Raw genomic sequence first — 57671 nt, 5'->3', positions numbered from 1 at the left:
GCAATAGTCGTCGGGATAGGCGCCATGGGCATCGATGCGGATCATGTAATCGTAGTCGTCGCCGAAGGTCGCGACAGCGAGATTGATCGCTGCACTCTGAATGCGCTTCGGATTATCGAGCATCGTTACACGCGGGTTCTCCGCAGCAATACGGGATACGATCGCCCGGGTGCCGTCCATGCTGCCGCCATCGACAACGACGAGGCGGGCGTCGAGTGCCACGATCGGACCGCTAAGCTGATCAATCAGAGGACCAATATGCTCGGCCTCGTTGAGGCAAGGGATAACGATCAGGCATCGGTAGGAACGTTTCGGTTCAGTCATGCAGGTTCACCCTCGTTGTGGCGGTTGGTGAAGGGAAAGTCGGCGTCAAGCGCGGGCTTGCGGCCAAGATTGCTAGGCGCTGGACGAGGCCTCGGCAGTCAGCCCGGTCAAAGGTCCACTGCGCCGGATCCTGCGCTGCGAGACCGGAAAAGCTCTCGGCATAGAGCTCGGTCGTCATCGTCTGGAAGGTGTCGCAAAGCGTCTCGACACGCACATCCGGCACGATGACACCTATGCCGCGACGTTTGAGGAAACGTGCCGTCTCCGTGCCTTCCAGCGTAAGCGGCACGGCGCCGAAACGGCAGCTTTCATAGAGACGGTTGGGGAGCAGCCATTTGGAATTCAGGCCTTCTTCAAAGAAGTCGATCACCCAGGAAAACTGCACATTCTCGTAAATGCCGGAAAGATCCTCCGGATTCCGATAGGCGCCGTGAAATGAAAGATGGGGCTCGGCCGCGACCAGCGCATCGAAATCATTAAATTCCGAATAGGCAGGACGTCCGCGCAGCACGACCTCGACCTTGCCATCCATCGCCCTTGAGAAACGCGACAGGATATCTAGCGACTTGCGGCAGCGCAGGGCGCCAAACCAGCCGATCTTCCAGGCCGCATTCTGCGCAGGCGGCCTTGCAATCGATGTGGCAATCTCGATGCCGTCGAGATCCAGGACCTGGTTTTCGACCAGCAGGATAGGCGCATCCAATCCCGAAAGTGGACGGAAATAGTTCTCTACAAAGGCTGGCGAGCTGGTCACGAGAAGTTGGACATTGCGCCCCAGCCGGGCCTCGGCAGCGCGCATGACACGGCCAAGCGCATCGGTGCGCAGCAGCAGTCTGTGAATGTCGAGGCATTCGTAGACGATAGGGATGTCGCCGCCGAACAGGCTGTTCGCACGCTGTGCGACTGCCAGCATTTCAAGATTGCGGGCGATGATCACATCGGGCTTTTTCGCAGATTTCATACGGGTCGAAAGCGTAAAACATGCCTTGGCGACCGCCGTCGCCCGCTGCAGAAAGCGCGCGTCCTCAGTTACGCCGAGCTCGATCGGCTGATGAATGTCGCCTGCAACTTTGCTATCCGAGCCGCGGCGAAAGCCGGCAAGCGTCAGGTCCGCTCCACCGGCCTGCAAGGTCAGTACCCTGCGGCGGATGGCCGGATCGGCAAGGTCGTGTGCCAGATAGAGGATATGCGGCATCGGGTCTTTCCTGGAGGGCATCGGCGTCATTGCCGGCAACGATCGGGCGTTCAAGAACGGCACTCAGTTCAGTATGCAGGCAACGGAGCCCGCCCACTGGCAGGCATCGCCTTCGGCCGTAAACGCGATGCGATCGACCTGAAGCGTCGAGGGCTTACTGTAGGAAAAGGCACCCATCCAGTCCTTGAGGGTGTCCGTACCCCAGAGACTGACAAAGATCTTCTGCGCGTTGACAGGCAGTTTCGCCGGTTCGGTCACCTCATGCACCAGCTGGCCATTGAGGTAATAGCGAAGGCGGTCTTTCTCCCAGACGAAGGCGTAGTCGTTGAATTCGCTGTTGGCGCCGCCCGATACATCGACAAGCTTTTCGTTGCCGCCCTTGGCGGAAACATATTGATTGAGCTGCACCTTGGCGGGGTTCTTGCCCAGTACCTCGAAATCGATCTCGTCGTGATCTTTCTTGTCGGTCGGGCCTATGTAGGTGAAGAAGGCGGAGTTCAAGCCGGAGCCGTCCGCGGTCTTCATCCGCACTTCGTAAGTACCGTAGCCGAAGCGCTTTTTCGTCTGGATTTCACCGCAGACGAACTGGCGCTCGCCTGCCTCGCGCTGTTCGAAAGTGAGCGTCAGCTTGCCATCATCGACCTTCACCTGCTGCTTCGACCAGGTGCAATTCTGATGCGTGCCGTTGTTCCAGCCGTCGGAAACATACCAGATGGCTGGATTCAGTGCGTCGAATTCCTCGACAAAAGAGGTTCCCGTGGCGCCTTCCTGAGCGAAAACAGGTGAGGCAAGGCTGGCGACAACGGCAGCCGCGGCTAAGAAACTATGGGACTGTTTGAACATGGTCGTTTCGTCCTTCTTTGTCTTTTTGATCATCGTTGTTGCGGCGCATACTTGGCAGTGCCGGAAGCCTGCATCGATGGCGGAGCGGACAAACGAGCTTTTCCCCCGATACGATTGCCCGTGAGCACGGCGTGCAGGCGCGGAAACAGGCTCTGCGCAGCGGCATGGGAGAGGGTCAGAAGGGCAATCGCGAGGATTGGCGCTGCGACGTAGAACAGCGGGTAGGTGTCGATGCCCAGCCTGTTCCAGATCATCCAGAACACGATCAGCAGCGGATAATGCGCACAGAAAATCCAGAAGCTGAGCCCGCCGCCGCGAGACAGTCGCTGCCCGAGCAAGGTCCCGACCAGCAGTGCGGACAAGGCCCAGGCGCCGAGAATGCCGGTGAGGGCAATCAAGCTTCGGGCCATGTCGAGCCAGAGCGGAAATTCCGGGCCGGTCACATACAGCCCGACCGAGAGCCAGATCGTTGCCGCAAACACCACCGCGAAGATGGCTTTGGCGTGCCGATCAATGGCTACCAGATTGACATGATGAAGCGCCACGCCGATGCCCGCGCTGAAGCCGAAGAGGATCGACTTCTTGAGGAAAATGCCGTTTGGCACCGGCAGGACGGCATAGGCCAGAAAGACAATGAGCGTGGCACGTGGATAACGCTGCATCAAAATGCCAAGCACCGGCGAAAGCACGAGACACAGCAGCAGATCGCGCAGAAAATAGAGCGGAAGGTCGATCGGCCAGTCTTCGAGAGCGAAGGCAAAGCTCGCCATCTCGCGGGGTGTCGCGTTGATCACATCCGGAAGATAGCCAAAGCCAATACCGAGGCTCTGGGCGATCATGACGAAGCCCAGGAACATCAGGTTCCAGAGCAGGAAAGGCAGGAGTACCGTCACCGCCTTGGTGCGCAGCGTCTTGCCATAATGAAAGCCATCAAAGCCCCTGCGAAAAAGCAGATAGCCGGAGATAGCGCTGAGGCAGGGCACGCCGACCCGAAAAAGGCTGTCTCCGAGAAACACCCGGATCCAGTCGATAAACCCATAGCTGCCCAAAAATGGGCTGTTTGCCGGATCGTGGGGAACGTGCACGAACACGATCCCCGAGATGAGCACGATGCGCATCAGATTGATCCGCGAAGACACATTCGCGTTCATATCCACGATGTCAGTCACCCCTGTTGCGTGGCCAAATGGCCGCCGTTTCAAAAGAGCAGACTTGAGCCCGCAGGACATAAACTAGGCTGGTTGAAGCGGAAAAATATGGCGGTGCAGCAAAAAAATTATCGGGATTTGGTTGCAGTGCAGCAAAAGCCCCGGACGATTTTATGGGATTTTCCGAACGGTTCAGCTGCCTCAGGGGCTAAAAAGTCCTGATAATAAGAAAGTTGAAGGAACTGCTAAAATACAGCAAATTTTACAATCATAAGACGTGTGTATTTTTGATATTTCTTCGATGGTTGCCGAAATTGCCGCATAAAATCGCTTCATCCCCGCCCAAATGTGGCGAAATCGTGTTCAATCTGACGCGCGTGATTCTCTGTTAGGATGGTACGGCCCGCCGTCGACGGACAAGCTCGATGAGTTTCCCGAATAGCTGGCGTTCTGTCATCAGGACAAGCAACCCGTAGATCACGCCGCCTATTGCCGCGCCGATAACCACTTGCAGAGCCTGGTTGGGAACGAGATCGCCGAAACGTTCCAGCAGCAGGCGAACGACGCCTGCCATCACCATTGCCATAATCATGGGGCGGCAGCAGATGAAGAAACCTCGGAGGAACGGCATCTGGTCGGCCTGAAAAACCACCCAGGAATAGCCGACGAGAACGATGGCGTTGACGACGCAGAGCCAGATCATCGCATCGACGAGACCGCCCGTTATCGCGCCATAGGCGACGGCCGCCGTGGTGATGACGGCGCGCAGGATCGCCCACCAAAAGAGTGTGCCGCCATAGCCGATGCCCTTGAGATAGGGAATGAACGTGCTGCAGGGGGTAAGAAGCCCTTTGGACAGCGCAAGAAGCCCGAGTACCGGCCAGGCATAGGCCCATTGTTCACCGAAGAGCACGCGCATGGCCGGCTCGGCAAGCGCCCAGATCCCGAACATCATCGGCGCCAGCAGAACTGTCGTTACCTGGGTGCTCAACATCAGGGCGCTCGATCGGCGCTCGCGGTCTTCCATCATCGTGCTGAAGGCTGGAAAAAGAACACCCATCACAGCTGAAAGCACGACCTGGTTCGGAATGCTGGCAAAACGGTTTGCGGCCGAGTAGGCGCCGGCGTCAGCAAGCCCGAGATGACGGGAGATGACGACCATCGGCGATTGGAAGGTAATGAAATTGGCGATTTCCGAGCCCATCATGCCGAAACTGAAGCGGCTGAGCGCTATGACCCGTTGTGGCAAGAGCACGAATCGCGGGGCATAGCGGGAGACGGCGTAAAGGCCGGCGAGCCGGATGATGGTGGACAGAAAGAGTTGCGCGACGAGTGCCCACACCCCAAAACCGGCCAGCGCCATCGCCAGCGCAATGATCGCGCCAGCTGATTCGGAAATCATGCTCCAGAGCGCATCCTTGCCGAATTGCATGCGTCGGGCGAGAAGAGCGTAGGCGACGTCGCCGCCGAGCTGAAGCGGAATGAGGAGGCTCATCAGCTGCAGCAGATAGGATGCTTCCGAAGCCCCGAGCAGCGTCGCGATCTCATCCGCCCACACGTAGAGCCCGAGCGCCATGAGGCAAGAAATCGCCAGATTCGCCCAGAAAACCGAGTGGATAGTGTCCATGTCCTCGTCGCGCTGGATGATCAAGGCGGAGGCGAGACCGGCCCCGCCGATCATCGCCAGAAACTGCACGACAGTGAGCGCCACGGCCACCGCGCCGAATTCTTCTGGCGACAAAACCCTTGCCAGAATCGGAACAGTGACAAACTTAAGCCCGAAAGTACTTGTCTTGGATAGGACGCTCCATGCGACGTTTCGCGTCACGGACTTTGCGTTGATAACGGTCGGCATGGCAGCATCCTGGGTAAAGGGGAGGGGACAAAAGACCAACGAGGCCTGTAAGAGACATAACGCCGCGACCCGGTGGGAGGAGATCACGCAACTCGTTTTAGAGAAACCGCAGGGGCGAAATAATGGCAAGACTGACAGTCGTCATACCGTACTACCAGAAAGAGCCGGGAATTCTCAGGCGCGCACTCGCGTCTGTTTTTGCCCAGACATTCACCGACTTCGACGTCGTCATCGTCGATGATCAATCACCCTATCCCATTGACGAGGAACTGAAACCTCTGTCTTCGGAAGAGAAAAACCGCATCCGTATTATCCGCCAGCCGAATGCCGGACCGGGTGGTGCGCGCAACACCGGTCTTAACAATATCGGACCGGAAACAGAATTTGCGGCCTTCCTCGATTCGGATGATGTCTGGACGCCGGATCACCTGAAAAATGCCTGTGAGGGCATGACGCGCTTCGGCGCGGACTGCTATTGGGCATCGATTACCGGTGGTGATGCATTTTATTATCATTTCGGTGTCGCCGATCTTGCAAAGACCGAAACGGTGCACCGGCTTCAGGAAGAGCCTCTTCTCGTGGAGCTGCCCGAGCTTTCGAGCGCCATGCTGAAAAACTGGAGCTTTCTGCATCTTTCTTGCATGGTCATCGGGCGAAAACTGTTCCAGACCATTCGTTTCGATCCCAAGCTGAGGCTTGCTGCTGAGGATGTGCTGTTTTTCTGCGACTGCGTGCTTTCAGCAGAAAGGGTCGTTCTGTGCGACGCCGCTGGCGCGGTGCGCGGCGAGGGGATCAACATCTTCCACGGGATCGACAACGATTCCCCGGAATTCCTCCAGCAGCAGTTCAACACCTGGGTCGCACTCGACACCCTTGAAGGGCGTTTTTCCAAGAGGCCGGCGGAGGTGGCATCGATCCGATCGTACAAAACCACAGCCCGTCGGCAGGCACTCTGGAGCCAGGCTCGCCTCGTCAAGCGTCGGAAGCTGCCGCAAATCCCGCTTCTTGCCCGCTGGGTCTGGCGCGATCCGGTGCTTTTGAAGAGCGTCTTCGAACTCGCAGCCGGGAAATTCGCCCGTTGAACCCGCGCGCACTTTTTTTACTCCCAACCAGGAGACTTCGATGAAGCCTTATTACTGGGAATCCCAACACGGAAACTTTGGTGACGATCTCAATCTTTGGCTCTGGGATTTCCTGTTGCAGGGCTTTCGAGAGGTCCATCCCGAAACCCTCCTCGTCGGCGTCGGCACGGTGTTGAGCAAGGCCTTGCTTGAGGGCACCGGGCACAAGCTGGTGCTCGGAAGCGGTTTTGGCTATGGCAGTTTGCCAGACATGAGCGACGCCAACGAATGGGATATCCGCTGCGTGCGCGGTCCTCTTACGGCAAAGAAAGTCGGCGTGGACGAAAGCCTTGGCATTGTCGATCCGGCCGTCATGGTTGCCGATATGCCGGAGTATCGCAACATTCCCAAGACGGTGAAGAAGAGCTTCGTTCCCCATTGGGAATCGGCCGTGGCCGGGCTTTGGGGAGAAGTTTGCAGCACCGTCGGGATCAACTATATCGATCCGCGCGGCGACGCCAAGGAAGTGATCGCCGATATCGCACGGTCCGAACTGATCATTGCCGAATCCATGCACGGGGCCATCCTGGCGGATGCATTCCGCGTGCCGTGGGTGGCCGTGAGCACATCGCCGAGCATCAACAGCTTCAAGTGGAACGACTGGGCAAGCACGCTGGGTGTGACCTATCGCCCACGGCAGATCCCGGTTTCGACCCGGGCCGAGGCGATGCTGAAGGGAACCCGCTTCTGGGGCGTCGGCTTCGATGCAGGCCAGGCGCCGACCGCAAATACGTCGGCCATGAATGACGACGGCGAAGTGATGGTCAGGGAGCAAGAGCCGCGGGTAACCGGCCTGCGCTCCGCCGCCAAGCAGATGTTGGCTGCACCTTCCACCCTTGCTCTGTGGCAGGCAAGTCGTGCCGAACCGCAGCTGAGCAGCGACAGGGCTCTTGCCGAACGCAAGGAGCGGTTCCTGAACGTTCTTGATGGTGTTCGCCGGGATTACCTCTGACCACGTGCAGAGCCGGGCGGGGGATCAACCCCGTCCGGCCGGTGCGGTCAGCAGATAACGCAGCTTTCCCGTGCCGCCCAGCGCCACCGGCGCTTCCGGAGGGCGTCTAAAACGCTGCGACTTATCGGCAAAAATTCCGCCTGCGATGGCCGGTAAAGCGGCGGGATGGCGCACTGCGTAGCTCAGCGCATGCGCAAATCCCTGGCTCTTTTTCAAATCCAGGAAGTGGCGCAGCTCGTAGCGAGCCCGGATGTGCTGTTCATGCTGGCGAATGATTCTGCGCTCTTCATTGGAAAGAGGAGCCTGTGACAGAATGGCCCGATCCGCCTCGTAGAGCCGGCGCAGATCTTCGGTGCGATGGCTGCCACTCAGCGAATTGCCACGCACGACTGCGCCATAACCGCAGCTATGGATCACCTTGTAGCGTGCACCGGCAGCAAGGGCGCGGGCGTAGAGATCATAGTCTTCGCCAAGCCGCAGGTCCTCACGGTAGCGCAGCCCGTTTTCGTCGAGAAAGGCCCGCCGCATCAGAGGCTTCAGGAAGCCGATCTCGCCGCGGCGCACGCCACTCTTCGAAATGTTGCCTTCGACGAAGGTCTTGAGATCGATGAGCTTGGGATCGGGCTCGATCTCGACAAGTTCGAGGTGCGCCCGGGATGCTCCCTCCTCGTCGACAAAGGCGATGTTGTCGGCAACGAAATCCCAGTCCTCCTGGGCCAGCAGTTGTCGAAAGCGGCCGGGAAACAAAAAATCATCGGCATCCAGGATCGAAAGAACCTCCGCCTTCGACATCTCGATCGCCATGTTGCGGGCTGCTGCTGGTCCACGATTTTGTTCGAAACGGTGCGTTCTTAGCCGACCGCTGCCGTCGTCAACGGTTTTTGCCGCGCCGATCGTGTCATCCCTGGAGCCGTCGTCGATGACGATGACCTCGATGGTTTCGGGTTCTCGAAGCGCCGTCTCCACCGCGCGTGCGATGGTGGGCGCAGCATTCATTGCTGCGATTATGACGCATATCCCGTTGTCCATGCTTATCCGCCTCCTGCGTTCCAGGCATTCCGTGCCCAGCTACAGCATGTCGCGCAAAGATGTGCAGCGGTTTTGCGAAAACGACATGCCTAAAAACAAAGAGCTAAAGCGGGGGACGCGAATCTGAATGATTCTCGCTACGCTTCAGCGTCCGTATGGACACAGACAACATGGAAAGCGATCATGTCGCTATCGCGGCGCAGCAAAAAAATCGGGAAAATAGTTCGGGCAAAATGCACTACATCACATACGTGATGACGTTTTGAGAGGCGGGTCGCGCGACCAGAGGTTTAGAAGTTGGGATGGCCGGGTTTGTTCAACCGGGAAACGGGGATGGCTGATGCACCTGCGTCCCCATCGCCGCTCTTTGCGGAACCAGATTGCTCGGAACGGCTGAGTTGACCGTCACGCGCAGTCTTCCAAACAAGAAAAAGAACGCCAAGGAAATAGCCTACTTGCAGTAAAACCGCACACATGGCGGTCTGCAGCAGCGTCATCCCGAGAGAACCATTCATGGCATAGGTTGCAATGGCGAAAACCAGCAGGGCGCCAATCATACTGACAAAAACGCGAGGCCCATACATCTGTCTATTCCGATTTCGGATGGTCTGCTGAGATCATCATGCCAAGGCTTCCTCCCCACCGATGGCCCGGACTATACTCCAAGAACCCATAATAATATATGGGTGCGGCGCACCATTTTTCAAATTGTTGGGATTGGGTGACGTCAACGCTTCGGGCTGCTTCAAATCGCAACGCAAATCAGTGGGAAGGACAGGGGTTTCCCGATTTGAAACACCGCCGCGACACAGATTCGGACACAATCACGCCCCAATATGCATCTTCAGGTGATTGACGTTAACGAATAACAACCAAAAATACATGCATTTTCTCAGTATCCAATCAACTTTTGTTACAAGTTACACGCGAGGAATGAACTTCGCGATGTGCGTTGCAGCATAATGTTGCGTCGCAGAATTCGTGTTCTTTCAACGTTTAGAACCCGGCCTTTCAAGTTTTTCCCACCATTTTGAAATGGAGGCAAATATATCCGCGTGTTTTCGCAGGCGCTAAAATCGGGCTTCATCTCGAAATTCCGAGATATACGGCCGACAACAACCTGACCTCTCGCCAGCTTTCCGGAATTTAATATTCCAACGCGAAATGAGGCACAGACCAGTTTTATATTCAATAAAGCTGAAATGTTGCACTGCAAAAAATCCGTTACGGAGCCGGTCTTCTAAAAACAAATTCTAACCATACACTCTCTCTTGGATAGCGCCCGCGTCCTTCGGGACCCGACCAATCGCCAAACCCAAATGGAGCCCACTCTATGAAGTCAGCGACACGATCGGCCAGCTCGCCGTTATTTACGACACTCGCGCCCGGCCATGCGCCGGTCGGAGGGATTTCGAAAAGGGGTTTCGATATCTTAGCCGCGTTAACGGCACTGGTCTTCTTGAGCCCGATCTTTCTTTTGATCGTCGCTCTCGTAAAATTCTCCGATGGCGGAAAGGTCTTCTACGGACATCCGCGCATCGGCCATAATGGCCGCACGTTTCGTTGCCTGAAATTCCGCACCATGCGACAGGATGGCGATCGTGTTCTTCAGGAGTACCTGAAGGCCAATCCTGAAGCCTATGCGGAATGGCGTGCCACCCGCAAGCTGAAGGACGATCCACGCGTTACCGTGGTCGGTACCGTGCTCAGAAAGCTGAGCCTCGACGAATTGCCACAGCTCTTCAATATTTTGCGTGGCGAAATGAGCGTCGTCGGTCCCCGGCCGGTGGTCGAGGACGAATTGGAGCTTTATGAAGCTGCAGCAGTCTTCTACCTTCAGACCCGTCCGGGCCTCACCGGCTTGTGGCAGGTCAGCGGCCGCAACGATGTGTCTTATGCATCTCGCGTTGCGTTCGACACCCACTACGTCAAGAACTGGTCGTTCCGGAATGATGTCTTCATCGTTGCCAAAACGATCCCGGCGGTCTGCCTGTCCCGCGGCAGCTACTGAGCATTCCATTGACGTCACGGCTCTGCTCCATCTGGAGCGGCCGTGAAAAGGAACGGATTTCCCCATGAAGACATGTTCAACGGCCATTGCGCCGATATCATTGCGTATGCGTCGTTCTCTGCTCGGCATCACGTTTGCACTGGTTCTTGCCGGTGGCGCCAGCGCAGAGGACTATCGCCTTGATGTGCTCGACAAGCTGCGCATCCGCGTCGTCGAATGGCAGACGGCGGAAGGCACGGTGCGAGACTGGTCCGCCGTCAGCGGCGACTATTCGGTCGGCGCATCGGGGGAGATATCGTTGCCGCTGATCGGTGACCTGCCGGTTTCCGGCAAGACGGCAGCAGAGGTTTCCGCCGATATCGGCCTGCGCATGCAGACACTTTTCGGCCTGCGTGACCGGCCGACGGCCTCGGTCGAGCTTGCTCAATACCGGCCGATCTACATTGCCGGGGAGGTGCAGACGCCCGGCGAGTATCCGTTCTCGCCAAACATGACCGTGCTGAAGGCCGTGAGCCTTGGCGGCGGTCTGAGACGGGCGGATCCGGGCCAGCGTTTCGCCCGTGACTTCATCCGCGCCGATGGCGACAGTTCCGTGCTTGTTGCGGAGCGGAACCGCCTGCTTGTCCGGCGTGCGCGCTTGCAGGCGGAAATTGCCGAAAAGGCTGATATCGCCATACCTGCGGAGTTGAAGGAAGCACCTGACGCCGTCGAGCTCGTTGACAGCGAGAAGGCTCTCATGGTCTCCCGCGACAAACGGCAAAAATTGCAGCTTGAGGCCCTGACCGACCTCAAGGGCTTGCTGCAGAAGGAAATCGCGTCGCTCGACAAGAAGACAGAGACCCAAACGCGACAGCTTCAGCTGGTCGATGAAGACCTGAAGAAGATGGACACGCTTGCCGACAAGGGGCTGGTCATCAGCTCGCGGCGGCTTTCGCTGGAACAGCGCGCTGCCGATCTGCAAGCTGCCTTGCTCGACATCGATACAACCTCGCTCAAGGCAAAGCAGGACATCAACAAGGCAGGACAGGATGAGACCAATCTCAAGAATGACTGGGATGCGGCTCTCGCGCAGGAACTGCAGAATACCGAAAGCGAGCTCGACACCGCGGCACTCAAGCTTTCCACCAGCCGTTCGCTGATGTCGGAAGCGCTGTCGCAGTCGGCCGAAGAAGCAACGCGCAAGGACAATGGCGGCAACATCAGCTACGTGATCGTGCGCGACAAGCAAGGCAAGGCTACCGAGCTCCCGGCGACCGAAACGACGCAGGTACTGCCCGGTGACGTTATCAAAGTCCAACTCGCTGTGGCGATGCGATGAGAGACCGATGAAGATCGCCAAGGCACGCCTTATCGAACCTGGAGAAAATAACGCCTACGGCATCTTTGCCGTGGCTGTGTCGTTCTTCGTGTTCGCCTATTCGGCGCGCTTTGGACAGGTCTCCATCCTTGCCTATTACGGCCTGTGGCTGCCGCTCATCTTCCTCGACTACCGCCGGGTTCTGGGCGACTATAACCGCAATCTCTGGATCTTCGGCTTTGCGGTCTTTGCCTGCCTCTCCGTCTTCTGGTCGGCTGCGCCCTCCATGACCGCACGAACAGGCATCCAGTACCTGACGCATGTGGGGTGCGCGCTCATCGCTGTGCGCGTGCTCGATATCCGCACCCTCACATGCGGCGCGATTGCGGGCACGGGCGTCGTGCTCGTCTATTCCATGCTGTTCGGCGTCTATCACCTTGATCCACTGGACGGCACGGTCAGTTTTGTCGGCGCCTTCGCCTCCAAGAACCAGCTTGGTTTCTACGCGTCGCTCGGCGTCTACTTTGCCTTCGCCACGGTCGTTACTCTGCGTGAAAGGCGGATCTGGCTTGTGGCAAGCGGCATTGTCGGCATGCTTGCCTGCTACGCATTGCTCGCCTCGCAATCGGCGACGTCGGTCCTGACGACGGCGGCAGTCGTCAGCGCGGCCATCGGCATGCGCGTGCTGCTTCGGCTTTCTCCCAAGCATCGCAAGATGGTCTTCATCGGCGGCGGCGTGGCCTTCGTGGCCTTCATCGCGGCCTTTATCTCCTCCGGCGGTACCGATCTCGTGCTCGGTGCTTTCGGCAAGGATTCGACGCTGACGGGGCGTACCTATCTCTGGCAGCAGGGCATGCAGGCGGCGGCCGACAATCCCTATTTCGGGGTGGGTTATCAGGCTTACTGGGTGCAGGGCTTTTCACAGCCCGAGCGTCTCTGGGAGGAGTTCTTCATCGGCTCCCGCGCTGGTTTCCACTTCCATAACACTTTCATCGAGGCAGCGGTCGAGACGGGGCTGATCGGCCTTTTCCTCCTCTGCTCCATCCTGATCATTACCCTCTTCGGTCAACTCAAGCGCTTTCTTGCGCGTGCGAATGATCCCGAGGCGACGGTGCTCTTTGGCGTTTCCGTGCTTTTGGGGATGCGCGCCTTCGTGGAGATCGACATCATGAACCCCTACCACGTCGGGTCGTTCCTCCTCTATTTCGCTGCCGGCAAGCTGACGCTACGCAGGCGATCCGTCTCCAGCCCATCGTGGACGGATGAGGCTCGCGTCCACCGGGTCATCTACGCCCTGCCGCAGGCTGGCCGATGAAGACGCTTTACGGCATCCAGTATCTGCGTGCGCTGGCGGCGATTGCCGTCGTGCTGTTCCATGCTGCCGAAAAGACCGATCACGCCTTTGCCATCGGAGCAGCCGGCGTCGATGTCTTCTTCGTTATCAGCGGCTTCATCATGTGGGTTATCAGCGAAAACCGCCCGGTCTCACCACTGCGGTTCCTCGCCGACCGTATCCGCCGGATCGTTCCGATCTATTGGCTTGCGACTGCGGCGATGGTGCTCGGAGGGCTCGTCGGGTTGTTTCCAAACCTCGTGCTGTCGTTTCAGCATATCATGGCATCGCTGTTCTTCGTGCCCATGCGCTCCCCGAGCAACAGTGAGATTTGGCCGGTACTCGTCCAGGGCTGGACGCTGAACTTCGAGATGTTCTTCTACGTTGCGTTTGCTGCCACGCTTTTCCTGCCCAGGCGTTTGCGACTGCCAATTCTCGGCACCTTCTTTGCCGGTCTCGTCGCCATCGGCGCCACGGTTTCATGGCAGAACCCGTTGTTTCTCACCTACACCCGGCCGATCATCCTTGAATTTGTCGTGGGCGTGGCGATCGGCGAACTGTGGCTCAAGGGCCTCATTCCGCCGCGAATGCGCATCGGCATCTTCCTGCTGGCGCTGTCGCTCGGTGGTTTCCTGACAATTGCCGTCCTGCGGCTTCCCTTCGACGAACGCATTTGTGGCCCGCTTGCTGTTGCGCTCGTTCTCGGCGTACTGAGCCTGGAAGCCAAGGGTGTCGTCCGTAAATTTTCCATCCCTGCGTTCCTCGGCAATGCGTCCTATTCCATCTACCTCTGGCACACCTTCGCCGTCTCCGTCGTGGTCAAGGTAGGAACGTCCCTCCATCTGCCCGTGCCGCTGATCTTTGCGCTGGCCACTACAGGCGGCCTAGTCTTGGGCTGCCTCGGCTACCTGTTGATCGAAAAGCCGATCTTAAACATCCAGAACGGAAGCCGGCGCTCCCGGCCGCAACCCTTGAAGCACGGGGCTGCAATACATGGAAGATAAACGCACTTACTAGGATCGTGGCGATTCAGGTTTGCTGCGGCCGGTCCCGCGGGTAACGACCAGGCTGCTGTCGGCAACGCCGGAAAGTTCACCGTCGCCGAAGACATCCATTGTGCAGGTGTGAAAGACCGTGGTGGTCGATCCTGTGTGGTTCCACGTCGCGTGGACGCGAGTGGACGGAAAATGGGCGGTATCGCCGGCCTCCAGAATGACACGTTCTCCGTCGAGCTCGAGGCTCAACGCTCCATCGATGATGTAGAAGATTTCCTCGCCCTCATGGGTCATCGGCTCGCTCCGGTATCCTGGCGGCTCATGAATGAGGGTCGAGCGCAGGATATTTCCGGGAAAGGCAGCAGACAGGCGCTCATAGGTGACATCTTGGCCAGTCATTGCACCAAGGCCGAAGATGGTGCGCGCATCGCGCCGCGTGACAGGTTCCGCCGATCTCGTCTTTTCGAACACCGAGCCCACGTCGAGGTCAAGGGCACGACAGACGGCAATCAGAGAGACCAGCGAAGGCACCGTGATTCCGCGCTCGATCTGCGAAATGAAGCCAACGGAGAAGCCTGCCTGATCGGCGACCTCCTGCATCGTCAACTTCTGCTGCTTGCGGCGTACCCTCAGCCGATTACCCAGCGCGCTATCGCGGCCCGTAGGACGGGCGTTTTTCTCAGTCATATGCCACCCCAAGCAAAAGACATCATCGAAGTGACATATATGACCGATTGCTTGCTTTCAGTCAGCTAAAAACGATGGGAAAGCAAGACATTGGGCCAGATCGGGAAAATGCGTGCATTTTCCTGGGAGCATCTGCGGCATTCCCATCCCAATAAGCAACGCGGATCGGTCTCACATCCCTGGCAAGGAAGCTATATGTTGAATGTCCCGCAACGGTCGGAACCGCTGCGGGAAAAGAGCGTCAATCAGGCAACCGGAACCACCATCACGTCGCGCGGCAGCGACGACAGGATTTCCGGGCCGTCCTTGCGCAGGATGACGATATCCTCAAGCCGGATGCCGAAGCGGCCGGGCAGATAGATGCCGGGCTCGATCGAAAAGACCATGCCTTCTTCCAGCACTGTTTCGGACGTCGCAGTGATATAGGGTGGCTCGTGGCCGTCGATGCCCATGCCATGGCCGGTGCGGTGGACGAAATACTCGCCGTAGCCGGCATCCGAAATCACCTTGCGGGCGGCGGCATCGACGGTCTTTGCGACGACGCCGGGCTTGGCAGCGGCAAGTGCTGCCTGCACGGCCTTCTCGACGATGGCGTGGACCTCCATATAGCCTTCCGGCGCCTTGCCGATGACGGCCATGCGGGTGATGTCGCTCGGATAGCCATCCTTGCGGCCGCCGATGTCGATGACAACGGCATCGCCTTCCGAGATCACCCGCTCGCTGGCGGAATGATGCGGGAAGGCGCCGTTTCCGCCGGCACCGACGATCCAGAAAGCCGGCGAAGCTCCTTCCGAAGAGAAATGCGCGCGGATATCCGCGGCCAATTGTTTTTCCGTCATGCCCGGGCGGGCCTTGGTGAAGGCGGCCTGCATGGCGCCATCGGCGATGCCCGCATTCATCTTCAGCTTTTCGTATTCGCTTTCATCCTTGCGCATGCGCAAGGCTCCGAGCGTTTCCGCCGTGAAGTCGCGTGCTGCATCGCCCGGCAGGGCGTCGAGCAGCAGCAGCGCAAAATCAGCCCGCATGGTCTCATCCAGCGCAACGCGGCCCGGTGCCTTGGCGCCGATCCCTTCCAGCGCATCGGCAAGCGCGTTCACCGGCCCCTGATCGTCCGACCAGTTGTAGAAGGCGATATCGGTGAATTCGCGCGTGCCGTCTGCATTCAGAGCCGGCATCAGGAAGGCTTCCCTTTCCGGCGCGATCAAGAGCAAGCAGGGGCGTTCGTCCGGATGCGGGTGGAAGCCGAGAACCCAGTCCATATGGGAGCCGGGTGCAATGGCGATCAGGCCTGTTCCGGTGTCGTGCATGCGCGCACGCAGGGCCGCAAGGCGCTGTTTTGTTTTTTCGGTCATCTCATTCTCCTCGTTTCTCAAGCCCGGTAGCCATAAACTTCTGCAGCCCGCTCAGCCGAGATCAGGCCGTTGCGGACATCTTCCGCCACCTTTGCCTTGTCGCGCTCCTTCGGATTGCCGATACCGCCGCCGGCGCCGGTAATGACGCGGATGACGTCGTCCTTATCGACCCGGATGCCGGATGCAAAGGCGTAGCGTTCACTGGAACCATCCTTGCGCATGACCAGCGCATAATTGGCCGAGCCTTCGTTGCCGCCATCGAGCGACCAGGGCAAGATGCGCGAGCGGGTATAGCCGAGCGTCAGGAAGGAATCATCGCGGCGGATGCGGTAGTCGAGACGAATACCCTGGCCACCGCTCCATTTGCCTTCGCCGCCCGGATCGGTGTTGAGCTCCATCCGGTCGACAAACAGGCCGTTGCGGGCTTCGGAGATTTCCGCGGGGCAATTGTAAGTTTCGCCGTGCACGCCGGAGAAGATCGCCGAATTGCCGTCGCGGCCGGCTGACGCCCCCCAACCACCGATCTGCGGTTCGATGATCGTATACTGACGGCCGGTATCGGGGTGGATGCCGCCGATGAAGGTGCCCGCAATCGAGGAGAAATGCCCAGCCGGCAGCTTATCCGGCATATGCGGCGCAAGGCAGCGCCAAACGAGGTCGTATCCTCGGATGCCGATCTCGTAGTAGAAGCCGACGGCCGCCGGTTCCTTGGCATGGAAGCAGGAGCCTTCACGCGTGAGCACCTTCAGCGGACGGAAGGAGCCTTCGTTGGCGGGTGAAGTCGGGTCTGTCAGCGCCTTGAAGATCACCTGCATGCTGACCAGCGTATCGTCATGGCCGGCATTGGAGGGGCCGGCATCCTGATCGGGATTGTCGCGCAGGTCGATGACGAATTCGCTGTCAGAGATCGTCACCTTGACGTTGAAGATACGCCCATCGTCCTGCTCTTCGCTGAGTTCGAAGGTGCCGTGCGGCAGCTTGGCGAGTTCGGCGAGCGCGATCTTCTCGCCGTGGTCCATGAAGCTCACCATCGCGGCTTCAAAGGTTTCGATGGTGTATTTCTCCGCCAGTTCCGCCAGCCGCTTCGCTCCGATACGCACCGAGGCGATGGCCGCCCAGAGGTCGCCCTCGAGGAAATCGGGCATGCGGGAATTGACGGTGATGATATCGAAGATGCCGGGGATTGCCTCGCCGCGCGAGATCATCTTAATTGCCGGCAGGCGCAGGCCTTCCTGAAAGATTTCCGTCGCGTCGGCCGAGAGGGAACCCGGCGACTTGCCGCCGACATCCGAATTGTGGGCGATATTCGCCGTCCATGCGATCAACCTGTCGCCCGCAAAGACCGGCATGCAGACGACGAGGTCGTTGAGATGGGTGACGCCGCCATAATAAGGGTCGTTGGTGATGAAGACGTCGCCGGGCTCGATCTGGCAGGGCTTTGAAAATTTCTCCAGAAGCACCTTCACCGATTTGTCGAGCACGCCGATGAAGCCCGGAATGCCCGCGCCGGAGGAGGCAAGTTGGCCCTTGGCGTCGGTGATGCCGGTGCCCATGTCGAGCACTTCGTAAATGATCGAACTCATCGCGGTCTTGCGCATGGCCGCAAACATCTCGTCAGCCGTTGCCTGCAGCGAATTCTGGATGATTTCGAGCGTAATCGGATCGTGGGTAGCTGTTGTCATGTCCGCGCTCCTCAAGCCTTCAGGTGTATGTGGATGTTGCCAAAACCATCGATCTCGACGCGATTGCCGGGATGGATGACAATGGTCGTGCCGGGGTCCTCGATCACGGCCGGGCCGATAAACTGCATGCCGGGCTCCAGCTTCTCGCCGTCATAGATATCAGCCGCGTGGACGCCTTCCAGCGCGTAGTCGACCTGGCGTTCGCCCTTCTGCGCTGCGGAAGGCGCCGTCGCGCCGAGAGGCCGCTCCTGCATCTTCAACTTCCCGACTTCGGCCGAGGCGACCAGATGGATGCCGACCAGCTCAACCGGAGCGTCGAGGCGGTAGGTATATTCGCGCTCGTATGTTTCGTGGAAGGCGGTCTCGATCGCGGCAAGGCTTGCATCGGTGATCGTGCCTTCGATCAGAACCTCGGTCGTGTGCTCCTGGTTCTGGTAGCGGAATTTGCCGTAGCGCAGGAATTTGACCTTTGCCTCGTCGACACCTTCTTCGCTGAACTGGCCGGCGGCCAGCGCCTCGGTCTCGGCAAACAGGCTTTCGACAACCTGCGCCGAACCCGCGTTGAGATCGGCAAGCTTCGTCACGAAATAATCGCGCCGCAGGTCGGACATCATCATGCCCCAGGCGGAGAACACTGAGGCGCCGGCGGGGATGACGACCTTCTTGACGCCAAGCTCCTGGCCGAGAGCGACCGCGTGCATGGCGCCGCCGCCGCCGAAGGCGACCAGCGTGAAATCGCGCGGATCATGGCCGCGGTTCAGCGACACGAGCTTCAGCGCATTGACCATATTGTTGTTGGCGATGCGGATGATACCGCGCGCCACTTCCTCAGGCGAAACGCTGAGCCTGCCGCCGACATCCGACAGCGCCTTTTCGGTCGCAGCCATATCCGCAACGACGGAGCCGCCGCAGAAATAATCGCGGTTGATGCGGCCGAGCCAGAGATTGGCGTCCGTCGTCGTGGCATTGGTGCCGCCGCGGCCGTAAGCGGCAGGACCGGGCATGGCGCCGGCGGATTTCGGACCGACATGCAGCTTGCCGAAATTATCGACCCAGGCGATCGAGCCGCCGCCATTGCCGATCTCGACGAGATCGACCACCGGCACCATGATCGGATAGCCGGCCGAGGTGCGGTCACGCTCGATCCAGTAGTCGGTCATGATCTTGACCTTGCCGTCCTCGATGAGCGAGCATTTTGCCGTCGTGCCGCCGATATCGAGCGCCAGCACATTGGTTTCGCCAATCAGCTTGCCAAGTTCGGCCGCCCCCCAGAAGCCGGAGGCCGGGCCGGATTCAATCATGGTGATCGGGATTTTCTTCACTGAATCAAGCGAATCGACGCCGCAGTTCGACTGCATGATGAACAAGTTGCCGTCGAAACCCTTGGCGGAAAGTCCCTCATTCAGGCGCGACAGATAACGTTCAGCAGTCGGCTGCACATAGGCCGACATGACGGTGGTGTTGGTACGCTCATATTCCCGCCATTCGCGGGTAATCTGGTGCGAGGCCACAGTGGAGATTTCCGGCCAGAGCCGGTTGATCTCGGCAACGGTCGCCTGCTCGTGGCTCGGATTGGCATAGGAATGCAGGAAACAGACGGCGATTGCTTCGACGCCATCGGCGCGGAAGCCATCAAGGATTTCCGGCAAGCCGGAAAGGTCCAGTGGCCTCATCTCCTCGCCGTGATAGTTGAAGCGGCCCGGAAGCTCGCGGCGCAGATAGCGCGGCACGAAGGGTTCCGGCTTTTCATAATGCAGGTTGAAGAAATCCGGCCGATTGCCGCGGGCGATTTCGAGGCTGTCGCGGAAACCTTCCGTGGTGATCAGGCCGACCTTGACGCCCTTGCGTTCAGTCAGCGCATTGATGACCACCGTGGTGCCGTGAGCGAGGAAATCCACGGTCTTCGGATCGACGCCGCCCTTGTCGAGAACGTTGAGAACACCCTGCTCGAAATTCGGCGGGGTAGTGTCGGATTTTGCCGTCGTGATCTTCGACTGGCCGGTCTCATGGTCCGTCTCGAAGCAGACGAGATCAGTGAAGGTGCCGCCGACATCGGTCGCGACGCGAATGGTCTTTCCGCTCATGCTTTCCTCCCAGGGCGCATTTTATCGTGCAGCAGCATGCAGATGGCGCCGGGCAACTTCAGTGCCTCGGCGGCGTGAACCCGTTCGGGCGTGTAGAAATCCTTGTCATGCAGGCAATTGATGGTGCCAATAACCTCGCCATCCACCGTGATCGGCACGTTAATGACGGATTCGCAGCCGAGCGCCTTGATTTGCTCATGGTCATCGAAAACCTGAGCGATATCTTCGATCGTATTGGCGACGAAGGTGTTCTTTTGGTTCAGCGTGATCTCGGACCAGTGGGTTTCGTTGTAGGGCTTGGTGCCGGAAACCGGGTATTCTTCCGGCATGTTGGAATAGATGCGCTCCGAAACCTTGTCGGTCGTGTCCGATGTCATGATCGTGAACAGCTTGACGCCGACCAGCGCCTTGGTCAGCGCTTCGAGCGCCGCATAGGCCTTGTCCGGCTGGGTTCCGGCTTCGGCAACGGCGGCAACAAACTTTTCGTATTCAGGCATTTCCATTCTCTTGCTCCATGATCCGGTCGCGCAGCAGGGCTTCCTCCTGGCTGACAACAGGGACGGCGCCGATCAGTCGGCGCGTATAGACGTGGTTGGGGTTTGCGAAGATGGTTTCGGTTTCGGCGATCTCGATCAGCTTTCCCTTTTCGAAGACGGCCACCCGATCGGCGATGTTGCGCACAACGGAGAGATCGTGAGTGATGAAGATGTAGGTGAGGCCGCGGGCCTGCTTGAGGTCCTTCAGGAGCTTCAGCACGCGGGCCTGCACGAGAACGTCGAGCGCAGAGGTCGGTTCGTCCAGAACCACAAGCTCGGACTGGCAGGCGAGCGCACGGGCAATCGCCACCCGCTGGCGCTGGCCACCGGACAATGCAGAGGGGGAACGTGTGCGGAAATCCGCGGGCAGGCCGACCTCTTCCAAGAGTTGGCCAGTGCGCGCCGCGCGGCCCGCTTTGTCGCCGATATCATGGACATCGAGCGCAAGCCGGAGCGAGGCGCCGATGGAGCGGCGCGGGTTGAGCGAGGAGAGCGGGTTCTGCTGCACGAGCTGGATCCCGCGGCGATGCTCCTTCGTGCGTTTTGTCGGAAGTGCAGCACCATCAAAGGTCAGCGATCCGGAGGTCGCACCGTAGATACCGAGGATGATGTTGGCGATGGTCGATTTTCCGGAACCGGATTCGCCCACAATCGCCAGACATTCGCCCTTCACGACATCGAAGGAAATGTTATCGAGAGCCTGGACCGCGCGGCCATTGACCTCAAATGTCTTGGAGACCGAGGAGACGGACAAAAGCCTGCTCATGCCAGAAGCTCCTTCTCGCTATAACCAGGATGGGCGACAAGCGGCGCAAGAAACTGGCCCGGATCGTCATCGAGATCGGGAATGCCGCCGCCGGTGATGCGCGGCACGGCAGACAGCAGCGCCCTCGTATAGGGATGTTGCGGATTGGCGAAAAGCTCTGCCGTTGCGCCCTGCTCGACGATATTGCCTTTGTAGATGACATAGACGCGATCGGCGAACTCCCGGACCACGCCGAGATTGTGGGAGATGAACAGCACCGAGGTATGATGCTTTTCAACCAGCTCAGACATCAGCTTCAGCGTCTGCGCCTGTATGGTGACATCGAGCGCGGTCCCTGGCTCGTCGGCAAGCAAAAGCGCCGGGTTGTTGGCGAGTGCCATAGCGATCATTACCCGCTGGTTCATGCCGCCAGATAGCTGGAACGAGTAGGAATCCAGCACACGTTCCGGCTCGTTGATCGCCACATCCGCCAAGGCTTCGATTGCCCGCTGGCGGGCGCGTTCGTTGGAGATGCCCGGTTCCGCACGCGCCAGCACCTCCTTGAACAGGGCGAAGATCGTGTAGACCGGGTTCAGAGACGATGTCGGGTCCTGGAAGATCATCGACATACGGGTGCCGCGCAGCGCATGACGCGAGCCGGGCTTCAGGGTTTCAAGGTTGATGCCCTCGAACTCCACCGAGCCGGAAATACGTGCCGTCTTCAACTGCTGCAGCATGCCGAGCACGATGCGCGCCGTCACCGACTTGCCTGAACCGGATTCACCGACCAGCGCCACCCGCTCGCCCTTCTTGATGTGAAGGGAAATGCCGTGGAGCACCTCAGACATTCCAGACCACGACTTGAAGCCGAGCTTGAGATTTTCGATTTTGAGCGTCGGCGCGGTCATTGGTCGACCCCCAGGATTTCTCTTAGCGCATCGCCGATCAGGTTGAAGCCGAAGACGGCGATCAGGATGGCAAGGCCGGGGAAGACGGTGAGCCACCAGCTGTCCGGCAGATATTTCGCACCTTCCGCCACCATCGAGCCGAGGTCCGGCGTCGGCGGCTGCACGCCGAGACCGAGGAAGGAGAGCGAGGAGGCGATGAGGATGACGAAGCCGAAATCGAGCGTCATCTTGGTGATGATCGAGGGCACGCAGTTTGGCAGGATTTCACGGAACATGATGTGCGCCTTGGAAGCGCCGATCACTTCGGCGGCAAGCACATAGCCCTCTTCCTTCTCGGAGCGGGCGATGTTGTAGACGAGCCGCGTATACCAGGGCCACCACATGACGGTGACTGCGATCATGCCGTTGGTCAGCGTCGGCTCAAGCAGGCCCATGACGGACATAGCGAGCACAAGCGGCGGGATCGACAGGAAGACGTCGGTAATGCGCATCAGCACATACTCCGCCCAGCCGCCGAGATATCCGGCAGCAAGCCCGATCGCCACGCCGATCGGAACGGCAATCGCCAGTACGACGATGCCGAGAACGAGCGAGATGCGGTAGGCATAAACGACGCGGGTGAAGAGATCGCGGCCAACGAGATCCGTGCCGAAAATGTTCGGCCAGTGCGGAGGCTGGTTGAAGTTGGCGAAATCGACGACTGCGCCGACATGCTCCGGGAAGGGCGTGATGAAATCTGCAAAGATCGCCGATAAGACGACGATGCCGACGAGGATCAGCCCGATCAATGACAGCGGATTGCGCGTCAGGATGAGGAGGGTTTTCTTCATGATGCCCTCTGCGACAGGCGGATGCGGGGATTGAGGATCGAGACGAGCAGATCGACGATGAGATTGACGATCAGGAACACCGCGGAGATGACCAGGACCGTGCCGACGATGGCATTAAGGTCCTTCCGCAGGATGACGGCAACGCCGTAGCGCGACAGGCCGGGCCAGGCGTACACGGCTTCAACGAGGAAGGCGCTGCCGAGCATGGCAGCAAAATCAAGCCCGATGATGGTCAACGATGGAATGAGCGAGGGGCGAAGCGCATAGCGCCGGGCGATACGCTTTTCCGGGAAACCATAGGCCTCGGCCATCTCGATATACGGCTTGTCGTAGGTCTCGACCATGTTGGAGCGCACGAGGCGCGCTGCCTGGCCAATGCCCGAAAGGGCGAGTGCGAAAGCTGGCAGGATGATATGCCAGACGGCATTGCCGAAGGCCTTGATATCGCCAGCAAGCAGTGTGTCGATCATCAGGAAGCCAGTAATGGTAGGGATGCTGAACGTATCGGAGATGCGGCCGGCGATCGGGAAGATCTTGATGAAATAGGAAAAGCAGAGCATCAGCACCACGGCCCAGACGAAGGCAGGTGCTGATACCCCGAGCAGCGTTACCAGCCGTACAGTATGATCCACCCAGCTGCCGCGCCTGCGAGCCGAGAGAATGCCGAGCGGCAGGCCGACCGCCACCATCATGATGCCGGAGACGATGACCAGCTCCAGCGTTGCCGGCAGGAACTGGGCGATGTCGGCCATGACCGGACGATTGGTATAAAGCGAAAGCCCGAGATCGCCGCGAAACAGATCGGCGATGAAATAGCCGTATTGCGTGAGGAAAGGATCATTCAGGTGCAGCTTGTCGCGCAGCGCCGCCACGGCATCGGCCGTTGCGTTCGGTCCCAGCGCAATGCGCGCGGGATCACCGGGGATGACCCGGGCAATCGCGAAGATCAGCAACGAAACCCCGATCAGCACGATCAGCGACGTTCCCAACCGCTTTGCGAGAAGGCGGACTAGAGGTGACATGACGTTGTTCTTTCTGTTTCCAACTGAGGGCTTGCCCCCGCGAATGGGTAAACCCCTCCTGCACTCCGCCCCTGATGGATGGAGTTATAGTCTCTTCATAGAGCCGGTTGTCACAGCCTTCCTCTTCTCCCCGGCGGGGAGAAGTACCGAGCTTGCGAGGCGATGAGGGGGCTACTTGTTCCGAGCTAGCCGTCCCCCTCATCCGGCTCTTCGAGCCACCTTCTCCCCGCTGGGGAGAAGAGGAGCGAGAGGCCTATTCCTTCATTTCCATCAGCCGGAAATTGAAGCCGAAACCGGCTAGCGCATAGGCCTTGGAAAGATCGGAGAGCGCCGGCACCGACACGCGATTTGAGGCAGCAAACACCGCCGTCTGGTCCTGGGCGAAGATCGTCGGGGCGATCTCGCGCAGTCGCGTGTTGAGGTCTGTATAGATCTTCGTGCGCTCAGCTTCGTCCGCCGTCGTGCGGCCCTTTTCGAGCAGCGCATCGACATCCTTGTCGTTCAGGTACTCCGGTGACATCCATGTGCCAGCGGACGAGGAGTGATACATGCCGTAGAGCAGTGTATCGGGATCAGCCGACATGGTGTTGACGAAGACCTGCGAGATCGACGGCGTATTCTCCGGCTTGGAGATCTGCTCGACGAACAGCGCCCAAGGGAGCTTCTTCACTTCCGCCTTGATGCCGATTTCGGAGAAGTTCGCCTGCATCAGCAAGGCGAAGCGTTCTTCGATCGGCACTTCGCCGATCCACGAAAGCTCGACCTTCATGTCTTCCGGCTTGTACTTGCACTTGGCGAGATGCTCCTTGGCCTTGTCGAGATCGCGCTTGAAGACCTGATCGGCGGGAAGTGCGCCGAGCATGCCGACCGGGATCGCACCAGTGGAAGGGCTGCCCTGCGAGACAGTGTCGGTTACACCGACCATCTTGACACCGGACTCGTAGTCGAAGGCGTAGGAGACGGCGAGGCGGCACTCAACGTCATCAAACGGCGCCTTGGTCGTGTTCATCTTTATGTAGAAGCCGGTCGTGCCCTTTTCCTCGAGCAGTTGCGCGCCTTCAGCGGCAAGCGACTTCAGGACTTCCGGCGGAAGCCAGGACGAGGAGATGTCGTGCTCGCCCTGCGAGATCAGGGTGCGGACGGTCGCGGCTTCGAGGCCGTAGCGGAAACGCACTGTGTCCGGCGCCTTTGGCGGCACGCCCAGGAAGTAGCCGGCGTTCTTCGCCATGACCGTTTCTTCCTGCGGATTGTGCGAAACGACCTTGTAAGCGCCGGTGCCGGCTGCATGGGATGTGAGATAGGCCTGCCCCCAATCCTTCATCTCGCCGTCGCCGTCAGCAAGGTTTTCGGTGACCAGCTTCTTGTCGATGATCGGCAAGCGCGTCAGCGCGGAGATGAAGGGGGCGTAAGCTTCCTTCAAGGTGAATTTGACGGTCGAGGCATCGACTGCCTCTGCCTTCTCGACGGCAGTGAAAAGGTAGGAGAGACCCTGGCCAAGCGCCTGCATGCGCTGGAAAGAAAACACCACATCATCCGCTGTCAGCGGGTTGCCGCTCTGGAATTTCACGTCATTGCGGAGTTTGAAGGTGTAGGTCCTGCCATCGGTTTCCCATCCCGTCGAGAGAAAGGCGTCGAAGCCGGGTTGGCCTGCCTTCGGGATCACCAGCGTGTCGTAGAGATTGAACATCAGGATGCTATCGGCATAGTCCGAAGCCTTGGCCGGATCGAGCTCGCCAACCGGCACCTCGTCGAGACGAAGCACTGTCTCGGCAGCGGCAATGCCATGAAGCGAAACAGTTGCCAGAAGAGCCGCCGCAACGGCTTTGAAACGCAGTCTCATTTGGTATTCCCCTTATTCAGTTTCGGTTTTTCTGATGGACGCCGGTCGGCCGCGCGGGTGACGACCAGGCTGTTGTCGGGATCGCCAGACGGCACGCCGTCACCAAAGACGTCCATGGTGCAGGTGTGGAAGACCGTGGTGGTCGCATTCGTATGGTTCCAGGTCGCGTGGGTGCGCGTCGACGGGAAATGGGCGGTATCCCCGGTCTCGAGGATCATGCGCTCACCGTCGAGTTCCAGCGTCAGCGCACCTTCGACGATGTAGAAGATTTCCTCGCCCTCATGCGACATCGGTTCACTCCAGTAGCCGGGCGGCTCGTGAATGAGCGTGGAGCGAAGGACGTTGCCGGGGAAGGCGGCCGAGAGGCGCTCATAGGTAACATCGCGGCCAGTCATTGTGCCAAGACCATACACTGTGCGGCCGACGCTGCGTGTGACAGGCGCTTCGGACTTTGGCTGCTGGAACATGGAGCCAACATCGATCTTCAGCACGCGACAGACGGAAACCAGCGACACGAGGGAGGGAACGGTAATGCCGCGTTCAATCTGGGAGATGAAGCCGACAGAAAATCCGGCTTGGTCGGCGACCTCCTGCAGGGTTAGCTTCAGCGCCTTTCGGCGATCCCGCAACCGGTCGCCAAGCGCAGTATCGCGTTCTCTCGGAAGAGCAATTTCGTCAGCCACGATGTTCCACCTGTTTTTAGTATTACTTCAATCTTGCGATACCCAGCAAGAATGTCAACAGATTTTTAGCGTGACTAAAACTTTTGCAAAGCTTAGGCGATAAATGAGATGGAAATGGTAATCTCGGCCTTCGCGGCGGATTCTGCCCGGGTAGAAAAATGGCTGGCCGTCGCCGGCCAGCCAACCGCCTTCCTGGAGGATAGGAAGACAGCTTTAATCTCCTCAGCGGAGATTATACTTTGCGTCCACCGCGTTGATGGCCTGAACGTTGCCCGCGGAGCGGCCGCCTTCATCGAAGGTCTGCGCAAGGAAGGAATCGGCGATTGCCTTTGCAAGTTCCGAGCCGATGACGCGGGCGCCCATGGTGATGATCTGGGCGTTGTTGGAAAGGGCGGCACGTTCCGCCGAATAAGTGTCGTGCGTCAGTGCCGCACGGATGCCCGGCACCTTGTTGGCCGAGATGCAGACACCGATACCGGTGCCGCAGACGAGGATCGCCTTGTCATAGGTGCCGTCAATCACGCCGGAAGCGACGCGGTCCGACAGGTTGGCATAGAAGGCCTCCGCTCCGGCATCGGTGCGCGAGACTTCGGATACGTCGTAACGATCCTTCAGGTGGTCTGCGAGAATTTTTGCGAGGCCTTCGCCTGCGCTGTCTCCTGCGATGGCAAGTTTCATGGGTGTCTCCTTAGATTTTTGCGCTGCATTTGTTGAGAATGTCGAGATAGCCTTCGACATCCCAGGCCGAGCGGCCGATGAACAATCCATCGATATGCGCGCTCGAAATCAGTTCCTCGCAATTGCCCGGATTGACCGAGCCGCCGTAGAGGCACGGAATTTTGCGGCCAAGCACAGCCTTCGCCACCGCGATGATCTCTTCGTGGCGGTCGCTGGCGTAGTCTGCCGTTGCCGGGATGCCCTTTTCGCCGATCGCCCAGACGGGCTCGTAGGCGAGCAGGATTTCAGCATTCTTCTGGTCGCCCTCGAGTTTCGCCAGTGCGCCCTCGACCTGGATTTTCAGGATCTCGGTCGCGCGGCCGCTGTTGCGAACCTCCAGCGTCTCACCGATGCAGATGAGCGGAATGAGACCATGGCGCACGGCGGCGGCGGTCTTCAGGCCGACAGTCTCATCCGTCTCTGCGAAATGCTCGCGGCGCTCGGAATGGCCGAGTTCGACGATATCGAGATTGCAATCCTTCAACATCACCGGCGAAATCTCGCCCGTCCAGGCGCCGCGGTCGTCCCAATGCATGTTCTGCGCGCCGACCTTGACCGACGTATCGGCAAGCATCGCCTTGACCTCGCGCACGGCGGTAAAAGGCGGAATGACGAAACGCTGGATGCGCGGATCGCGGCCGCTGTCGGCCTTGCCGAGACCTTCCGCGAAGACGCGCGCTTCGGCGAGCGTCTTGTTCATTTTCCAGCTTGTTCCGACCCAGAATTGCGGCGAAGCGGTCATGTCTGTTCCTCATGCAAAGCGATTGTCAGGGGTATGCCGGCGCGTTCGAAATCCTCGACCACGGATGCCTCGGGAGCGCGATCGGTAATGACGACGTCGAAATCTTCAAGGTCCGCCATCACATGCAGGGCCATGCGGCCGATGCGCTGATGGTTGACGAGCAAACAGGTCTTCGTGGCTGACGCCATCATCGCGCGCTTGGCGCGGATCACATTGTCGTCCATGTGATAGGCCTTGCGATCGGAGACTGCGGGTGTGGAAAGAAAGGCGATGTCTGCGCGCAGCCGCGACAGGGCTTCCTCCGTCAACACGCCGAGATAGGCGTTGAACTTGGCGGAATAGATGCCGCCCAGCGCGATCAGGCTGATGCCGCTCTCGCTTTTCATCCGCTCCATGATCGCGGCGTTGTTGGTGATCAGCGTCAGCGGGCGCTTCTCGATCAGCATTTCGCCGAGAACAGCGGCCATCGAGCCATCATTGACCATGACGGTCATGCCCGGCTCCACCAGATGCAGCGCGGCCCGCGCCATCAGCGCCTTGGCGTCGCTTTCCTGATGTTCACGAAACCGGAAATCACTTTCGAACTGCGTGCCGGCATCGATCGTTGCGCCGCCGCGTACCTTGCGCAGTACACCTTCGCGTTCGAGATCGTCGAGATCGCGGTGGATTGTCATCTTCGAGACGAAAAACCGATCTGCAAGCGCGTCAAGATCGACCGTCTTGTCTTCCACCAGAAGATTGATGATCTCCTGTCGTCGCTCGTCCTTTCTCACGTCGTAGCCCTCCCGGTCCGCATCAGCGGATAATCACAAAATAACAGAAAGTTTGTGATTATCAATGTGCGATGTTATTTTTCTGCCAGCAACTGCGTGGCTGTCTTTTCATCGGTGATCAGTCCATGCAGCTTGCCGCTGCGCAGGACGGAGCGAATTGCCTCGACCTTCGAGGTGCCGCCGGCAAGGGCAACCACGCGTTCCTTTTTCGATTGCGGGAACGACGCCGCAAGCGTGCGGGTCGTCAGAACGGTGTCGAGCATGTTGCCGCTGGCATCGAAGAAATGGCCGAGAATTTCGCCGACGGCGCCGGCCGCCGCGATCTGCTTGATCTCTTTCGATTCGATCATGCCGGAAAACACCAGCTGGGCTTCCTGATCGACCGTTCCGAGGCCCACAAGCTTGAGGTCAGCATTGTTGGCCATGTCGAAGACCTCCTTGACGCCGCGCTGGGCAAGGAAGACTTCGCGGTCATCGCTGGTGTTGGCGAAGAACGGCACGGGCATGACGTAAGCCGGCATCGAGGTCTTCTCTGCAATCCGGTGCATCACGTCATAGGGATTGGCAATGTAGTTGCGGGTAAGTCCGCCGAGCAGCGATACGAACCTGAGGTTCTTTGCGGCAACGCGCGGCATATGCTGGACGGCAGCTTGCAGCGTGCGTCCATGGCCGAGACCGATAACTTTGTTGTCGCCGCGCTCGATTTCACGCTGCAGGAAACTGGCGCCGGCGTGGCCGAGTGCGCGGAGCGCCAGCCCTTCCTCACCGAGATCAGGAGCGACCTCGCAATAATGCAGGCCGTAGCGTTCCGTCAGTCGGGCTTCCAGATCGACGCATTCCACAGTGTCGCCATCGATCGTCACCTTGACGATGCCATCGGCAACGGCACGGGCGATGAGACGATGGGCTTTCAACGACGGAATGCCGAGCTGCTTGGCCACGGCCGATTGCGTGAGGCCCGCGACGTAGTGCAGCCATGCGGCACGCACGGCTAGCGACTCTTCTGCGTCGGTCATTCCCATGTCCTTCAATATTCAAGGTGGCTCCTAAGCCACCGGATGTCCCCTGTTAGCTCCGAGTGCATTCTGACGCGCGACTGCGAAAGCAATCTGGTTTGAAGCGTTTCCAAGGTCGGGCGTCCAGTTGAATCTGGCAGGAGGTTAGTCGAACTCAGATTTTAAGGTCGGCAGCACCCGTATCGATATGGTCGGCCCAGAAGGCGACGCTTTCGGCGATCTGCGAAATCACCTGCCGGTCGTTCGGCTCGCGCTCCTTAAAGGACAGTTCGAGGCAGATTTCGTTATCAACGGCACCACCCTCGGCAAAGGCCTTCAGCAGCGGCTCCGGATGGATACGACCCTTGGCGTTGAACTCGGCCGTGAACGGCCGGTGGCCGCCCTTGTCCATCAGGCTCTGCTTGATGTGAATGATTGGCGAGACCTTGGGCACGGCCCGCGCCCAGGCATAGGGCTCGAAATCATCCGGGTTCGAGGACGTAACGTCGCCGTGGTCGATATCGGCCATCATCCACATGGGGATCGCCATGTTGGCCGCGGTCAACCGGTCCTGCAGCTTGATGCATTCAGCGATGGTCTCGCCGAATTCACGGCCGATGCTCATCGGTTCCCAGAAGATGTAGGAAAGGCCGGCCGCCCGGGCGTGTTCAGCCACCTCGGCCCAACAGTCGATGGCGATCTGAATCAACTCCTCGCGTCGAACCGGATCGTCGAAATCCTTATAGGTGAAGATGGCAAACTGGGTGCCGACCGAGGTGCCGCCGAGATCGGCCGTGATATCGGCAAAGGTCTTGAACCAGTCGACATAGTAGCGCCGGACATCGGCATCGGGGTGGCCGAAATGATTGAGGCGGCCATAGGGGCCGGTCATGCCGGAGGTGACGCGAACGCCGGTTCGGGCAAGAGCCGCGTTCATCTGCCGCGTTAGGCGGCGGATGGTCGACGCCTGCCAACTCGGATTGATGAACTCGTGGGTGAGCTGCAGGTCGCGGATTTTAAGGTCACGCGCCACAGTCTCGATCAGGTCGTCCGGATCGGCGAAGCGGTTCACCAGCGGGTTGGTATTGAGCGAAAGTGTCAGCGGCATGGGAAATCCTCAGGCAGCAGCAAGACGGTTGGAGGCAAACCAGTCGGCAAAGGCGGCGCGCTCGGCTTCCGTCAGGTGCAGGTAATGCTTGGTCCGGCGATAGAGGATATCGTCTGATGTCTGCGCCCATTCGGTTGCGACGAGATAACGCGCTTCCGCCTCATAGAACTGCCCGCCGAAATGGCGGCCGAGACCTTCGAGGCTCGTTGCGCCTGCAACGACGTCCTTCGTGCGAGCGCCATAGAGCCGGCCGTAGTGATGCACCAGCTTGCGCGGCATCCACGGATAGGTATCGCGCAAACTGTTGGCGAAGGTTTCGTAGTCGGCATTCTGAATTTCGCCACCGGGGAGCGGCGCCTTTTCCGTCCAGTCGCCGCCCATGCTCGGGAAGACATGCTTCAGCCGTTGCATGCCGCGTTCAGCAAGCTCGCGGAAGGTGGTGATCTTGCCGCCGAAGACGTTGAGCAGCGGTGCGCCGCCGGTCTCGTCGAGATCGAAGACATAGTCGCGGGTGACGGCGGAGGGATTGCCCTTGCCGTCGTCAAACAGCGGGCGCACGCCGGAGAAGCTGGTGATCACATCGGAACGGCGCAGCTTTTCCTTGAAGTAGCGGTTGACCGCCTTCAGCAGGTAATCGATCTCGCTCTCGTCCGCCGAAACCTCCTCGGCCTTGCCTTCATAGGCGATGTCGGTGGTGCCGATCAGCGCCTTGTCGCCCTCGTAGGGGTTGATGAAGATGACGCGCTTGTCGGTGTTTTGGACGAGATAGGCATTCGAGCCGGCCCAGAATTTAGGCACGATGATGTGGCTACCCTTGACGAGCCGCACATTGCGGCTGGAGTTCGAGCCGGCAACGCGGTTAATGATGTCGGTGACCCATGGCCCGGCACAGTTGACGAGGCACTTGGCGCGGAAGGTCCTGACTTCACCGCTGACGCTGTTGCGCGTTGTGACGATCCAGCCGCCATTCTCGCGACGGGCGGAAACGGCGGGCGACCGGGTCAATACCACGGCCCCCTTTTCCGCGGCGCTCACGGCATTCAGCGTCACAAGACGAGCGTCATCGACCCAGCAATCGGAATATTCGAAGCCGCGCTTGTATTGATCGAGAATCGGCGTGCCCTCGGGATCGCGCAGCAGGTTCAGCGTGCGCGTACCGGGCAGTTTCTTGCGCCCCCCGAGATGGTCGTAGAGGAAGAGACCGAGACGCACGAGCCATGCCGGACGATCCTCAGGGCTATGCGGCAGCACGAAGCGCATCGGCCATATGATGTGCGGCGCGGCATTCAGCAGCACTTCGCGCTCGATCAGTGCCTCGCGCACCAGTCGGAATTCGTAATATTCGAGGTAGCGCAGGCCGCCATGCACCAGCTTGCCGGAGCGCGACGACGTACCCTGTGCCAGATCGTCCTTTTCGCACAGCACGACGCTCAGGCCGCGACCTGCCGCATCGCGAGCAATACCGGCCCCATTGATGCCACCGCCGATGACGAACAGATCGAAGTTTTCGGTTTCAGTCATGTCACACTCCTTGGGATGCGGATCGCGCATCAATCGGTAGGCCCCGCACTTACCGGGGGCTGACGCCTGCGAGCACGTTCCAGGCGGGAGCGACCGCCTGGCGAACCTGCACATAGGCCGAGAACAATGTGTCGTAGCGGGCTGCCTGATCGGCATCCGGTTTTTCGAGGTCGCCGAGCAGCGGCGTCACCCAATCGGCAATGCAATCATCCATCGTCCGGTAGGCGCCGATCGCGACGGCCGCCATCATTGCCACGCCCGCAGCGCCGGTCTCCTCGCGTTTCGACACGCGGAGCGGCGCATTAACGGCGGCAGACAGCGTGCCGCGAAGTGCAGAAGAGCGTGCAGCACCGCCGGTGATCCGCAGTTCACGCGGCATGTCGCCCATCGCGGCATAACAATCCCGCGTCGCCATGCCGAGACCTTCGACGACAGCGCGCACGAGATCCGGAAAGCCATGACGGGTGGAAAGACCGGTAAAGCCGGCACGCGCATAGGCGTTGACGAAGGGGCCGCGCTCTCCGGCCTCTGAGATGTAGGGATGATAGAGCAGGGGGCTCGGACGGCTCCTTGCAAACCAGTCATCGACACGGGCCACGAGCTCGGAATGAGCGACCTCTTTACCGGCTTCCGCCATCAACTCGCCGGCGATGCCAAGCAGCCAGTCGATGTTGATGGTGGACCCCATATTCGTCTGGACCTGGGTAACGATGCCGGGGATGGGCAGGGCGATGACATAACCGGTGCCTTCGGCATTCAACTGCACGTCCGGTACTGCCTTGGCGCGCATATGCACGCCGGTCGAACCGATCGTCGAACAGGCGGAATTCTCGCCACTGCTGCGCACGCCGGCCCCAAGTGCGGTCATTACCATGTCGACGTAGCCGAGAGAGACAGGCGTTCCCGCCAGAAGGCCAGTTGCTGCTGCAGCTGTGTCCGACAGCGGGTGGGTCATCTCGGTGCCGTCGATAATCTCAGGCAGGAGCGAGCGGCGGCTTCTAAGCCCCAGCGCTTCAATAACCACATCGTCATACTGGCGATCTCGGAAATTGCCGAAGGTGAAGCTTGCCTCGGAAGGATCGGTGGCACGCACGCCTGTCAGGTTGAGATAAAGCCAGTCCTTGCAGTGAAGTGCTGTTTCCGCCCGGTCCAGAAGCTCGGGACGAAAGCGGTTCATATGGGCAAGTTGGACGCCTTGCTGGCAGGTATTGAGCCCCGTACCGGTCGCCTCAAAACGCGCGCGGTTCTGCGAGGTCTCGGCAAGGCGGGTGACCGTTGGGGCGGCGCGGGCATCGAGCCACAGCCAGGCATCACCAACCGGCGCATCGCCGGAACCGACAAGCCAGGTCCCGTCGCCTTGACCGGTCACGGCCAACGCAGCGGTGCGGCCGGCAAGATTTTCAACCTTTTCACCAAGGCCGCGCAGTGCGCTGGCGCAATCTCTCCATGTCTGCTCAAGCGACTGCGTGGCCGAACCGTCTTCGCCGGTGACATAACGATTGCGGACGGATGCCGATGCGATCTGGCGCCCGGAAAGCTCGAAGGCGACGGCCTTGATAACGGACGTGCCGGCATCGATGCCGATGATGATGTCGCCGCGCTCAGCCATTGCCGACCGTTCCCGCCACAGCGAGGCAAGCCGCGCGTGCGCTTTTCCTCTTCATGTCACTTCCTCCCTTGTGCCGGCTTTGCGACACAACTCCCTCGATCCGAATGGCACTTGCACCGGAACTCCCTGATCGAAGCTGCATTCTGGATCAACCACCCGCTACCGGCGAGATCGCGACGGGCGGTTCATCATTTTCACGATTATATCACAGAGATACCATTAATCACGCTATTTTTTTCTACCACTGCAAAATTTTTCATGTCAGAATGTGCTCTAACACCAATGAGCGGCGACAAGCTTGCAAGGAGGAGGAAGCGAGGGATGACGCATGATTCAGGCATCAAGCCGCCTCCCTATAAAGTAAGACGAAAAGGAATAATATTGGCGTAAAATCCGCCTATTGCGTGCCTATCTTTGAAGCGTACATGTGAGTCTTTACCCGAGAGGCTTCAAATGCCTGCAGGCCGCTAAAATGATGCATCACACCATTTTTTGATGCATTGCAACAACATCAAAAGGGCTCGTTGGCCCAAAACGTCCCGTTGACAGCTCGTGAAGTTTATAACATAGTTGGTGCAGTTGATAACACATAGCTATCGCAGTTCTGACTGATGATTGCGAATTCGGGTGCCGGGCGGCTGGAGGAGACAATCGCCGGGCATATGGAGGAGATCCAATGACCGGCATTTTCACGATCGGAGTTTCGGCGCGCTGCACAGCGGCGCTGCCCGAGTGTCGTTGCGGCTGAGCGATTACCGGTCATATGGGCTGGTGCAGCGGCTGCGCGCCAATTTTCAATCATCCAACACGGCAATCCGGCCAGGATCACACCGAAGGTCGTTCGAAAATGAGCACACAAGCGGAATACTCGTCGTCAAAGCCCCGGAGCGCCAATGCCAGACTGCTGGCCGGCATCGCAGCCGTCGTGATTGTTCTGGGCGCGATCGCCCTGGATACCACCGTCGTCAATATCGGCTCGGAGCATGATGTGCGCGAGCAGGTGTTCTCGCCAGAAACCTACGGCGCCGAGACGTTCCCCAAGGTCAAGGCCAATGTCGAAGGCCGTGCGGTTCCGGCCGTCGAGCTTGCCGCCGCGATCGCCGCCGACAAGAAGGCGGCAGGTGAAAAATATGGTGTTGCGACCAGTATCGGCCCGGTTCTTCCCGTTTCCTTCACAGGCACGGTCGGCACCCGCAAGTCGAACTATAACGAAGTGAAGGTCGAAGGCCTGCCGCCGGAAATTCTGGTGCGCGTCCAGACCGGGCCTGCCGTCAACGGCACCGACTTGCGCGATGCCACGGGCGAAATTGAATTCGGCCAGTTCACCAACCAGATCGAGTTCCAGGACGCCGGCTCCGCCATCAACAACCAGATGAAGAAGGAGGTGCTCAGCACCTTCGACGCCAACGCCCTGACGGGCAAGACGGTCTCCGTTGTCGGCGTCTTCCGGCTCGTCAATCAGAAAAGCTGGATCGTCACCCCGGTAAAGGTCACCGTCCAATGACCGACGTCGCGCTCAACGAGAGCAGGAAGGGTGAGGTTGTGCTTGCCGCCCGTAACGTGGCCAAGTCCTACGGAAACGTGCATGCGCTGAAAGGCGTGAACTTCGACATCCATCGTGGTCAGGTTACGACCCTTTTCGGCGAGAACGGTGCCGGCAAGTCGACCCTGATGAAGATACTCTCCGGCGTCACCCAGCCGACCTCCGGCGAGATCATTCTCGACGGCCATTCCGTCTCGTTTTTCTCCTCCACACATGCCCGGGAACTGGGCATTTCGATCATCCACCAGGAACTGAGCCTCGCGCCGAACCTGAACGTGCGCGATAACATCTTCATGGGGCGCGAGATCATGAAGGGTTCGGTCGTCGATTTCGCCGAGGAAGAGCGCCAGACCCGCGCGCTGATGGAAGAACTTGAAGAGAACATCGACCCGCTGACCCCGGTGGAAGACCTTCGCCTGGGTCAACAGCAGATCGTTGAAATCGCCCGTGCGCTCTCGGTCAATTCCCGCATTCTTATCATGGACGAGCCGACATCGGCGCTGAGCGCCACGGAAGTCGAGGTACTGTTCAAGGTCATCCGCGACCTGACCGGCCGCGGCGTCTCGATCGTTTATATCTCGCATCACCTCGAAGAAGCGCTGCAGATCACCCATCACGCCGTCGTCCTGCGCGACGGCAACATGACGGCCTATGCTGAGCGCAAGGACATCGATCTCGAATGGATCGTCCGCAACATGGTGGGAGAGAACTTCGACCTCGGCAGCCCGCCGACCGGGCACGTGATGGGTGGGGTCGCGCTCTCGATCGAGAACCTCACCGTGCCCGGACCTTCGGGTGCCGCCTATAACTCAGTCGATCGCCTGTCGCTCAATGTCCGCGCCGGCGAGATCGTCTGCATCTATGGCCTAATGGGCGCGGGACGCACGGAGCTGCTGGAATGCGTTGCGGGACGTCTGGCTGCAAGCGGTGGCCGTATCCTGCTCGAAGGGCAGGATGTCGCCGGTCTCAGCATCGCACGCCGCATCGGCGAGGGTCTGGTTCTCGTTCCGGAAGACCGGCAGCGCGACGGCCTCGTGCAAACGATGACGGTCGGCTCCAACCTCTCGCTCGCCTCGATCTTCGCCTTCACCAAGGGTCTGTTCACCTCGACACGACGCGAGCGCGATCTCGTTACCGACTCCATCCGCAAGGTACATATTAAGACGGATGGCGGCGCGGCCCCGATCGGTTCGCTCTCCGGCGGCAACCAACAGAAGGTGGTCATCGGCAAAATGCTGGCAACCGGCCCCAGGGTTATGCTGCTGGACGAGCCGAGCCGCGGCATCGACATCGGCGCCAAGGCGGAAGTGTTCAAGCTTCTGGCCGAGCGCGCCAGGCAAGGCCTTGCGGTCGTCTTTTCGACCTCGGAAGTCGCCGAATGCCTCAGCATCGCCCATCGCATCATCGTCATGCACCGCGGAAAAATATCAGCCGAATTCGGCTCAGATGTCACCAAGGAGAAGATCATGGCCGCCTCCGGCGAAGCAGTGGTTTCTCACGAGCCCGAAATGATGGAGCACTGATCATGTCAGTCACGAACCTCGCAGAGAAGAAGTCCGTCGCGACAGCACAGAAGCGCAAGACAAACCTCGTGCACCTGTTGCTCGAAGGGCGCGCGTTCTTTGCGCTTATCCTGATTATCGCGGTGTTCTCCTTCCTGTCGCCGTACTATTTCACGGTCAGCAACTTCCTGATCATGGCATCACACGTAGCGATCTTCGGCATTTTGGCAATCGGCATGCTGTTGGTCATCCTGAATGGCGGCATTGATCTCTCCGTCGGCTCGACCCTCGGGCTTGCGGGTTGTATCGCCGGCTTCCTGATGCAGGGTGTGACACTCGAGAGCTTCGGCGTCATTCTCTATCCGCCCGTCTGGGCGGTCGTTGTACTGACCTGCGTCGTCGGCGCTTTGGTCGGCGCGGTGAACGGGGTGTTGATCGCCTATCTCAGGGTTCCCGCCTTTGTCGCGTCTCTCGGCGTGCTCTATGTTGCCCGCGGGATCGCGCTCCTGATGACCAATGGCCTCACCTACAACAAGCTTGCCGGACGTCCGGAACTCGGCAACGAGGGGTTCGACTGGCTGGGCTTCAACCGTCTTGCAGGCGTTCCGATCGGCGTTATCGTGCTGGCCGTGCTTGCGATCCTATGCGGCCTGGTTCTGAGCCGCACCGCCTTTGGCCGCTGGCTCTATGCCTCTGGGGGCAATGAACGCGCTGCCGAGCTTTCCGGTGTTCCCGTCAAGCGCGTCAAAGTTACCGTTTATGTGCTCTCTGGCATCTGTGCTGCCATTGCCGGTCTCGTGCTTTCCTCCCAGCTGACGTCCGCCGGTCCGACCGCCGGCATCACCTACGAACTGACAGCGATTGCAGCCGTGGTTATTGGTGGTGCCGCTTTGACCGGCGGACGGGGCACGATCCGCGGTACGATGCTCGGCGCCTTCGTCATCGGCTTCCTGTCGGATGGTCTCGTGATCATCGGGGTGTCCGCCTACTGGCAGACGGTCTTCACCGGTGCGGTGATCGTTTTGGCCGTTCTTCTGAACAGCATTCAATACGGCGGTCGGGCGAAAACGTCCTGACCGGCCGCAACAGGCTTCTGCATTCCGGCACCCATGGCGTGGAAAGCCAGCCGGACTGAGGAAAGAAACGCCGGTCCGCCGGCGCCAACCGAGCTCATCAAAGGGAGAGAGACATGTTCAAAAAAGGTATCCGCATTCTCATGGCTGCGGCCGTGATCGCACCGGTTCTTGCCAGTTCGGCCTGGGCCGACGGCCTGATCACCGTCATCGTCAACGACCCATCCAACCCCTACTGGCTGACGGAAGGCAATGTTGCCAAGGCAACCGCTGAAAAGCTCGGCTACACCGCGACCGTTGGCGCACATAAGGGCGACACCAACACCGAGAGCAACCTGATCGATACCGCCATCACCAACAAGTCGGTCGCGATCATTCTCGACCCGGCCAATGCGGACGGTTCGGTCGGCGCCGTGAAGAAGGCCGTTGCCGCCGGCATCCCGGTCCTTCTCGTCAACGCTGAAATCAACCAGGAAGGTCTCGCCAAGGCGCAGCTCGTTTCCAACAATGCCCAAGGTGCCGCTCTCGGCGCGCAGCAGTGGGTTGAAAGCGTCGGCCAGGAAGGCAAGTTCGTCGAGCTTTTCGGTGCACCGTCAGACAACAATGCCGCCACCCGTTCGAACGGCTACGAAACCGTTCTGACCCAATATCCGGACCTGCAGAAGGCCGCACAGGAAGTCGCCAACTGGGATCGTACTCAGGGCCACGACAAGATGCAGTCCATGCTCCAGGCAAATCCGGATATCATCGGGGTTATCTCCGGTAACGACGAAATGGCGCTGGGTGCCATCGCTGCGCTGAAGGAAGCCGGCAAGCTTGCCAACATCAAGGTCGGCGGCTTCGATGGTTCGCCGGATGCGGTCGATGCCATCAAGGCTGGTGAACTCCAATACACCGTCCTGCAGCCGGTTGCGATCTTCTCCGAAGAAGCCGTCAAGCAGGCCGACAATGTCATCAAGACCGGTGAGACCGGCGCAAAAAGCGAAAAGCAGCTCTTCGATTGCTTGCTGATCACCAAGGACAACGTCGACAAGTACACCGGTCCGTTCGTTCTCTCGCAGTAAGACGAAAAACCTTTGGAAAGGCGCTGGTTGCGGCGCCTTTCCGTCTTCACCCGCGCTTTGCCTTGCATCAGTTTTGACTGTACGAGGCTTCATTCAGCAAAAGAAAGCGGCAGGGGATACCGTGGCAGAAAAACCAGGCATGGGCGCACTTCTTCTCGACGAATTGCCAAGCGACAGCCGGCACACCCGCCAGCTCGTGCGCCGGCAGATGATCGCCGAAGCTGTGATCGCGGAAGGATCGATGCGCATCGAGGATCTGACGGAACGGTTCGGCATCAGCCTGATGACCGCGCACCGTGACGTGGATGAACTCGTCAGTCGCGGCCTGTTTCGCAAGTCCCGCGGCATCGTTACTGCGACCTCGACCAGCCTGATCGAATCCAGCGATGTTTACCGCGCCAGTCGGCAGGCGGCGGAAAAGAAGGCGATCGCTGAAGCTGCCATGCAGTTCGTCGAGCCGGGGCAGGCGATCTTCTTCGACGACTCGACCACCGTCCTACAGATGGCACCGCATCTTTCCGGCAAGGTGCCGCTCACCGCGATCACCAATTCGTTGACTTTGATGAATGCCCTGAAGGATATCCACGACGTCACGCTCCTGGCTCTCGGCGGCCAGTTTCACAACTGGTGTCATGCCTTCATGGGGCGCATGACCATCAACGAGATTGCGCGGCTGCGTGCCGATGTAGTGTTCATTGCCATGTCGGCCATCACCGACGATATCGTCTTCCACCAGTCGCCCGAAATGGTCGACACCAAACGCGCCATGTTCGAATCCTCGGCCAAGCGCATCCTGCTTTCGGACCACACGAAATTCGAGCGCCGCGCGTTGCACAGCTTCGCGCGCTTAAGTGAATTCGACGTGGTCATCGTCGACGACAAGACGCCGACGGCGCATATCGACCGAATGCTTTCCAAGAATATCAACGTGGTCATCGCCAAGGGAAACGGAACGTGATCGCGTTTTCTTCCGCAGCCAGTGAGTGAGTTTTCATGCCCAGCCTTCTCGGGATTGATAGCGGCCTGACCGTCACCAAGGCGGTGATTTTCGATGTCGACGGCACCCAGATTGCCGTCGCCCGCCGCCGGGTGACGCAGTCCATGCCGAAGCCGCATTATATCGAGCGCGACATGGACGAGCTTTGGACGGCAACAGCCGATGCCATCGCCGAAGCGATCAAGCTCAGCGGCCGGCCAGCAAGCGATATCATGGCGATTGCAGCGACCGCCCATGGCGATGGTATATATCTCGTTGACAAGGCCCGCAGGCCTCTCGGCCGGGCGCTTCTTTCGCTGGATAGCCGCGCCGAGGAACTGGTCGAGCGCTGGCTGCAAAGCCCGCTTGCTGATGAGGCCTTGAGCCTGACGGGGCAGGCGCCGCATGTGTCGGCGCCATCGGCGTTGCTCGCGTGGATCAAGGAAAATGAACCGGAGCGCTTCGAAGCGATCGGCCACATCCTGAGCTGCAAGGATTGGCTGCGATTCTGCCTGACGGGCACGATCGGCACGGACCGGACAGAGGCGAGCACATCCTTTACCAATGTCGCCACCCAAGGATATTCAAAGGCCGCGCTGGCGCTCTACGGGCTTGAGAGCCTGGAAGGTGCCCTGCCGCCCATCGCAGGCTCGGATGAAATCGTCGGCCATGTCACGGCCGAGGTTGCCGCACGCACTGGCCTTGCCGAGGGCACGCCGGTTGCTGCGGGTCTGCACGATGTCACCGCCTCGGCCCTTGGTGCGGGCGGGCATGTGCCCGGCGTCGTCGCCATAATCGCCGGTACCTATTCGATCAACGAGACGCTTTCCTCAGCACCCAAGGTCGACAAGCGCTGGTTCTGCCGCAACGCCATCAAACCCGGCGAGTGGAACAATATGTCGATATCGCCGGCATCGACGGCCAATTACGACTGGTTCCTTGATACACTCTGCGCCCGTGAGCGTGGGCAAGCAGAGAGCGATGGCGGCTCGATCCACGCACTTCTGGCACCGGAGATCGAAGCGGCATTGGCGCGGCCATCAAGCGTCCTGTTCCATCCCTATCTCTTCGGTTCGCCCTATGGGGCGGCCGCCAGCGCCGGTTTTTTTGGCCTCGGTGGGTGGCATGATCGTGGCGACATGCTGCGCGCGGTACTTGAGGGTATTGCCTTCAATCACCGCATCCATGTCGATGCGCTTGCAGAGGGCTTTGCTTTTAACGAGGCAAGGCTCGCGGGCGGCATTTCGCGAAATCCGACCGTGGTGCAGATGTTTGCCGATATCCTCGGAATACCGGTGACCGTTACCGAGACGGACGAGGCCGCTGCATGGGGTGCAGCACTTTGCGCCGGCTCCGCAATCGGGCTTTATCCCGATCCCGTTGCCGATCCGCGCGATCTCAAGAAAATCGCCAGGACCTGCCATCCCGATCCGAGCCGCAAGGCTGAATATCAGAAGCGCTACGATATCTTCCGCGAGATCGCCGATGCGATGAGCCCGCTCTGGCCGAAGATCGGCAAGCTCGCAAACCTTGAAAACGAGAACAGAACGCTGCCGATCCCCTCCAGCCGGCATGCGAAGCAGGACTGACACCATGACCGATATTGCCGCCGATCTCGAGCGCCGCCTTAAAGGGCTGCAGGAAAACGACGTAGACGTCGTCATCCTGGGAGCAGGGATCAATGGGGCAGGGCTATTTCGCGACTTGAGCCTGCAGGGCGTCAACTGCCTGATCGTCGACAAGGCTGATTTCGGTTCCGGCACCAGTGCGGCTCCCTCGCGGCTTATCCATGGCGGCCTCAAATATCTGGAAACCGGCGAATTCGGCCTCGTCGCGCAATCGACGCTTGAGCGCAATCTTCTTCTCAAGAACGCACCGCACTGCGTCGAGCCTCTGCCGACCTTCATCCCGGTCTTTTCCTGGACCAAGGGCATCTGGGCTGCGCTTCGAACGCTCGGAGGTTCAACCACCGCACCGCGCAGTCGGGGTGCCGTGCTCATCAAGATCGGCCTGCGGCTCTACGATTTTTTCGGTGCCCGCAACCGCGTCATGCCGAAACATCGAATGCTGTTGAAATCGCGGGCGTTGAAGGAAATGCCGTATGTGACGCCGCGGATCGTCGCCGGTGGCATTTACTATGATGCCAAGATCAGCCGGCCGGAACGCCTCGTCTACGAACTCGTCCGTGACGGCATGGACGAGAACAAGAGTTCGCTTGCCCTCAACTACACCAGGCTGACGTCAGCGACGGACGGTCTCTTGACCTTCGAGCGACCGGGCGGGGCCAACTTCTCTGTCAGCCCGAAGCTGGTCGTCAATGCTGCGGGTCCGTGGATCGACCGGGTCAATGCGACACTGGGCGTTTCGACGCATATGATCGGCGGCACGAAGGGCTCGCATATCCTGCTAGATCATCCTGAACTCGTGCGCAGCCTCAACGGCCACATGATCTATTTTGAGGCTGACGACGGTCGCATCTGCCTCGTCTACGAATATCTGGGGCGCGCGCTCGTTGGCTCGACGGACATCCCGGCCGAGGACCCTGAAAACGTGCATTGCGAAGAGCCGGAAATCGCCTACTTCCTCGAAAGCCTGCGCTCACTCCTGCCGGATCTCACGTTCACTCACGAACAGATCGTCTATACCTACAGCGGCATCCGCCCACTGCCGGCCTCCGATGCCTCCAATCCCGGCCTCATCAGCCGCGATCATTCCGCCCCGCTGATCGAGCCCAGCGGTGATCGCCCCTTTGCCATCCTCTCGCTGGTCGGCGGCAAATGGACCACGTTCCGCGGCTTTGCGGAAGAGGTCGCTGACACCATTCTCACCCGCCTCAAGCGTGCGCGTGTCCACTCCACCAAGGAGCGTGCCATTGGCGGCGGCCGCGAATTCCCACAGACTGTCATGCAGAAGCGCAGATGGATCGACGATACCGCTCGCATGACCGGCGCGTCGCCCGCTCGCGTCGAGCAACTTCTTTATCGCTATGGCACCACAGCAGCCGAAATCCTGCAGTATTCGTCCCGCTACAGCGACGACGATCGCCTTCCAGGGGCGGAAGGCTACAGCTTCCGGGAGATAGACTGGATCGCCAGCCAGGAACTCGTCGCCGATGCTTCCGATATCGTGAAGCGCCGCACGACCATGGCGATCGAAGGGGCACTGACGGACGAGGCGATGCAGGCGATCTCCGAGGCATTGGTCGCTCAGTAAATGAAAACGCGATTAAGCGCGACGGTCGGTCGCGCTTTGGTCTGCATCGACCCGCGGGCAACGAGCCTCCTTCAAGGAAGCAAGAATTGTTTTGCGACCCTCGTTGGTGGCGGTCACTCTGCGGGTCACTAATCGGCTCTGGCCTCGGTAAAAAGAAAAGCGCCGCCCTGCATTTAAGATATACGTGAAATGGAATAGGAATAGCGTGTTAGGCTGACCTCCATTCTTAAGTGATCAGGGCCAAGCATGATTTTGAAACCGACAGACTTGCCCGGCATTGCGGAAATCACGCCTACCCGTTTTGGGGATCACCGGGGATATTTTTCCGAAGTTTTCAAGGACCACTGGTTTCGCGAGAATGTCGCAGATGTCGGGTTCGTGCAGGATAACCAGTCGCTTTCGCGCGAAGTCGGCACGCTTCGCGGCCTGCATTTCCAGCTGGAACCCTTTGCCCAAGGCAAGCTCGTAAGGGTTTTGAACGGGTCGATTTTCGATGTCGCCGTCGATATCCGCACCGGTTCGCCGGACTATGGCCGGTGGGTCGGCGTGACACTGACGGCAGAGGAGGGAAACCAGCTCTGGATTCCCCCAGGCTTTGCCCACGGATTTCTGACGCTCGAGGCCAATACGCTCATTCATTACAAGGTAACGGCGCCCTACAGCGGTGCCCATGATCGCGGCCTGCGCTGGAATGACCCATCGATCGCGATTGCATGGCCCGATGTCTCTGCTGGATTTACACTGTCGGCGAAGGACGAGGTGCAACCCTTCCTGACAGATCTGGAGCCAGCGTTCACCTACACGTCTGACGACACATAGGCTGGGGAAACACTATGCGCATTCTCGTGACCGGCGGTGCTGGTTTCATCGGTTCGGCCCTGGTTCGCTATCTCGTCACAAACGTCGGTGCCGACGTTCTGACGGTCGACAAGCTCACCTATGCCGGCAATCTCGCCTCGTTGAAGCAGATCGAAAACGCTCCGAACCATCGTTTCCTCAAGGCAGATATTGCCGACCGGGCCGCAATGACCGGGGCGATCGAGGGCTTCCAGCCGGACCGGATCATGCATCTGGCAGCCGAGAGCCACGTTGATCGTTCTATCACGGGGGCCGGGGATTTCATTCAGACGAATATCGTCGGCACCTTTGCCCTCCTGGAGGCAGCGCGCCACTATTGGAATGACTTGGCGTCGGAGCGGAAGTCTGCCTTCCGCTTTCTTCATGTATCGACCGACGAAGTCTATGGATCTCTTGGCGACGAAGGGCTCTTCGAAGAGGAAACGTCCTATGACCCATCCTCTCCCTATTCGGCATCGAAAGCCGCCAGCGATCACCTCGCCATCGCCTGGCACCGCACTTACGGCCTGCCTGTGGTGGTTTCCAACTGCTCGAACAATTACGGGCCTTATCATTTCCCGGAAAAGCTGATCCCGCTGATCATTCTCAATGCCATGGAAGGAAAGCCGCTGCCTGTTTACGGCAACGGCGCCAATATCCGGGATTGGCTTTATGTCGAGGATCATGCCCGGGCGCTGCATCTTATCGCCGGGCATGGCCGCCTGGGCGAGAAATACAATGTCGGCGGTCGCAACGAACGCCGCAACATCGACGTGGTCCAGCGTGTCTGCGCCCTGATGGATGAACGCAAAACAACAAGCGCGCCGCATGAGAAGCTGATCTCCTATGTCACGGACCGCCCGGGTCACGACGCGCGGTACGCGATCGATGCAACGAAGCTGGAGACGGAACTCGGCTGGAAGGCGGAGGAGGATTTCGACAGCGGCATCGCCAAGACTGTCGACTGGTATCTCGCCAATGACTGGTGGTGGAAACCGCTGCGCCAAGGGGTTTACTCCGGCGAACGTCTCGGCGTTCTGAAAGGGTGAGGATGCGCATCGCGGTAACCGGAAAACAGGGACAGGTCGTTCAGGCGATGGTCGAGCAGGCTTCAAGCCTTGGCGTCGAACTCACCACGGTCGGCCGGCCGGAGATGGATTTGACCGACGAGGCAAGCGTGTCTCGCGCGCTCGTGGCGGCAAAGCCGGATGTGATCGTGTCGGCGGCAGCCTATACGGCCGTCGATAAGGCCGAGAGCGAGCCCGAACTCGCGTTTGCCGTCAATGCCGTGGGGGTAGGGGCTGTGGCGCGGGCTGCCGCGCAGATTGGCGTTCCATTGCTTCATCTTTCGACCGACTATGTCTTCGATGGAAGCAAGGCTGCCTCCTATATCGAGGACGATGCAACCGGTCCACTTTCGGTTTACGGAGCGTCGAAACTCGAAGGCGAGCGTCAGGTGGCGGATGCGACCGACAACCACGCAATCCTGCGCACGGCCTGGGTCTATTCCGCAAACGGCGCCAACTTTCTGAAGACGATGCTGCGGCTTGCGGAGAGCCGCGACGAAGTCGGTGTCGTTGCCGACCAGTTCGGCCGCCCGACCTCGGCTCACGATATCGCCGATGCACTTATTCGGATCGCTTTGCGCCTGAAATCCGACCCGGATCAGCGCTTGCGCGGTATTTTCCATCTTGCTGCCGAAGGGGAGGCAAGTTGGGCGGATTTTGCCCGTGAAATCTTCAATGGGCTTGAGCAGCGAACCGGGAAGTTGGTCACGGTGAGGCCGATCTCGACTTCGGACTATCCTACGCCTGCAAAGCGTCCACAAAACTCGCGGCTGTCGACCGACAAGCTGGATGCGACTTATGGCATAAGCTTGCCCCATTGGCAGGCCTCAACAACTGCTGTGCTCGATCGTCTGATCGGACAGGCGCGCAAAGGAGAGACGGCATGAAGGGCATCATCCTCGCGGGCGGCACGGGCTCTCGCCTGCATCCGATCACCTTGGCGATCTCCAAGCAGCTGATGCCGATCTACGACAAGCCGATGATCTACTACCCGCTGACCACGCTCATGCTCGCCGGCATCCGCGACATCCTGATCATTACCACGCCGCACGAGTCCGAAGCCTTCAAACGCCTGTTGGGTGATGGTTCCCAATGGGGCATTTCCATCAGCTACACCGCGCAACCATCCCCGGACGGCCTCGCCCAGGCCTTCATCCTCGGCGCGGACTTCATCAACGGCGAGCGCTGCGCCCTGGTGCTTGGTGACAATATCTTCTTCGGGCATGGGCTACCCGAACTGATGAAATCAGCAGTCGATCGCACAGAGGGAGCGACCGTGTTCGCCTATCATGTGACCGACCCGGAACGATATGGTGTTGTCGAATTTGACGAAAAACGACAGGCGGTTTCGATTGAGGAAAAACCAAAACAACCAAGGTCAAACTGGGCCGTAACGGGTCTCTATTTCTACGACGAAAAAGTGGTTGAGCGCGCCGCAAACCTGAAGCCATCCCCGCGCGGAGAACTTGAGATTACCGACCTCAACAATGTCTACCTTGCACAAGGAGAGCTTTCCGTCGAACTGATGGGGCGTGGTTATGCCTGGCTGGACACCGGCACGCCTGAAAGTCTTCTCGATGCGTCTGATTTTGTCGGCACGCTGGAACGACGCCAGGGCTTCAAAATTGCAGCACCGGAAGAAGTCGCCTTCAGACAGGGCTATATCGATGTCGGCAAGCTCATGGCTTTGGCGGATACGCTCGGCAAGAGCAAGTACGGCGCCTATTTGCTGCGCCTTGCATCCAGCCAACAGTAAGTTTGGCAAACCTCGATACCTTTGGACGCCCGCCCCTGGCAGATGATAGGCAAGGTCTAGCGTTACGAGGAGGGCCTATTTGCGCACGAGGCTGAAGGAAAAGTGGCTGCCGCGGTGGTAGTCGATCGCGTAGATGACCGGCACGCCCGCCGCGCTGAAACAGGTTTCCGTGATCAGCAAAGCAGGGCCGAAGTCTCTGAGGTCGTTGCGCTCGACGACATCATCGGGAAGCATGACTGCCGTCACGGATGCGGACGACATGCGTGGTCGTTGCTTGTGTTGCTCCAGCAGGGAGAGAAGTGAACCACTCCAGTCGATATCGTAAAGGCGCGCAGAAATGATGCTGCGTGGCACGTAGTCAAGACAGTACATGATCGGCGTATCGTCTTCGAGCCGAAGTCGCTCGATGCGGATGACGCGCTCACCGTCTTCCAGGCGCAATTGCTTGGAGATCGTGGCGTCCGGGGCCTCTTCGGAAATTGAGAGGACCTTGTTGCGGGGTGTATAACCGTATTGCCGCGCCATATCAGTGACGCTTTCGAACACGGTGATCGGCCGATCGACCTGCACGGCCGAGATGGCCGAGACGAAGCGGCCCCGACCGTGCTCCACATAGATGATGTCGTCCTGCTCCAGGAGTTTCAGAGCCTCGCGCAAGGCTGGGCGCGAGATCTTGAAACGGGCGGTGAGCTGCGCCTCGGTGGGCAACTTGTCGCCCGGCTGAAGGGCCTCATTCCGGATCAATTCGGCAATGCGATCACGAAGCTGGATCACCAGAGTGCGCGTATCGCGAAGGGGCTCGTCCAAGGCAGTCCTCATCGTGTTTTGGTAATATTGCCTTCTTGTCTGACAAATACTCAAACGTCAAGCAAGCGCCTCAGATGGAGAAATTCGTTGAAGAGAAGGGTGAAGAGAGGCTACCGGCAGCGGAGCGAAATAAACGCCTCTTGACACGCCAAAACAAAGATGTCAGTTGTCTTACAACATTGTCGGGAACGGCAAGGTGTGAGACGATCAGCCATGATCATGACAACAGAGAGTTTTCCATGCTGAATTTTGACGAAGAAAGATTCCTGCGTATCCAGTCTGGCGCCGCCGGCCTTGCACAGCGCTTCGACGACGTGATCGGGGCTTGCATTGCCGCGGGCGCCGAGAACGTGTTCTTCCTGGGAACCGGGGGCGCCGCGATCCTGATGCAGCCTGCCTACCAGCTGCTGCAGCGCAAGTCGCGCTTCCCGTCCTTCATCGACCTGACGGCCGAACTTGTCATCACCGGCTCGGCAAACCTCACGAAGAACTCGATCGTCGTGATGCCGTCGCTATCCGGCACGACCAAGGAGAGCGTTGCTCTGCTTGGCAAGATCAAGGAAATCGGCGCGACCGTCCTGACGCTCGTCGGCCATGAGGAAACCCCTCTCGGCAAGGGTGGCGATCATGTCTTCGTCAATTTTGCGGAAGACGATACATCCTGCGAATCCTTCTATCTGCAGTCGTTGTTCGTCGCATTGTCGATCATGAAGCACCGCGGCGAGATCACTAATTACGACGAGCTGATCGGCGAACTGCAGAGCCTTCCCAAGCTCCTGCTCGAGGTCAAGCGTGCCTATGAAGGCAAGGCCGAAGGTTTTGCCAAGACCCTGGCCGGCTCCGACTACCATATCGTCACTGGCGCCGGGAACGTTTGGCCCGAGGCCTTCTACTACGGTATGTGCATTCTCGAAGAAATGCAGTGGATCCGCACTCGCCCGGTCCATGCGTCGGACTTCTTCCACGGCACGCTGGAGCTCGTCGAAAAGAACGTCAGCGTCATTCTGTTCAAGGGCGAAGACGAGTGCCGTCCGGTTGCCGATCGCGTCGAAAATTTCGCGCCGAACTATACCGACAAGCTTACTGTGCTCGACACGGCCGGCTTCGAACTGCCGGGGATCTCGGCTGAAGTGCGTGGGCTGATCTCGCCGATCCTGCTTGCAACGGTACTGGAGCGCATCAGCGCCCACCTCGAAGTCATGCGCAACCATCCGCTGACGACGCGCCGCTACTACAAGAAGGTTGCCTACTAAGCCGCCATCGGCATCATGCGCAATCGGAAGGCTCCGACGCCGGGCTTTCCATCGAATACGGGCCGTGATCGTCGCAACGACGGTCGCGGCCTTGACATTGTGACAGAGCATTCGAGGTTCCATGTCCCGCTACCGCTTCGCCGTCGTCGGCGACAACTGTGTTGATCGCTTCCAGTTGCCTGTCGGCCAGTCGCTGATCGGCGGCAATGCCATCAATGTTGCCGTCCAGCTCGCCATGCTGGGCCACGCGGTCTTCTATTTTGGCGCGGTCGGTCGGGACGCCGATGGCGCGCGCACCCGCGATCTGTTGGCGGAGATGGATGTGCGGGTAGACCACCTGCAGATGCTGGACGGTGAAACCGCCTATACGAATATCGACATTACAGAGACTGGCGACCGCATCTTCGCCCATGAGGATTTCGGGGTTTGCCAGAACTATCTCCCGAGCGAGGATGATTTTGCTGCGCTTGCCGGCATGGATCATGTGCATATCGGCTGGATTGCAGACCGGGGGCTTGTAAGACGCAGGATGGCAGAAGCCGGCACCAGCGTTTCGCAGGATGTCTCGGTCAACAATGATCAGATGCATCTCGGCGTAGACAGCCTGCGTATCGCGTTCGGCTCAGCCGGCGAGAACCGCGAGAAGGCCGACGCGATGATGAAGGTGTTTCTTGATAGCGGGGCGAAGCTGGCCGTGGTGACGCGGGGCGGCGAGGGGTCGGCGGCGACTGATGGGACCGTGCTGGCCGAAACGGGCATTCTCGCGGTTGATGTTGCTGATACTACGGGAGCAGGCGATAGCTTCATCGCCGGGTTTTTGCATGCCTATATCGCTGGCGGCAGTCTCGAAACCAGCCTCGTCTCAGGCCGCGAATGCGCCGCACGCACTTGCGGCCATGTCGGCGGTTTCCCGCAGAAACCGCAGCCGCTTTAGGTTACTGTTCCTCCTGTACATCCGCTCTCTTGTCGTCGGAAGGCGCTGTTCCCTCGCAGAGGGCTACATAGTTCTCGCGGCTATGGAAAATGTTTGTGATGACCACCACATCCGTCACGTTATAGGCGATTACTCCCGATCGTTCGACGGCACAGTTCGCAACCCGACTTGAAGATCGTCACCCGGGGCATCGTCCATGCGGGGCGTCGCCGATCTTGCCGCACGCCATGATCCGCTCGGGAATCCAAATGGCAAGAGCGCGGCTCTGGCTCAGCAGCGCGATGTCGATATTGATCTGTTTGAGGTCGGCGAAGGCTTCCAGTCGATACGTGACCTTAAGGCGCTGCATGGGCGAAAGCATTTTCCTGCTCATCCATGAATAGACGCAGTGCCGCTTCCGCTTCATCAACGCTAAGGCTGGGGCGAGGATCTTCGAGGGAGTTGCGGATAGCGTTCAGACGCTCGGCATGTTCTGCCGTTCGCGTTGCCAGAGGCGCATGGCATCGCGCACGACCTCACTCGTGGAAGCATATTCGCCTGCATCCACCGTCTCACGGATCAGGCGCAGCATCTCCGGCGTCATGGTAAGGCTGAATTTTTCGGCCGATTTCTTGGTCCAAACCTTCTGCTACATCTCGTTTTAAATGAGTAGCATAGATCCTACCTCGCCCAAGAGATCTCAATGCCTGGTATCAGCGCTGCTCCTCAATGCAAAATCTGGCTAAGGAACAGCCGGCTGCGTTCGTTCCGCGGATTGTCGAAGAACTCCGCAGGTGCGGCCTCTTCCACCACGCGACCCTGATCCATGAAGATTACCCGGTCGGCCACTTGACGGGCAAAGCCCATTTCGTGGGTCACGCAGATCATCGTCATGCCTTCCTGCGCCAGCGACACCATCGTATCCAGCACTTCCTTGACCATTTCTGGATCGAGTGCGGAAGTCGGCTCATCGAACAGCATGACCTTGGGGTTCATGCAGAGTGCCCGGGCGATAGCCACGCGCTGCTGCTGTCCGCCGGAAAGGTGGCCCGGATATTTGTTGGCCTGTTCGGGGATTTTGACACGCTCGAGAAAGTGCATGGCAATCTCCGTGGCCTTGGGCTTGCTCATCTTGCGAACCCAGACTGGCGCCAGAATGCAGTTTTCAAGAATCGTCAGATGCGGGAAGAGGTTGAAGTGCTGGAACACCATGCCCACTTCGCGGCGCACCTCATCGATGTTCTTCTCGTTTTCCGTCAACTCGATACCACCGACGACGATCTTGCCCTGCTGGTGCGTTTCCAGCCGGTTGATGCAGCGGATCAACGTGGATTTTCCAGAGCCGGAAGGCCCACAGATGACGATACGTTCTTTCTTGGCGACATCCAGATTGATGTCATCAAGGGCATGATACTGCCCGTACCACTTATGCACGCTGGTTAGCTTGATTTCGGTATCGTGCGGCATGAATTCTCCTCCGGTTATTTCAGGACCAGCCAGCCGGACAGAATAATGATCACGGCGCCGGCAAGGGTGTGGATTTCAATGGGTGCACCAAACAGCAGGGCACCATAGAGGCAGCCCCAGACAATCTGGCTGTATTGGAAAGGGGCGACAACCGAGGCGTCGCCCAGACGAAAGGCGCGCACGAGAAGCGCGTGACCGCCAAAAAGCAGTAGCCCGGCCGCAGCAACAATCGCGATGTCAGTCGAAACGACGGGCTTGAAGCCCTCGCCGGCAAGAGCAACAGCCAACGAAAGCACACTCAGGACCACGAGCAGGCTCGCAACCAGCGCCGTATCGGATTCCGTTGCTTTTGTCCGCCGCAACAGGACGAGCGAGAAGGCGAACAACAGGGCCGACCCGATTGCTGCAGCATGCCCAAAATTCATTGGCGTGACACCCGGCTGCAGTGCCACGATGACACCGGCAAAACCGAGCAGCACGCCGATCCAGCCAAGCCGTGACATACGCTCGCCGAGAAACGCAAAGGCAAGCACAGCGACGAGTACCGGCGAGAGGAAGGCCAGAACATAGGCTTCGGCAAGCGGCAACGCCGCAAAAGCGTAGTAGATCAATAGCGTATCGCCCGCGAGCAGAGCCGCGCGCACAAAGGCAAGGCCTGGATGGCGTGGCCAGAGGGCTCGCCCGCGTCCTGAGACGACGGCAGACCCGATGACAAAAACGAGAGCGGCGACCGTGACCATGAAGGTCACCTGCGGCACGGGAAAGTGGCCGCTCAGGAGCTTCACCAGTGCATCCGTGCCAGAAAACACCGCGAAGGAACAGAGAACGATTAGCGCTGCCTTCACATTTGATCGGGGCGGCATCGCCCCGATCGGCAGCGCTGATGCCTCAGCGGGCATTGAAGCGACCGAACCGCGCCTCGATGCGCGACTGAAGCAATTCAAGCCCGATCGAGAGCACCCAGTATATCATGGAAGCGGTGATCAGCATCTCGATATGGCGGAACTCCGTCTGGCCCTGGGTGCGAGCAAGATACATGATTTCCCAGACGCCGACCACTGAAACGAGCGACGAGTCCTTCAGCATGGCGATGAACTGGTTGCCGGTCGGCGGCACGATGACCCTCATCGCCTGAGGCAGGATGACGAGGAACATCGTCTGGTTGGGGCTGAGGCCGAGTGCCGTTGCGCCTTCCGTCTGACCGCGATTGATGCTTTCGATGCCGGCGCGGAAGATCTCCGTCATGTAGGCGCCGTAGCAAAGCGAGAGCGCCAGGATGCCGGCCGGAACCGCGCTGATGACATATCCCACCTGCGGCAGGCCGAGATAGATGATGTAGATCTGCATAAGCAGCGGCAGGCCGCGAAACAGCGAGGTGTAGAAGGTGGCAAGGCCGTAGATCACGCCATTCTTCGAGAGCTTGGCGATAGCGCCGGCCAGCGCAATCACGGTCGCAATCGCAATCGAGATCGCGGAAATATAAAGCGTCGTCACCACGCCCTGGGAGATCATGAAGCCGATCTTGCGGGCGATAAAGGAGAGTGACAGATCGAACGAGTAGAAGAACAGCATCAAGAGCGCAAAAAGCTCTATCCAGACGGCAACGATCTGCTGCCGGCGCGACAGAAGCTGCAGCAGCTTCCAGTTGCCCGCGAGGGTGAGGGCGATGGTGATCGAGGATACGACGCGGCCGAGCTGCTTGTTTTCCTTCAGCCAGTCGATGGCCGAGGGAAAAAGCTTGCCGATCCAAGCCGAACTGATGCCAAGGGCGTAAAGTGCGGCTGCAACGAGCGCGAAGATCAGCAGGATGCCAATGCGACGCGCCGTCGTGGGATAGGTGAGTATCAGTCTTCCTAGCATGGATGTTCCCCCCCGCCGGATCAGGCGACGCGTTCGCGCCACCAGTCCTGCGCCTGCAATTTCCAATAGGTGAGTTGTGCCGTGGCAAGGCCGGCAATACCGCCTGCCCAGACGAGGCCGAAAGGCTTGAACAGCTTGTAGCGATCCGACTGACCGAGAATGCCTTCCGCGACAAGCTTCCCGCCGATAGCCGTCGTGTTTAGCCCATGACCACCGAAGGCGGTGCAATGCCAGACGCCGGGTTGCATCTCCCCGATCTGGGGCATGAGATGGCGGGCATAAGACATCAGGCCAGACCAGGCGAGTTCCGTCTTCAGCTCCTTCAACTGCGGATAAGTGCCGGTCATTTCGCGGCGTAGTTCCTGGGCAAGAGCCGCAGGGGAAGCGGCGCGGGTGGTAATGCGGCCGCCCCAGAGAATGCGTTTGCCGTCTTCCACCACGCGGTAGTAATCGCCGGCGCGCCGGTTATCGCCGATGGCGTCGCGGGTTGCGATGGCTTCCCGGATCAACTCCGGCGCTTCTTCGGTCAGCATGACATATGTGGCGATCGGCAGATAAGAGCGGTTGAGCTTGCCGACCAGCGAGCCGGTATAGCCGCCGGTCGTGAAGACGATGCGGCGGGCTTTCACCGTACCGCCAGCAGTCGTGGCCCACTTTTCCGCGCCGTCGATATCGCAGCGCGTGACAGCGGATTTTTCATAGATGCGCCCGCCCAGTCGCTCGGTCTCGGCAGCAACAGCCCGCAGATAGTTCAGCGGGTGCATATGAAAGGCCTTGGGATCGCGCAGCGCCTGGAAGTAGCGCTTCGATTTCAGCCGGCTGCGAACAGCATCGGTCCCGAAATATTCGAGCTCGTAGCCATAGTCGCGGCGGAGCTGGTCGGCATATTGTTTAAGGCTGTCGCCTCCATCATAGCGCAGCACGCTCATGATTCCGGGTTGCGGCTTCGCATCCGCAATGCCGAGGTCACGGATCGTATCGCGAACGAAATTGACGCCTTCGATCGACAGCCGATGGATTTTTTGCGCGGCGTCCTTGCCAGTGGCACGAGCAATTGCATCGCCGCCTGTCGCAAAACCGGGGCTGACGAAACCGCCATTGCGGCCGGAGGCGCCGAAGCCGATGCGCTCGGCCTCAAGCACCACAACGGAGACGCCCGCCCGGGCAAGCTGCAATGCCGTCGTGAGGCCGGCAAGACCGCCGCCGACAATGACGGTGTCACAATCGACAGCGCCGGAAAGGGCTGGTCGCTCCGCACCATTGGCCATGGTGCGGCGATAATAGGTATCTGGATAGGTCATGTGGGGCTCATTTCGGCAAGGAAAGGCAATGCCGGGCGCTAGGCCCGGCATTACTTGATATCTCAGTCGGCGCTGTAGTCCTCGCCGTACCACTTGGTGGTAAGGGAGGCGAGCGTGCCATCCTTCTTCATTTCGGCAATGATGCCACCAACCTTGGCGGTCCATTCCGGATCGATCTTCTCGTCGATCACGACCAGCGGCTCGCGGAAGGCATAACCGTCATCGAGGATACGCAGCGGGTAGCCGTTCTTGATCGCGTTCTTGGCGGTCTGTTCCGGCGCGATGACGGCGTTGAGGCGAACGCCGTCGCCGAGGCGCAGGTCGTCGAAGGGCAGCATGGAATCGGCGAAGGTGCGAACCTCGCCCGGCTGCAGCTTGTATTCGATCGGCGGTAGGCCCGGCGCGTCGATTTCGAGCTTGCGGTTGATGAAGTCCTCAGAGGTCGTCGCCGTCTCGACGCCGATCACCTTGCCGTTCAGGTCCGCAACGGTCTTGGCCGTGCTGTCCTTGTGAACGACGTAGACATAGGGGCTGTAGTAGTAGATGCCGGCGAAATCAATGACCTGCGCGCGGGCCTTGGTTGGCGTCACCGAGCCGACACCGAGATCGTAACGACCCTGCCAGCGACCGCCGGTCAGCGTTGCCCAATCCGGGGTCTGGAAGCTTACCTCGACGCCGAGGCGCTTGGCGATCTCGCGCGAAACGTCGATGTCGAAACCGACCATCTCATTGTTTTCGTCGAGGAAGCTCTGCGGCGGCCAACTGCTGTTGGTGGCAACGACCATCGCCTTGTTTTCCATGACGCGATCAAGCGTTTCGCCTGCAAAGGCGGAGTTCGTGGCAGCCAGCAGCGCAGCGCCGGCAAGGAGCTTCGTAAAGATATTCATGGTGCCTCCCAAAGACGTTCTTTTAACGACATTTTGTAAGATGTCTGACAACAATTTATTGTACTCAATACGATGGGTGTCAACCACGCACTTCGGGAAGTTCATGAGAAATCGCGATGACCAGATGTTGTGTCGACACAAGGGAGCGTCGCAGCAATCTTTTGCGTCGCACATTTTGGAAGGGCGCTTATTCGTTCCAACGGGCAAGATAAGCGTCGCGCGCGGGAACCATTGGGTGAAATGCGTTGGCGCCAAGCTGCACAGAATGTCGCTCGCGCCATCACCTGCTCCTGCTGCTTAAAAAAGGATACGGGCGCAGTCCTGCCGGCGCAAACGCCGTTATCCGGGACACGGAAATTTCGAACTCTGAATCAAAATATTCGAGGTTTGAATCACATGAGCGCAATTTGTTTCAACGTGCCGGCACATCGAGATGATCTGAAGACAACCTCAAGCCAACGCGTGGGAACGGGCAACGATCCCCGGATGATTACGGGAGGGGCGTTGACGAGAGCGTCGCCGACGCGCCAGGCTTTGAGAGGTCAGTCAAGGAAAGGACTTCAACATGAGCCAGGAAATGCATATCGTCAGAACGCGGTTCGAGACCCTCGATGAGCAGGGCAAGGTGCTCTCACAACTTACGGAGCCCGCGTCTACGACGACTTGGAATGCGTCTACGCCAACACCCTCGACACGATCGAGGATCTGCTCGCGCTCGATGCCGGCGATCTGATCGACTACGTCAGCGACAACAACGAGACGGCAAGCTACATGCTCAAAATCGCGATGGATTGTGACGTTGCAATCTACGTCGATGACGAACGTTATGGTGACACCGACGAGGAGAACGAGGAACTCTGCGCCGAGCGTCTAGTTGAGGCGCCGTCCCGGGCAGGTCAGGCAAAAGCCCGCCATCGCGAGACAGCGATGCAAGAATAACATAATGTATTCATTGCCTTGATAAGGGACCTTAGGGTTCATTTTCAATGGCAGTTCATCGGATCAAAGCAAGTTCCATAAGAACTCTTATGTAATACGATCATGTGGCGGCATTTTAGAAATGCGACATATAGGCTAGTTAGAGACGCGACAATCGTCGCCTCTTGGGATGCTGGTCGAACGTCAGCATTGGGAAGCAAGATAAGCGGCGTGCATCGTGGTCGAGGCCATCTGTGTTCGGAGTCGTCATGTCTTGTTTGATTGTTATGTCTCAGAAGGAATTGCATCGTCTTGAACTAATCCAGCAGATTCGCGCTCGGAGGCTGACTGTCGTCGAGGCGGCTGGGTTGCTCGGTCTCAGCCGCAGTCAGGTCCACCGTCTGTTGCAAGCCTATGACCTGGCCGGCGCCGATGGACTTGTCTCGAAGAAACGCGGCCGTGCGAGCAACCGGCGTCACAGCGAGGACTTCCGCAACCTGGTGCTCGACTTGGTGCGTGAGCATTACGTGGATTTCGGACCGACCCTGGCCACCGAGAAGCTGCTCGAGCGCCACCGGATTGCCGTCAGCAAGGAGACGCTGCGTCAGTGGATGATGGAAGCCGGCATCTGGGTGTCGCGCCGCGAACGCAAGAAGCGGGTTTTCCAGCCGCGCGGCCGGCGCGACTGCTTTGGCGAACTTGTGCAGATTGATGGGTCGCATCACTGGTGGTTTGAGAATCGCGGTCCCAAATGCGCCCTGCTCGTCTATATCGACGATGCCACCGGCAAGCTGTTGCATCTGCGCTTTGCCGGCTCGGAGAACACCTTCGACTATCTGCACGCGACGAAGGCTTACTTGCAGCAATGGGGCAAGCCGATCGCGTTCTACAGCGACAAGCATGGGGTTTTCCGCACCACCCATGCTTCGCAGCAGGACAGAACCAGTGGCCTGACACAATTCGGGCGGGCGCTTTATGAGCTCAACATCGACATCATCTGCGCCAATAGCCCGCAGGCCAAAGGGCGCGTTGAGCGCGCCAACCAGACGCTGCAGGATCGGCTGGTGAAGGAGTTACGGCTGCGTGGCATCGACACGATCGCGGCGGCCAATGCCTATGCGTCGGAATTCATGGCCGACTTCAATCGCCGCTTTGGCAAGGAGCCTCGCAATCCGAAGGACATGCATCGGTCGTTTGCCGCGCATGAGAACCTCGATCGCGCCATGTGCCGCAAGGAAGTGCGCAAGCTGTCACAGGCCCTGACGCTGCGCTATGACAAGGTGCTGTTCATCCTCGA

General features: G+C 59.3%; 54 protein-coding genes (2 of these 54 cut by a window edge). 21 read left to right on the top strand and 33 right to left on the bottom strand.

The window, feature by feature from the left end; all coding sequences use genetic code 11:
• The 5 genes from QO002_RS23050 to QO002_RS23030 form a co-directional block, all read right to left on the bottom strand.
• Window positions 1-324, bottom strand: partial view of a glycosyltransferase family 2 protein gene (locus QO002_RS23050; protein ID WP_307234187.1) — the beginning only. 699 nt of this gene lie to the left of the window's left edge; only the first 324 of its 1023 coding nucleotides appear in the window; the start codon lies at window positions 322-324; its stop codon lies off the left edge, out of view.
• Complete coding sequence (locus QO002_RS23045; protein ID WP_307234184.1) at window positions 317-1519, bottom strand: glycosyltransferase family protein; 1203 nt, start codon at window positions 1517-1519, stop codon at window positions 317-319. The genes QO002_RS23050 and QO002_RS23045 overlap by 8 nt, the downstream gene beginning before the upstream one ends.
• 63 nt (window positions 1520-1582) lie before the next feature.
• The gene (gene exoK, locus QO002_RS23040; RefSeq protein WP_307235039.1) at window positions 1583-2362 is read right to left on the bottom strand and encodes an endo-1,3-1,4-beta-glycanase ExoK; all 780 of its coding nucleotides are present in this window, start codon (window positions 2360-2362) and stop codon (window positions 1583-1585) included.
• Window positions 2363-2391: 29 nt separating this feature from the next.
• Window positions 2392-3513, bottom strand: coding sequence for an acyltransferase family protein (locus tag QO002_RS23035; protein ID WP_307235037.1), 1122 nt, complete (start codon window positions 3511-3513; stop codon window positions 2392-2394).
• Between the two features lie 385 nt (window positions 3514-3898).
• Entirely contained in the window at window positions 3899-5365 is a 1467-nt protein-coding gene (locus tag QO002_RS23030; RefSeq protein ID WP_307234182.1) for a lipopolysaccharide biosynthesis protein, read from the bottom strand.
• A 122-nt stretch (window positions 5366-5487) separates the two neighbouring features.
• On the opposite strand from QO002_RS23030, the gene QO002_RS23025 reads away from it, so the two are divergent.
• Both QO002_RS23025 and QO002_RS23020 read left to right on the top strand, forming a co-directional pair.
• Window positions 5488-6447, top strand: coding sequence for a glycosyltransferase family 2 protein (locus QO002_RS23025; RefSeq protein ID WP_307234180.1), 960 nt, complete (start codon window positions 5488-5490; stop codon window positions 6445-6447).
• 40 nt (window positions 6448-6487) lie between these two features.
• Complete coding sequence (locus QO002_RS23020; RefSeq protein ID WP_307234178.1) at window positions 6488-7438, top strand: polysaccharide pyruvyl transferase family protein; 951 nt, start codon at window positions 6488-6490, stop codon at window positions 7436-7438.
• Window positions 7439-7462: 24 nt separating this feature from the next.
• Here QO002_RS23020 and QO002_RS23015 read toward each other — a convergent pair whose 3' ends face one another.
• Window positions 7463-8467 carry a glycosyltransferase gene (locus tag QO002_RS23015; protein ID WP_307234175.1) on the bottom strand — a complete coding sequence of 335 codons (1005 nt, stop codon included), beginning with the start codon at window positions 8465-8467 and terminating at the stop codon, window positions 7463-7465.
• Window positions 8468-8757: 290 nt separating this feature from the next.
• Window positions 8758-9051, bottom strand: a complete 294-nt coding sequence (locus QO002_RS23010; protein ID WP_307234173.1) for an exopolysaccharide production repressor protein — start codon at window positions 9049-9051, stop codon at window positions 8758-8760.
• A 749-nt stretch (window positions 9052-9800) separates the two neighbouring features.
• Here QO002_RS23010 and QO002_RS23005 point away from each other — a divergent pair.
• From QO002_RS23005 to QO002_RS22990, 4 genes are all read left to right on the top strand, one after another.
• Window positions 9801-10478 (top strand): sugar transferase, encoded by a 678-nt coding sequence (locus QO002_RS23005; protein WP_307234171.1) that lies wholly within the window; start codon window positions 9801-9803, stop codon window positions 10476-10478.
• A gap of 106 nt (window positions 10479-10584) precedes the next feature.
• Window positions 10585-11796, top strand: coding sequence for a polysaccharide biosynthesis/export family protein (locus QO002_RS23000; RefSeq protein ID WP_307235035.1), 1212 nt, complete (start codon window positions 10585-10587; stop codon window positions 11794-11796).
• A 7-nt stretch (window positions 11797-11803) separates the two neighbouring features.
• Window positions 11804-13090 (top strand): O-antigen ligase family protein, encoded by a 1287-nt coding sequence (locus tag QO002_RS22995; protein ID WP_307234169.1) that lies wholly within the window; start codon window positions 11804-11806, stop codon window positions 13088-13090.
• Entirely contained in the window at window positions 13087-14112 is a 1026-nt protein-coding gene (locus QO002_RS22990; RefSeq protein ID WP_307234167.1) for an acyltransferase family protein, read from the top strand. The genes QO002_RS22995 and QO002_RS22990 overlap by 4 nt, the downstream gene beginning before the upstream one ends.
• A gap of 9 nt (window positions 14113-14121) precedes the next feature.
• Here QO002_RS22990 and QO002_RS22985 read toward each other — a convergent pair whose 3' ends face one another.
• The 18 genes from QO002_RS22985 to QO002_RS22900 form a co-directional block, all read right to left on the bottom strand.
• On the bottom strand, window positions 14122-14790 hold the full coding sequence (locus QO002_RS22985) for a helix-turn-helix domain-containing protein (RefSeq protein WP_307234164.1): 669 nt from the start codon (window positions 14788-14790) through the stop codon (window positions 14122-14124).
• A 245-nt stretch (window positions 14791-15035) separates the two neighbouring features.
• Window positions 15036-16142, bottom strand: coding sequence for a M24 family metallopeptidase (locus QO002_RS22980; protein WP_307234161.1), 1107 nt, complete (start codon window positions 16140-16142; stop codon window positions 15036-15038).
• Window positions 16143-16159: 17 nt separating this feature from the next.
• Window positions 16160-17824, bottom strand: a complete 1665-nt coding sequence (locus QO002_RS22975) for a hydantoinase B/oxoprolinase family protein (protein WP_307234159.1) — start codon at window positions 17822-17824, stop codon at window positions 16160-16162.
• An 11-nt stretch (window positions 17825-17835) separates the two neighbouring features.
• Window positions 17836-19908 (bottom strand): hydantoinase/oxoprolinase family protein, encoded by a 2073-nt coding sequence (locus tag QO002_RS22970; protein ID WP_307234157.1) that lies wholly within the window; start codon window positions 19906-19908, stop codon window positions 17836-17838.
• Window positions 19905-20405, bottom strand: a complete 501-nt coding sequence (locus QO002_RS22965) for a GAF domain-containing protein (protein ID WP_307234155.1) — start codon at window positions 20403-20405, stop codon at window positions 19905-19907. Before QO002_RS22965 ends, QO002_RS22970 begins: the two co-directional genes overlap by 4 nt.
• Entirely contained in the window at window positions 20398-21210 is an 813-nt protein-coding gene (locus QO002_RS22960; protein ID WP_307234153.1) for an ATP-binding cassette domain-containing protein, read from the bottom strand. The genes QO002_RS22965 and QO002_RS22960 overlap by 8 nt, the downstream gene beginning before the upstream one ends.
• The gene (locus QO002_RS22955; RefSeq protein ID WP_307234151.1) at window positions 21207-22097 is read right to left on the bottom strand and encodes an ABC transporter ATP-binding protein; all 891 of its coding nucleotides are present in this window, start codon (window positions 22095-22097) and stop codon (window positions 21207-21209) included. The genes QO002_RS22960 and QO002_RS22955 overlap by 4 nt, the downstream gene beginning before the upstream one ends.
• Window positions 22094-22927, bottom strand: coding sequence for an ABC transporter permease (locus QO002_RS22950; protein WP_307234149.1), 834 nt, complete (start codon window positions 22925-22927; stop codon window positions 22094-22096). Before QO002_RS22950 ends, QO002_RS22955 begins: the two co-directional genes overlap by 4 nt.
• Window positions 22924-23949, bottom strand: a complete 1026-nt coding sequence (locus QO002_RS22945) for an ABC transporter permease (protein ID WP_307234146.1) — start codon at window positions 23947-23949, stop codon at window positions 22924-22926. The genes QO002_RS22950 and QO002_RS22945 overlap by 4 nt, the downstream gene beginning before the upstream one ends.
• Before the next feature lie 253 nt (window positions 23950-24202).
• On the bottom strand, window positions 24203-25789 hold the full coding sequence (locus QO002_RS22940; RefSeq protein WP_307234144.1) for an ABC transporter substrate-binding protein: 1587 nt from the start codon (window positions 25787-25789) through the stop codon (window positions 24203-24205).
• Complete coding sequence (locus tag QO002_RS22935; RefSeq protein ID WP_307234142.1) at window positions 25786-26472, bottom strand: helix-turn-helix domain-containing protein; 687 nt, start codon at window positions 26470-26472, stop codon at window positions 25786-25788. Before QO002_RS22935 ends, QO002_RS22940 begins: the two co-directional genes overlap by 4 nt.
• 222 nt (window positions 26473-26694) lie before the next feature.
• The gene (derI, locus tag QO002_RS22930; protein WP_307234138.1) at window positions 26695-27150 is read right to left on the bottom strand and encodes a D-erythrulose-4-phosphate isomerase; all 456 of its coding nucleotides are present in this window, start codon (window positions 27148-27150) and stop codon (window positions 26695-26697) included.
• Between the two features lie 10 nt (window positions 27151-27160).
• The gene (locus tag QO002_RS22925; protein WP_307234137.1) at window positions 27161-27931 is read right to left on the bottom strand and encodes a triose-phosphate isomerase; all 771 of its coding nucleotides are present in this window, start codon (window positions 27929-27931) and stop codon (window positions 27161-27163) included.
• The gene (locus QO002_RS22920; RefSeq protein WP_307234135.1) at window positions 27928-28704 is read right to left on the bottom strand and encodes a DeoR/GlpR family DNA-binding transcription regulator; all 777 of its coding nucleotides are present in this window, start codon (window positions 28702-28704) and stop codon (window positions 27928-27930) included. Before QO002_RS22920 ends, QO002_RS22925 begins: the two co-directional genes overlap by 4 nt.
• 74 nt (window positions 28705-28778) lie before the next feature.
• A complete protein-coding gene (locus QO002_RS22915; RefSeq protein ID WP_307234132.1) occupies window positions 28779-29720 on the bottom strand; it encodes a sugar-binding transcriptional regulator in 942 nt (313 codons plus the stop codon).
• A 154-nt stretch (window positions 29721-29874) separates the two neighbouring features.
• Window positions 29875-30807, bottom strand: a complete 933-nt coding sequence (locus QO002_RS22910; protein ID WP_307234130.1) for a sugar phosphate isomerase/epimerase family protein — start codon at window positions 30805-30807, stop codon at window positions 29875-29877.
• Between the two features lie 9 nt (window positions 30808-30816).
• Window positions 30817-32328, bottom strand: a complete 1512-nt coding sequence (locus QO002_RS22905; RefSeq protein ID WP_307234128.1) for a glycerol-3-phosphate dehydrogenase — start codon at window positions 32326-32328, stop codon at window positions 30817-30819.
• A gap of 49 nt (window positions 32329-32377) precedes the next feature.
• A complete protein-coding gene (locus tag QO002_RS22900; protein WP_307234126.1) occupies window positions 32378-33937 on the bottom strand; it encodes an FGGY-family carbohydrate kinase in 1560 nt (519 codons plus the stop codon).
• Window positions 33938-34784: 847 nt separating this feature from the next.
• Here QO002_RS22900 and QO002_RS22895 point away from each other — a divergent pair.
• From QO002_RS22895 to rfbA, 11 genes are all read left to right on the top strand, one after another.
• On the top strand, window positions 34785-35441 hold the full coding sequence (locus QO002_RS22895; RefSeq protein ID WP_307234125.1) for a DUF2291 domain-containing protein: 657 nt from the start codon (window positions 34785-34787) through the stop codon (window positions 35439-35441).
• Window positions 35438-37003, top strand: a complete 1566-nt coding sequence (locus QO002_RS22890) for a sugar ABC transporter ATP-binding protein (protein WP_307234123.1) — start codon at window positions 35438-35440, stop codon at window positions 37001-37003. Before QO002_RS22895 ends, QO002_RS22890 begins: the two co-directional genes overlap by 4 nt.
• 2 nt (window positions 37004-37005) lie before the next feature.
• Window positions 37006-38058, top strand: coding sequence for an ABC transporter permease (locus QO002_RS22885; protein ID WP_307234121.1), 1053 nt, complete (start codon window positions 37006-37008; stop codon window positions 38056-38058).
• A 113-nt stretch (window positions 38059-38171) separates the two neighbouring features.
• Window positions 38172-39119 (top strand): D-ribose ABC transporter substrate-binding protein, encoded by a 948-nt coding sequence (locus QO002_RS22880; RefSeq protein WP_307234119.1) that lies wholly within the window; start codon window positions 38172-38174, stop codon window positions 39117-39119.
• A 139-nt stretch (window positions 39120-39258) separates the two neighbouring features.
• The gene (locus QO002_RS22875) at window positions 39259-40077 is read left to right on the top strand and encodes a DeoR/GlpR family DNA-binding transcription regulator (RefSeq protein ID WP_307235033.1); all 819 of its coding nucleotides are present in this window, start codon (window positions 39259-39261) and stop codon (window positions 40075-40077) included.
• 35 nt (window positions 40078-40112) lie between these two features.
• Complete coding sequence (locus QO002_RS22870) at window positions 40113-41684, top strand: FGGY-family carbohydrate kinase (protein ID WP_307234117.1); 1572 nt, start codon at window positions 40113-40115, stop codon at window positions 41682-41684.
• A gap of 4 nt (window positions 41685-41688) precedes the next feature.
• A complete protein-coding gene (locus QO002_RS22865) occupies window positions 41689-43308 on the top strand; it encodes a glycerol-3-phosphate dehydrogenase/oxidase (RefSeq protein ID WP_307234115.1) in 1620 nt (539 codons plus the stop codon).
• 246 nt (window positions 43309-43554) lie between these two features.
• Entirely contained in the window at window positions 43555-44127 is a 573-nt protein-coding gene (rfbC, locus tag QO002_RS22860) for a dTDP-4-dehydrorhamnose 3,5-epimerase (RefSeq protein WP_307234113.1), read from the top strand.
• 14 nt (window positions 44128-44141) lie between these two features.
• Window positions 44142-45194: a dTDP-glucose 4,6-dehydratase gene (rfbB, locus tag QO002_RS22855; protein ID WP_307234110.1), complete on the top strand. Its 1053-nt coding sequence runs from the start codon at window positions 44142-44144 to the stop codon at window positions 45192-45194.
• A gap of 2 nt (window positions 45195-45196) precedes the next feature.
• Window positions 45197-46099: a dTDP-4-dehydrorhamnose reductase gene (rfbD, locus tag QO002_RS22850; protein WP_307234108.1), complete on the top strand. Its 903-nt coding sequence runs from the start codon at window positions 45197-45199 to the stop codon at window positions 46097-46099.
• On the top strand, window positions 46096-46968 hold the full coding sequence (gene rfbA / locus QO002_RS22845; RefSeq protein WP_307234105.1) for a glucose-1-phosphate thymidylyltransferase RfbA: 873 nt from the start codon (window positions 46096-46098) through the stop codon (window positions 46966-46968). Before rfbD ends, rfbA begins: the two co-directional genes overlap by 4 nt.
• Window positions 46969-47043: 75 nt before the next feature.
• Here the strand turns inward: rfbA and QO002_RS22840 are convergent, their stop codons facing one another.
• The gene (locus QO002_RS22840) at window positions 47044-47775 is read right to left on the bottom strand and encodes a GntR family transcriptional regulator (protein WP_307234103.1); all 732 of its coding nucleotides are present in this window, start codon (window positions 47773-47775) and stop codon (window positions 47044-47046) included.
• A gap of 239 nt (window positions 47776-48014) precedes the next feature.
• On the opposite strand from QO002_RS22840, the gene QO002_RS22835 reads away from it, so the two are divergent.
• Window positions 48015-49028, top strand: coding sequence for an SIS domain-containing protein (locus QO002_RS22835; RefSeq protein WP_307234101.1), 1014 nt, complete (start codon window positions 48015-48017; stop codon window positions 49026-49028).
• 121 nt (window positions 49029-49149) lie between these two features.
• Window positions 49150-49962: a PfkB family carbohydrate kinase gene (locus QO002_RS22830; protein WP_307234099.1), complete on the top strand. Its 813-nt coding sequence runs from the start codon at window positions 49150-49152 to the stop codon at window positions 49960-49962.
• Window positions 49963-50140: 178 nt separating this feature from the next.
• Here the strand turns inward: QO002_RS22830 and QO002_RS22825 are convergent, their stop codons facing one another.
• The 7 genes from QO002_RS22825 to QO002_RS22795 form a co-directional block, all read right to left on the bottom strand.
• Window positions 50141-50311, bottom strand: coding sequence for a hypothetical protein (locus QO002_RS22825; RefSeq protein ID WP_307234096.1), 171 nt, complete (start codon window positions 50309-50311; stop codon window positions 50141-50143).
• Between the two features lie 105 nt (window positions 50312-50416).
• Window positions 50417-50533, bottom strand: a complete 117-nt coding sequence (locus tag QO002_RS22820) for a ribbon-helix-helix domain-containing protein (protein ID WP_307234094.1) — start codon at window positions 50531-50533, stop codon at window positions 50417-50419.
• A gap of 134 nt (window positions 50534-50667) precedes the next feature.
• A complete protein-coding gene (locus tag QO002_RS22815; protein ID WP_307234091.1) occupies window positions 50668-51408 on the bottom strand; it encodes an amino acid ABC transporter ATP-binding protein in 741 nt (246 codons plus the stop codon).
• Window positions 51409-51422: 14 nt separating this feature from the next.
• On the bottom strand, window positions 51423-52307 hold the full coding sequence (locus QO002_RS22810) for a DMT family transporter (protein WP_307234089.1): 885 nt from the start codon (window positions 52305-52307) through the stop codon (window positions 51423-51425).
• Window positions 52297-53268: an amino acid ABC transporter permease gene (locus QO002_RS22805; RefSeq protein ID WP_307234087.1), complete on the bottom strand. Its 972-nt coding sequence runs from the start codon at window positions 53266-53268 to the stop codon at window positions 52297-52299. The genes QO002_RS22810 and QO002_RS22805 overlap by 11 nt, the downstream gene beginning before the upstream one ends.
• A gap of 20 nt (window positions 53269-53288) precedes the next feature.
• On the bottom strand, window positions 53289-54569 hold the full coding sequence (locus QO002_RS22800) for an NAD(P)/FAD-dependent oxidoreductase (protein ID WP_307234085.1): 1281 nt from the start codon (window positions 54567-54569) through the stop codon (window positions 53289-53291).
• Between the two features lie 62 nt (window positions 54570-54631).
• Complete coding sequence (locus QO002_RS22795; RefSeq protein WP_307234083.1) at window positions 54632-55456, bottom strand: transporter substrate-binding domain-containing protein; 825 nt, start codon at window positions 55454-55456, stop codon at window positions 54632-54634.
• Between the two features lie 663 nt (window positions 55457-56119).
• On the opposite strand from QO002_RS22795, the gene QO002_RS22790 reads away from it, so the two are divergent.
• On the top strand, window positions 56120-56395 hold the full coding sequence (locus tag QO002_RS22790; RefSeq protein WP_307234080.1) for a hypothetical protein: 276 nt from the start codon (window positions 56120-56122) through the stop codon (window positions 56393-56395).
• A 248-nt stretch (window positions 56396-56643) separates the two neighbouring features.
• A protein-coding gene (locus QO002_RS22785; RefSeq protein WP_307233340.1) for an ISNCY family transposase crosses the window boundary here: on the top strand, window positions 56644-57671 show its 5' portion. 400 nt of this gene lie beyond the right edge of the window; the window shows 1028 of its 1428 coding nt (coding positions 1-1028); the start codon lies at window positions 56644-56646; the stop codon falls past the right edge of the window.

It is taken from the genome of Pararhizobium capsulatum DSM 1112, from assembly GCF_030814475.1.
Classification (GTDB): Bacteria; Pseudomonadota; Alphaproteobacteria; order Rhizobiales; family Rhizobiaceae; genus Pararhizobium; species Pararhizobium capsulatum.
The sequence above is the reverse complement of the archived record's forward strand: the minus strand, read 5'-3'. Positions and strand labels throughout refer to the sequence as shown.

Bases quoted from the DNA above. Each gene is read 5' to 3' on its own strand.
- QO002_RS22925 (WP_307234137.1), bottom strand. From the start codon at position 27,931: ATGACCGCTTCGCCGCAATTCTGGGTCGGAACAAGCTGGAAAATGAAC.
- rfbB (WP_307234110.1), top strand. From the start codon at position 44,142: ATGCGCATTCTCGTGACCGGCGGTGCTGGTTTCATCGGTTCGGCCCTG.
- QO002_RS22825 (WP_307234096.1), bottom strand. From the start codon at position 50,311: ATGCAGCGCCTTAAGGTCACGTATCGACTGGAAGCCTTCGCCGACCTC.
- QO002_RS22945 (WP_307234146.1), bottom strand. From the start codon at position 23,949: ATGTCACCTCTAGTCCGCCTTCTCGCAAAGCGGTTGGGAACGTCGCTG.
- QO002_RS22940 (WP_307234144.1), bottom strand. From the start codon at position 25,789: ATGAGACTGCGTTTCAAAGCCGTTGCGGCGGCTCTTCTGGCAACTGTT.
- QO002_RS22875 (WP_307235033.1), top strand. From the start codon at position 39,259: ATGGGCGCACTTCTTCTCGACGAATTGCCAAGCGACAGCCGGCACACC.
- QO002_RS22820 (WP_307234094.1), bottom strand. From the start codon at position 50,533: ATGCTGCGCCTGATCCGTGAGACGGTGGATGCAGGCGAATATGCTTCC.
- rfbC (WP_307234113.1), top strand. From the start codon at position 43,555: ATGATTTTGAAACCGACAGACTTGCCCGGCATTGCGGAAATCACGCCT.
- QO002_RS22865 (WP_307234115.1), top strand. From the start codon at position 41,689: ATGACCGATATTGCCGCCGATCTCGAGCGCCGCCTTAAAGGGCTGCAG.
- QO002_RS23045 (WP_307234184.1), bottom strand. From the start codon at position 1,519: ATGCCGCATATCCTCTATCTGGCACACGACCTTGCCGATCCGGCCATC.
- QO002_RS22910 (WP_307234130.1), bottom strand. From the start codon at position 30,807: ATGCCGCTGACACTTTCGCTCAATACCAACCCGCTGGTGAACCGCTTC.
- QO002_RS22995 (WP_307234169.1), top strand. From the start codon at position 11,804: ATGAAGATCGCCAAGGCACGCCTTATCGAACCTGGAGAAAATAACGCC.
- rfbD (WP_307234108.1), top strand. From the start codon at position 45,197: ATGCGCATCGCGGTAACCGGAAAACAGGGACAGGTCGTTCAGGCGATG.
- QO002_RS22870 (WP_307234117.1), top strand. From the start codon at position 40,113: ATGCCCAGCCTTCTCGGGATTGATAGCGGCCTGACCGTCACCAAGGCG.
- QO002_RS22890 (WP_307234123.1), top strand. From the start codon at position 35,438: ATGACCGACGTCGCGCTCAACGAGAGCAGGAAGGGTGAGGTTGTGCTT.
- QO002_RS23000 (WP_307235035.1), top strand. From the start codon at position 10,585: ATGCGTCGTTCTCTGCTCGGCATCACGTTTGCACTGGTTCTTGCCGGT.
- rfbA (WP_307234105.1), top strand. From the start codon at position 46,096: ATGAAGGGCATCATCCTCGCGGGCGGCACGGGCTCTCGCCTGCATCCG.
- QO002_RS23025 (WP_307234180.1), top strand. From the start codon at position 5,488: ATGGCAAGACTGACAGTCGTCATACCGTACTACCAGAAAGAGCCGGGA.
- QO002_RS22965 (WP_307234155.1), bottom strand. From the start codon at position 20,405: ATGCCTGAATACGAAAAGTTTGTTGCCGCCGTTGCCGAAGCCGGAACC.
- QO002_RS22960 (WP_307234153.1), bottom strand. From the start codon at position 21,210: ATGAGCAGGCTTTTGTCCGTCTCCTCGGTCTCCAAGACATTTGAGGTC.
- QO002_RS22835 (WP_307234101.1), top strand. From the start codon at position 48,015: ATGCTGAATTTTGACGAAGAAAGATTCCTGCGTATCCAGTCTGGCGCC.
- QO002_RS22880 (WP_307234119.1), top strand. From the start codon at position 38,172: ATGTTCAAAAAAGGTATCCGCATTCTCATGGCTGCGGCCGTGATCGCA.
- QO002_RS22895 (WP_307234125.1), top strand. From the start codon at position 34,785: ATGAGCACACAAGCGGAATACTCGTCGTCAAAGCCCCGGAGCGCCAAT.
- QO002_RS22800 (WP_307234085.1), bottom strand. From the start codon at position 54,569: ATGACCTATCCAGATACCTATTATCGCCGCACCATGGCCAATGGTGCG.
- QO002_RS22795 (WP_307234083.1), bottom strand. From the start codon at position 55,456: ATGAATATCTTTACGAAGCTCCTTGCCGGCGCTGCGCTGCTGGCTGCC.
- derI (WP_307234138.1), bottom strand. From the start codon at position 27,150: ATGAAACTTGCCATCGCAGGAGACAGCGCAGGCGAAGGCCTCGCAAAA.
- QO002_RS22980 (WP_307234161.1), bottom strand. From the start codon at position 16,142: ATGACCGAAAAAACAAAACAGCGCCTTGCGGCCCTGCGTGCGCGCATG.
- QO002_RS22985 (WP_307234164.1), bottom strand. From the start codon at position 14,790: ATGACTGAGAAAAACGCCCGTCCTACGGGCCGCGATAGCGCGCTGGGT.
- QO002_RS23030 (WP_307234182.1), bottom strand. From the start codon at position 5,365: ATGCCGACCGTTATCAACGCAAAGTCCGTGACGCGAAACGTCGCATGG.
- QO002_RS22975 (WP_307234159.1), bottom strand. From the start codon at position 17,824: ATGACAACAGCTACCCACGATCCGATTACGCTCGAAATCATCCAGAAT.
- QO002_RS22900 (WP_307234126.1), bottom strand. From the start codon at position 33,937: ATGGCTGAGCGCGGCGACATCATCATCGGCATCGATGCCGGCACGTCC.
- QO002_RS22885 (WP_307234121.1), top strand. From the start codon at position 37,006: ATGTCAGTCACGAACCTCGCAGAGAAGAAGTCCGTCGCGACAGCACAG.
- QO002_RS22830 (WP_307234099.1), top strand. From the start codon at position 49,150: ATGTCCCGCTACCGCTTCGCCGTCGTCGGCGACAACTGTGTTGATCGC.
- QO002_RS22915 (WP_307234132.1), bottom strand. From the start codon at position 29,720: ATGACCGACGCAGAAGAGTCGCTAGCCGTGCGTGCCGCATGGCTGCAC.
- QO002_RS23020 (WP_307234178.1), top strand. From the start codon at position 6,488: ATGAAGCCTTATTACTGGGAATCCCAACACGGAAACTTTGGTGACGAT.
- QO002_RS22990 (WP_307234167.1), top strand. From the start codon at position 13,087: ATGAAGACGCTTTACGGCATCCAGTATCTGCGTGCGCTGGCGGCGATT.
- QO002_RS22810 (WP_307234089.1), bottom strand. From the start codon at position 52,307: ATGCCCGCTGAGGCATCAGCGCTGCCGATCGGGGCGATGCCGCCCCGA.
- QO002_RS23005 (WP_307234171.1), top strand. From the start codon at position 9,801: ATGAAGTCAGCGACACGATCGGCCAGCTCGCCGTTATTTACGACACTC.
- QO002_RS22905 (WP_307234128.1), bottom strand. From the start codon at position 32,328: ATGACTGAAACCGAAAACTTCGATCTGTTCGTCATCGGCGGTGGCATC.
- QO002_RS22805 (WP_307234087.1), bottom strand. From the start codon at position 53,268: ATGCTAGGAAGACTGATACTCACCTATCCCACGACGGCGCGTCGCATT.
- QO002_RS23015 (WP_307234175.1), bottom strand. From the start codon at position 8,467: ATGGACAACGGGATATGCGTCATAATCGCAGCAATGAATGCTGCGCCC.
- exoK (WP_307235039.1), bottom strand. From the start codon at position 2,362: ATGTTCAAACAGTCCCATAGTTTCTTAGCCGCGGCTGCCGTTGTCGCC.
- QO002_RS22815 (WP_307234091.1), bottom strand. From the start codon at position 51,408: ATGCCGCACGATACCGAAATCAAGCTAACCAGCGTGCATAAGTGGTAC.
- QO002_RS22955 (WP_307234151.1), bottom strand. From the start codon at position 22,097: ATGACCGCGCCGACGCTCAAAATCGAAAATCTCAAGCTCGGCTTCAAG.
- QO002_RS22970 (WP_307234157.1), bottom strand. From the start codon at position 19,908: ATGAGCGGAAAGACCATTCGCGTCGCGACCGATGTCGGCGGCACCTTC.
- QO002_RS23010 (WP_307234173.1), bottom strand. From the start codon at position 9,051: ATGTATGGGCCTCGCGTTTTTGTCAGTATGATTGGCGCCCTGCTGGTT.
- QO002_RS22950 (WP_307234149.1), bottom strand. From the start codon at position 22,927: ATGAAGAAAACCCTCCTCATCCTGACGCGCAATCCGCTGTCATTGATC.
- QO002_RS23035 (WP_307235037.1), bottom strand. From the start codon at position 3,513: ATGAACGCGAATGTGTCTTCGCGGATCAATCTGATGCGCATCGTGCTC.